The 56,129-nt window shown below is 69.8% G+C and carries 52 protein-coding genes (1 of these 52 running past the window's edge); 33 read left to right on the top strand and 19 right to left on the bottom strand.

All coding sequences use genetic code 11. The features are described 5' to 3' along the window. Positions 1-78 precede the first annotated feature (78 nt). The 5 genes from ACFXP5_RS12765 to ACFXP5_RS12745 all read left to right on the top strand — a co-directional run bounded on the left by ACFXP5_RS12765 (position 79) and on the right by ACFXP5_RS12745 (position 4,840). Positions 79-381 (top strand): hypothetical protein, encoded by a 303-nt coding sequence (locus ACFXP5_RS12765; RefSeq protein ID WP_394544891.1) that lies wholly within the window; start codon positions 79-81, stop codon positions 379-381. Positions 382-446: 65 nt separating this feature from the next. Beyond that, positions 447-980: an RNA polymerase sigma factor gene (locus ACFXP5_RS12760; protein WP_394528792.1), complete on the top strand. Its 534-nt coding sequence runs from the start codon at positions 447-449 to the stop codon at positions 978-980. Then, entirely contained in the window at positions 971-2,179 is a 1,209-nt protein-coding gene (locus tag ACFXP5_RS12755; protein WP_394544890.1) for a hypothetical protein, read from the top strand. Before ACFXP5_RS12760 ends, ACFXP5_RS12755 begins: the two co-directional genes overlap by 10 nt. Positions 2,180-2,211: 32 nt before the next feature. Beyond that, a complete protein-coding gene (locus tag ACFXP5_RS12750) occupies positions 2,212-3,966 on the top strand; it encodes a proline--tRNA ligase (RefSeq protein WP_394544889.1) in 1,755 nt (584 codons plus the stop codon). A 52-nt stretch (positions 3,967-4,018) separates the two neighbouring features. Continuing rightward, positions 4,019-4,840, top strand: coding sequence for an aldo/keto reductase (locus tag ACFXP5_RS12745; protein WP_394544888.1), 822 nt, complete (start codon positions 4,019-4,021; stop codon positions 4,838-4,840). Positions 4,841-4,846: 6 nt separating this feature from the next. On the opposite strand, the gene ACFXP5_RS12740 is transcribed toward ACFXP5_RS12745, so the two are convergent. After that, positions 4,847-5,656, bottom strand: a complete 810-nt coding sequence (locus tag ACFXP5_RS12740) for a DUF1206 domain-containing protein (RefSeq protein WP_394544887.1) — start codon at positions 5,654-5,656, stop codon at positions 4,847-4,849. 124 nt (positions 5,657-5,780) lie between these two features. Here ACFXP5_RS12740 and nusA point away from each other — a divergent pair, with 124 nt between their 5' ends. From nusA to rbfA, 4 genes are all read left to right on the top strand, one after another. Beyond that, the gene (gene nusA, locus ACFXP5_RS12735; RefSeq protein ID WP_394528786.1) at positions 5,781-6,770 is read left to right on the top strand and encodes a transcription termination factor NusA; all 990 of its coding nucleotides are present in this window, start codon (positions 5,781-5,783) and stop codon (positions 6,768-6,770) included. A 40-nt stretch (positions 6,771-6,810) separates the two neighbouring features. Beyond that, positions 6,811-7,062, top strand: coding sequence for a YlxR family protein (locus tag ACFXP5_RS12730; protein WP_394528785.1), 252 nt, complete (start codon positions 6,811-6,813; stop codon positions 7,060-7,062). Positions 7,063-7,156: 94 nt separating this feature from the next. Then, on the top strand, positions 7,157-9,988 hold the full coding sequence (infB, locus tag ACFXP5_RS12725; RefSeq protein ID WP_394544886.1) for a translation initiation factor IF-2: 2,832 nt from the start codon (positions 7,157-7,159) through the stop codon (positions 9,986-9,988). A 147-nt stretch (positions 9,989-10,135) separates the two neighbouring features. Further along, positions 10,136-10,576, top strand: coding sequence for a 30S ribosome-binding factor RbfA (gene rbfA, locus ACFXP5_RS12720; RefSeq protein ID WP_394528783.1), 441 nt, complete (start codon positions 10,136-10,138; stop codon positions 10,574-10,576). A gap of 100 nt (positions 10,577-10,676) precedes the next feature. Here the strand turns inward: rbfA and ACFXP5_RS12715 are convergent, their stop codons facing one another. Further along, entirely contained in the window at positions 10,677-11,546 is an 870-nt protein-coding gene (locus ACFXP5_RS12715) for an HhH-GPD family protein (RefSeq protein WP_394544885.1), read from the bottom strand. A 38-nt stretch (positions 11,547-11,584) separates the two neighbouring features. Here ACFXP5_RS12715 and ACFXP5_RS12710 point away from each other — a divergent pair, with 38 nt between their 5' ends. From ACFXP5_RS12710 to ACFXP5_RS12690, 5 genes are read left to right on the top strand one after another with little or no spacing between them, the layout of a single operon-like run. Then, entirely contained in the window at positions 11,585-12,256 is a 672-nt protein-coding gene (locus ACFXP5_RS12710) for a nucleoside/nucleotide kinase family protein (RefSeq protein ID WP_394544884.1), read from the top strand. Then, the gene (gene truB, locus ACFXP5_RS12705) at positions 12,256-13,152 is read left to right on the top strand and encodes a tRNA pseudouridine(55) synthase TruB (protein WP_394544883.1); all 897 of its coding nucleotides are present in this window, start codon (positions 12,256-12,258) and stop codon (positions 13,150-13,152) included. The genes ACFXP5_RS12710 and truB overlap by 1 nt, the downstream gene beginning before the upstream one ends. Next, complete coding sequence (locus ACFXP5_RS12700) at positions 13,149-13,517, top strand: hypothetical protein (protein WP_394528779.1); 369 nt, start codon at positions 13,149-13,151, stop codon at positions 13,515-13,517. Before truB ends, ACFXP5_RS12700 begins: the two co-directional genes overlap by 4 nt. Before the next feature lie 41 nt (positions 13,518-13,558). Next, positions 13,559-14,008, top strand: a complete 450-nt coding sequence (locus ACFXP5_RS12695) for a hypothetical protein (protein WP_394528778.1) — start codon at positions 13,559-13,561, stop codon at positions 14,006-14,008. Then, positions 14,005-14,970 carry a bifunctional riboflavin kinase/FAD synthetase gene (locus ACFXP5_RS12690; protein WP_394544882.1) on the top strand — a complete coding sequence of 322 codons (966 nt, stop codon included), beginning with the start codon at positions 14,005-14,007 and terminating at the stop codon, positions 14,968-14,970. The genes ACFXP5_RS12695 and ACFXP5_RS12690 overlap by 4 nt, the downstream gene beginning before the upstream one ends. Positions 14,971-14,988: 18 nt before the next feature. Here ACFXP5_RS12690 and deoC read toward each other — a convergent pair whose 3' ends face one another. Further along, on the bottom strand, positions 14,989-15,705 hold the full coding sequence (gene deoC / locus ACFXP5_RS12685; RefSeq protein WP_394544881.1) for a deoxyribose-phosphate aldolase: 717 nt from the start codon (positions 15,703-15,705) through the stop codon (positions 14,989-14,991). 10 nt (positions 15,706-15,715) lie between these two features. Continuing rightward, on the bottom strand, positions 15,716-17,086 hold the full coding sequence (locus tag ACFXP5_RS12680; protein ID WP_394544880.1) for an MFS transporter: 1,371 nt from the start codon (positions 17,084-17,086) through the stop codon (positions 15,716-15,718). Between the two features lie 105 nt (positions 17,087-17,191). On the opposite strand from ACFXP5_RS12680, the gene ACFXP5_RS12675 reads away from it, so the two are divergent. The 3 genes from ACFXP5_RS12675 (at position 17,192) to ACFXP5_RS12665 (ending at position 22,977) form a co-directional block, all read left to right on the top strand. Next, complete coding sequence (locus ACFXP5_RS12675; RefSeq protein ID WP_394544879.1) at positions 17,192-19,450, top strand: heavy metal translocating P-type ATPase; 2,259 nt, start codon at positions 17,192-17,194, stop codon at positions 19,448-19,450. Between the two features lie 243 nt (positions 19,451-19,693). After that, positions 19,694-21,853, top strand: coding sequence for a DEAD/DEAH box helicase (locus tag ACFXP5_RS12670; RefSeq protein WP_394528773.1), 2,160 nt, complete (start codon positions 19,694-19,696; stop codon positions 21,851-21,853). A gap of 95 nt (positions 21,854-21,948) precedes the next feature. Beyond that, positions 21,949-22,977: a 6-phosphofructokinase gene (locus ACFXP5_RS12665; RefSeq protein WP_394528772.1), complete on the top strand. Its 1,029-nt coding sequence runs from the start codon at positions 21,949-21,951 to the stop codon at positions 22,975-22,977. Positions 22,978-23,095: 118 nt separating this feature from the next. Here ACFXP5_RS12665 and ACFXP5_RS12660 read toward each other — a convergent pair whose 3' ends face one another. Further along, entirely contained in the window at positions 23,096-25,240 is a 2,145-nt protein-coding gene (locus ACFXP5_RS12660) for a S9 family peptidase (protein WP_394544878.1), read from the bottom strand. Positions 25,241-25,278: 38 nt separating this feature from the next. Next, a complete protein-coding gene (locus tag ACFXP5_RS12655) occupies positions 25,279-26,868 on the bottom strand; it encodes a molybdopterin-dependent oxidoreductase (protein ID WP_394544877.1) in 1,590 nt (529 codons plus the stop codon). Positions 26,869-26,940: 72 nt separating this feature from the next. Here ACFXP5_RS12655 and ACFXP5_RS12650 point away from each other — a divergent pair, with 72 nt between their 5' ends. From ACFXP5_RS12650 to ppk2, 3 genes are all read left to right on the top strand, one after another. Then, positions 26,941-27,846: a phosphodiesterase gene (locus ACFXP5_RS12650; protein WP_394528769.1), complete on the top strand. Its 906-nt coding sequence runs from the start codon at positions 26,941-26,943 to the stop codon at positions 27,844-27,846. An 82-nt stretch (positions 27,847-27,928) separates the two neighbouring features. Beyond that, entirely contained in the window at positions 27,929-29,401 is a 1,473-nt protein-coding gene (locus tag ACFXP5_RS12645) for an aspartate ammonia-lyase (RefSeq protein WP_394544876.1), read from the top strand. 104 nt (positions 29,402-29,505) lie between these two features. Then, positions 29,506-30,333, top strand: a complete 828-nt coding sequence (gene ppk2, locus ACFXP5_RS12640; RefSeq protein ID WP_394544875.1) for a polyphosphate kinase 2 — start codon at positions 29,506-29,508, stop codon at positions 30,331-30,333. A 65-nt stretch (positions 30,334-30,398) separates the two neighbouring features. Here ppk2 and ACFXP5_RS12635 read toward each other — a convergent pair whose 3' ends face one another. Beyond that, positions 30,399-31,262 (bottom strand): fumarylacetoacetate hydrolase family protein, encoded by an 864-nt coding sequence (locus tag ACFXP5_RS12635; RefSeq protein ID WP_394544874.1) that lies wholly within the window; start codon positions 31,260-31,262, stop codon positions 30,399-30,401. A 47-nt stretch (positions 31,263-31,309) separates the two neighbouring features. Here ACFXP5_RS12635 and ACFXP5_RS12630 point away from each other — a divergent pair, with 47 nt between their 5' ends. The 3 genes from ACFXP5_RS12630 (at position 31,310) to ACFXP5_RS12620 (ending at position 33,700) form a co-directional block, all read left to right on the top strand. After that, the gene (locus tag ACFXP5_RS12630) at positions 31,310-32,467 is read left to right on the top strand and encodes a PrsW family intramembrane metalloprotease (RefSeq protein ID WP_394528765.1); all 1,158 of its coding nucleotides are present in this window, start codon (positions 31,310-31,312) and stop codon (positions 32,465-32,467) included. A 155-nt stretch (positions 32,468-32,622) separates the two neighbouring features. Beyond that, the gene (locus ACFXP5_RS12625) at positions 32,623-32,988 is read left to right on the top strand and encodes an FKBP-type peptidyl-prolyl cis-trans isomerase (protein ID WP_394528764.1); all 366 of its coding nucleotides are present in this window, start codon (positions 32,623-32,625) and stop codon (positions 32,986-32,988) included. 148 nt (positions 32,989-33,136) lie between these two features. Then, positions 33,137-33,700: a YceI family protein gene (locus ACFXP5_RS12620; RefSeq protein ID WP_394544873.1), complete on the top strand. Its 564-nt coding sequence runs from the start codon at positions 33,137-33,139 to the stop codon at positions 33,698-33,700. Positions 33,701-33,727: 27 nt separating this feature from the next. Here the strand turns inward: ACFXP5_RS12620 and ACFXP5_RS12615 are convergent, their stop codons facing one another. Then, positions 33,728-34,711 (bottom strand): DMT family transporter, encoded by a 984-nt coding sequence (locus tag ACFXP5_RS12615; protein WP_394544872.1) that lies wholly within the window; start codon positions 34,709-34,711, stop codon positions 33,728-33,730. An 83-nt stretch (positions 34,712-34,794) separates the two neighbouring features. Beyond that, the gene (locus ACFXP5_RS12610; RefSeq protein WP_394545415.1) at positions 34,795-36,072 is read right to left on the bottom strand and encodes an MFS transporter; all 1,278 of its coding nucleotides are present in this window, start codon (positions 36,070-36,072) and stop codon (positions 34,795-34,797) included. A 234-nt stretch (positions 36,073-36,306) separates the two neighbouring features. On the opposite strand from ACFXP5_RS12610, the gene rpsO reads away from it, so the two are divergent. Beyond that, entirely contained in the window at positions 36,307-36,576 is a 270-nt protein-coding gene (gene rpsO / locus ACFXP5_RS12605) for a 30S ribosomal protein S15 (RefSeq protein WP_394528761.1), read from the top strand. Between the two features lie 166 nt (positions 36,577-36,742). Here rpsO and ACFXP5_RS12600 read toward each other — a convergent pair whose 3' ends face one another. Further along, on the bottom strand, positions 36,743-37,768 hold the full coding sequence (locus tag ACFXP5_RS12600) for an isopenicillin N synthase family dioxygenase (protein WP_394544871.1): 1,026 nt from the start codon (positions 37,766-37,768) through the stop codon (positions 36,743-36,745). A gap of 211 nt (positions 37,769-37,979) precedes the next feature. Here ACFXP5_RS12600 and ACFXP5_RS12595 point away from each other — a divergent pair, with 211 nt between their 5' ends. After that, a complete protein-coding gene (locus tag ACFXP5_RS12595; RefSeq protein WP_394545413.1) occupies positions 37,980-39,176 on the top strand; it encodes an LLM class flavin-dependent oxidoreductase in 1,197 nt (398 codons plus the stop codon). Between the two features lies 1 nt (position 39,177). Further along, the gene (locus tag ACFXP5_RS12590; RefSeq protein WP_394544870.1) at positions 39,178-39,843 is read left to right on the top strand and encodes a CE1759 family FMN reductase; all 666 of its coding nucleotides are present in this window, start codon (positions 39,178-39,180) and stop codon (positions 39,841-39,843) included. Positions 39,844-39,847: 4 nt separating this feature from the next. On the opposite strand, the gene ACFXP5_RS12585 is transcribed toward ACFXP5_RS12590, so the two are convergent. Further along, a complete protein-coding gene (locus ACFXP5_RS12585; protein ID WP_394544869.1) occupies positions 39,848-40,657 on the bottom strand; it encodes a DNA/RNA non-specific endonuclease in 810 nt (269 codons plus the stop codon). A 44-nt stretch (positions 40,658-40,701) separates the two neighbouring features. Here ACFXP5_RS12585 and ACFXP5_RS12580 point away from each other — a divergent pair, with 44 nt between their 5' ends. Further along, the gene (locus ACFXP5_RS12580; protein ID WP_394544868.1) at positions 40,702-41,463 is read left to right on the top strand and encodes a fructosamine kinase family protein; all 762 of its coding nucleotides are present in this window, start codon (positions 40,702-40,704) and stop codon (positions 41,461-41,463) included. Here ACFXP5_RS12580 and ACFXP5_RS12575 read toward each other — a convergent pair. Next, on the bottom strand, positions 41,460-42,065 hold the full coding sequence (locus tag ACFXP5_RS12575; protein WP_394528756.1) for a DedA family protein: 606 nt from the start codon (positions 42,063-42,065) through the stop codon (positions 41,460-41,462). The genes ACFXP5_RS12580 and ACFXP5_RS12575 overlap by 4 nt on opposite strands. Positions 42,066-42,243: 178 nt before the next feature. On the opposite strand from ACFXP5_RS12575, the gene ACFXP5_RS12570 reads away from it, so the two are divergent. After that, positions 42,244-44,172, top strand: coding sequence for a glycosyltransferase (locus ACFXP5_RS12570; RefSeq protein ID WP_394544867.1), 1,929 nt, complete (start codon positions 42,244-42,246; stop codon positions 44,170-44,172). 3 nt (positions 44,173-44,175) lie between these two features. On the opposite strand, the gene ACFXP5_RS12565 is transcribed toward ACFXP5_RS12570, so the two are convergent. Together ACFXP5_RS12565 and ACFXP5_RS12560 are read right to left on the bottom strand one after the other, a co-directional pair. Beyond that, positions 44,176-44,310, bottom strand: a complete 135-nt coding sequence (locus tag ACFXP5_RS12565) for a hypothetical protein (protein WP_394528754.1) — start codon at positions 44,308-44,310, stop codon at positions 44,176-44,178. An 11-nt stretch (positions 44,311-44,321) separates the two neighbouring features. Further along, positions 44,322-44,507, bottom strand: coding sequence for a DUF5302 domain-containing protein (locus ACFXP5_RS12560; protein ID WP_394528753.1), 186 nt, complete (start codon positions 44,505-44,507; stop codon positions 44,322-44,324). A gap of 308 nt (positions 44,508-44,815) precedes the next feature. On the opposite strand from ACFXP5_RS12560, the gene ACFXP5_RS12555 reads away from it, so the two are divergent. The 4 genes from ACFXP5_RS12555 (at position 44,816) to ACFXP5_RS12540 (ending at position 49,813) form a co-directional block, all read left to right on the top strand. Then, positions 44,816-47,098, top strand: coding sequence for a polyribonucleotide nucleotidyltransferase (locus ACFXP5_RS12555; RefSeq protein WP_394528752.1), 2,283 nt, complete (start codon positions 44,816-44,818; stop codon positions 47,096-47,098). 204 nt (positions 47,099-47,302) lie between these two features. Further along, complete coding sequence (locus ACFXP5_RS12550) at positions 47,303-48,328, top strand: aldo/keto reductase (RefSeq protein WP_394528751.1); 1,026 nt, start codon at positions 47,303-47,305, stop codon at positions 48,326-48,328. A gap of 89 nt (positions 48,329-48,417) precedes the next feature. Beyond that, positions 48,418-49,020: a histidine phosphatase family protein gene (locus ACFXP5_RS12545; protein WP_394528750.1), complete on the top strand. Its 603-nt coding sequence runs from the start codon at positions 48,418-48,420 to the stop codon at positions 49,018-49,020. Positions 49,021-49,033: 13 nt separating this feature from the next. Beyond that, positions 49,034-49,813 (top strand): alpha/beta fold hydrolase, encoded by a 780-nt coding sequence (locus tag ACFXP5_RS12540; protein WP_394544866.1) that lies wholly within the window; start codon positions 49,034-49,036, stop codon positions 49,811-49,813. 82 nt (positions 49,814-49,895) lie between these two features. Here the strand turns inward: ACFXP5_RS12540 and ACFXP5_RS12535 are convergent, their stop codons facing one another. The 5 genes from ACFXP5_RS12535 to ACFXP5_RS12515 all read right to left on the bottom strand — a co-directional run bounded on the left by ACFXP5_RS12535 (position 49,896) and on the right by ACFXP5_RS12515 (position 55,033). Beyond that, positions 49,896-50,906 carry an N-acetylglucosamine kinase gene (locus ACFXP5_RS12535; protein ID WP_394544865.1) on the bottom strand — a complete coding sequence of 337 codons (1,011 nt, stop codon included), beginning with the start codon at positions 50,904-50,906 and terminating at the stop codon, positions 49,896-49,898. Further along, a complete protein-coding gene (locus ACFXP5_RS12530; protein ID WP_394528747.1) occupies positions 50,903-51,736 on the bottom strand; it encodes a carbohydrate ABC transporter permease in 834 nt (277 codons plus the stop codon). The genes ACFXP5_RS12535 and ACFXP5_RS12530 overlap by 4 nt, the downstream gene beginning before the upstream one ends. Continuing rightward, on the bottom strand, positions 51,736-52,677 hold the full coding sequence (locus tag ACFXP5_RS12525) for a carbohydrate ABC transporter permease (protein WP_394528746.1): 942 nt from the start codon (positions 52,675-52,677) through the stop codon (positions 51,736-51,738). The genes ACFXP5_RS12530 and ACFXP5_RS12525 overlap by 1 nt, the downstream gene beginning before the upstream one ends. Positions 52,678-52,721: 44 nt before the next feature. Then, positions 52,722-54,011, bottom strand: coding sequence for an ABC transporter substrate-binding protein (locus tag ACFXP5_RS12520; protein WP_394544864.1), 1,290 nt, complete (start codon positions 54,009-54,011; stop codon positions 52,722-52,724). Positions 54,012-54,088: 77 nt separating this feature from the next. Next, complete coding sequence (locus tag ACFXP5_RS12515) at positions 54,089-55,033, bottom strand: N-acetylmuramic acid 6-phosphate etherase (protein ID WP_394528744.1); 945 nt, start codon at positions 55,031-55,033, stop codon at positions 54,089-54,091. Positions 55,034-55,165: 132 nt separating this feature from the next. Between ACFXP5_RS12515 and ACFXP5_RS12510 the strand changes: the two genes are divergently transcribed. Further along, positions 55,166-56,129 carry the 5' portion of a serine hydrolase domain-containing protein gene (locus ACFXP5_RS12510; protein WP_394544863.1) on the top strand. It continues 149 nt past the right edge of the window, so 964 of the gene's 1,113 nt are visible here — the first part of the coding sequence; it begins with the start codon at positions 55,166-55,168; the stop codon falls past the right edge of the window.

Below are 56,129 nucleotides of genomic sequence, written 5' to 3'. Positions count from 1 at the left end.
AGCGCCGGTGCGCGGGAGTTCTCCACGGGTCGGGGCCAGGCCCGTTGGGCCGGACGCGAGGGTCCCTACCTTCGTGCCATGGCAGCGAAACCTCAGGCAGGCAAACCCCAGGCAGAGAAACTCGGCGTGGTCTGCACCCACGTCCTGAACGACGAGCGGCCCGTCCTCCTGGTCGCCAACAGCAAGGGTGACATCGTGCTCACGTGCGGGGGCACGGACCACCGGTTCCCCGAGATCGAGGACTGGGCGATGGCTCACCCCTCGCATTTCGTCGGGCGCGACCCGGCGATGGGGATCGTCGGCGTGATCGCCGAAGGCGAGTGGGCGACGCGCTCGCGGGTCGGCGCGCCGTGGCAACGGGGCTTCGGTCCGGTGACCTGACCACTGCGTGAAATCGTCCGTGGCGGTGGGATGAACCTTTTGCCCGATCGCGGACACTACAGAGTGTGGATACAGACGACGCCGCGTTGTGGACGAGAGTCCGCGATGGAGACGATGCCGCCCTCGCCGCCCTGTTCGACCGGCACGAGGCGCGGCTGTTCCGCCATGCACGGCGCCTGCTCACATCGCGGGAGGATGCGAAGGATGCGGTGACCATCGCGTTCTTCGAACTGTGGCGCAAGCGCGCGACGGTACGGCTCGTCGACGGGTCGCCCCTCCCGTGGCTGCTCAACACCGTGGCGTTCAGCGCGCGCAACGTGGAGCGCTCCGGACGTCGGTACGCCGCCCTCCTCGACCGTGCCCCCGTGCGGGAGGAGCACCACCCCGGCGGCTACGACGAGAGCGGCATCCTCGCCGCCCTCAAGCGGCTGCCCGCGAAGGAGCAGAGCGTGATCGTCCTCACCGTGCTCGAGGGATACCCCGAGCGTGACGCCGCCGAAGCCCTCGGCATTCCCGTCGGGACCGTGAAGTCCCGCCTCGCGCGCGCCAAGGCGAAACTGCGCGACGAGATCACTTCCTTGGAGGCGTCATGGGCGTGAACGATGACCAGCTCTCCCCGGGGGAGCAGGACGAACTTCGGCAGCGATTGGTCCTGGGCGCGCGACGCATCAAGCCCGCCGGTGCCCACCGCCGCGCGATCGTCTCCACAACGGTCGCCGTTGCGGTGGTTGCGGCGCTGTCGGTCGGCGCGATCGGAGCAGCGAACTTCCTCCGACTGGGCAACGAGAGTGAGCCCGTCGCGACTCCCACACCGACTCCGAGCGCGACGCCGAGCGCGACGTCGTCCACGACGAGCTCCCCGAGGCCCACCCCGACGCCGACCCTCACGGAGCCGGCCCCCGTCCCCGCAGTACTGCCGTTCGGTGGCGACTGCGGCCAGGTGACCGGGCTGGATCAATCCGGGCTCGAGGCGGATGAGGGGCAAGCGATGCCTTACTTGTGGGATCTCACCAACCACGCCGCCTCAGCTGCCCTTCTCGGCGGGGTGACCTGCTCGTGGCCGTCCGACGACCCCGAGCTCGGGTACGCAGCGGTGAGCGTCTTCCCCGCTGCGGTCATCACCCCGGAGATCGCGGACAAGTGGACGGACACGACCTGTCGCGGAGCGTTCTACGTCTGCGAGACGGGTCGTTTCGTTGCCGACTTCTGGATCGGCGCTGGTCTCAGTCGGTCGGTGAGCGCTGAGACGGAGATGACCGAGGACGAGCGGACGGGGCTCGCAACCCGGCTGAACGCAATGATCGACGCCGTGGCAGCAAACACGTTGGGCGAGACCGCGCAGGCAGCGTCGCGCGAGGCCGGGTGGTGGACGGTTCCGCCATGCTCGTCGCTCGATGGGACTGTCTCGGCGAATGTCCCGGTCGCACTCGAGACGGGATTTCCCGGCGACGCTATTCCCGAGGGGATGGACTGGGAGACGCTCGTGGACGCGGGAGTCATGGACTGGTGTTCCTGGTACGGCTACGCCGGGCAGGACAGTGTCATCGTGGAGATCTACGAACAACCCGGCATTGGTGCCCCCACCACGGATGAGGTTGCGGCGACAGAGTTCCGACCAGCAGACGTTGTCGGGGCGGAGGAGGGCTGGATCTACCAGAATGCCGAGTCCCTCGACAGCTTCACCGTGGTGGCTGTCTCTGGACCCAATCGGTTGACCGTGCACTTCGCGGGCGCAGCGGACGAGCAGGCTGCTCGCGATCTCGCTGCCGCTCTCCTCGACGACCTGAACGCGCGGTGAGCGCCAGCATCCGTCGCCCGTAAACTCGGACCGTGGTCACACGTCTGTCGCACTTCTTCCTCCGTACGCTCCGCGAAGACCCGGCTGACGCCGAGGTCCCCAGCCATCGACTGCTCGTGCGCGCCGGGTACATCCGGCGCCAGGCGCCGGGCATCTTCGCCTGGCTGCCGCTGGGCCTGCGGGTGAAGGCCAAGATCGAGAACGTCATCCGCGAAGAGATGGCGAACGCGGGCGCCTACGAGGTGCACTTCCCGGCGCTGCTGCCGCGCGAGCCGTACGAGCTCACCGGCCGGTGGGAGGAGTACGGCGACGGCATGTTCCGCCTGCAGGACCGCAAGGGCGCCGACTACCTGCTCGCCCCCACCCACGAAGAGGTCTTCACCCTGCTGGTGAAGGACCTGTACTCCTCGTACAAGGACCTGCCGCTCACGATCTACCAGATCCAGGACAAGTACCGCGACGAGGCACGCCCGCGCGCGGGCCTCCTGCGCGGCCGCGAATTCACGATGAAGGACGCGTACTCGTTCGACGCGACCGACGCGGGGCTGGATGCTTCGTACCAGGCGCAGCGGGATGCCTACGAGCGCATCTTCCAGCGACTCGGACTCGAATACGTCATCGTCGCCGCCGACGCGGGGGCGATGGGCGGGTCGAAGTCGGAGGAGTTCCTGCACCCGACGGTGATCGGCGAAGACACCTTCGTGCGTTCGGAGGGCGGCTACGCCGCGAACGTCGAGGCCTTCACCACCGTCGTGCCCGACACCATCGCGTACGACGGCCTTCCGGCCCCGGTGATCTTCGATTCGCCGGACACGCCGACGATCCAGACGCTCGTCGATCACGCGAACGCGGTGCTCGACGGTGAGTACACCGCGGCCGACACCCTCAAGAACGTCGTGCTCGCCCTGACCCACCTCGACGGCTCACGCGAGGTCGTCGTGGTCGGTCTCCCCGGCGATCGTGACGTCGACGACAAGCGCGTCGAGGTCGCTTTCGCCCCCGCGGCCGTGGAGCCAGCCACCACGGAGGACTTCGAGAGCCACCCGCTGCTGGTCAAGGGCTACATCGGACCGTGGTCGGAGACCGGCGCGATCCTCGGAGAAGAGTCCGCCACCAGCATCCGCTACTTCCTGGATCCCCGCGTCGTCGACGGCACCTCCTGGATCACCGGCGCGAACGCCGACGACAAGCACGTGCATTCGCTGGTCGCCGGGCGTGATTTCGCGGCCGACGGCTTCGTGGAGGTCGCCACGGTGCGCGAAGGCGACCCGGCGCCCGACGGCTCGGGTCCGGTGACGCTCGCCCGTGGCATGGAGATCGGACACGTCTTCCAGCTCGGTCGCAAGTACGCCGAGGCGCTCGGACTCAAGGTGCTCGATGAGAACGGCAAGCTCGTCACGGTCACGATGGGCTCCTACGGGATCGGCGTCACGCGCATCCTCGCGAACATCGCCGAACTCAACAACGACGACAAGGGACTCATCTGGCCCGCGTCGGTGGCGCCGTTCGACGTCCACGTCGTAGCGACGGGGCGGGATGCTGCCGCCTTCGAGCTGGCGGAGACGCTGTCGGCCGATCTCGACGCGGCCGGTCTCGACGTGCTCTACGACGATCGACCCAAGGTCTCGCCCGGCGTCAAGTTCGGCGACGCCGAGCTGGTCGGGGTGCCGCAGATCGTCATCGTCGGACGGGGCGCCGCCACGGGCGAGGTCGAGCTCTGGGATCGCCGCACCGGTGACCGCGAGGTCGTACCCGCCGCCGAAGCGGTCGCGCGCCTGACCGCCTGACGCGGCGCCGGGTCTCCGCCCGCGCAGCGCCTCTCGGAGGTAGCGTGGGTGGATGTTCACGGCTCCTCGTCTTCCGCTCGCGGACGGTCGCAGCATCCCTCAGCTCGGTGTCGGTACCTACAAGGTGCCGGCCGACGTCACCGCCGATCTGGTCGCAGGGGCGCTCGCCGACGGGTACCGTCACGTCGACACCGCCGCCCTCTACGGCAACGAGCGGGAGGTGGGGGAGGGGATCCGCGCGAGCGGCCTCGACCGAGACGACGTCTTCGTGACCACCAAGGTGTGGAACGAGGATCAGGGCTACGACGAGACGCTGCGCGCGTTCGATGCGAGCCTGTCGCACCTCGGGATGGACGAGGTCGATCTCTACCTCATCCACTGGCCGATCCCGAGCCAGGACCGCTACCTCCAGACCTGGCGAGCCCTCATCCGTCTGAACGAGGACGGCCGCGCCCGCTCGATCGGGGTGAGCAATTTCCTCCCGCACCACATCGACCGCCTCGTCGCGGAAACCGGGGTCACCCCGGTGGTCAACCAGGTCGAGTTGCACCCCCGGTTTCCCCAGCGCCACCTGCAGCAGTGGGACACCGCTCATGGCATCGTCACCGAGGCGTGGGCTCCGCTCGCACGCGGTGGGTTGCTCGATGAACCCGTGCTGCGGCGCATCGGTGCCCGCTACGGCAAGACGCCCGCCCAGGTCGTGATCCGCTGGCACCTCGATCGGGGGATCGTGCTGTTTCCGAAGTCCACGTCTCCCGCACGCCTGCGCGAGAACGGCGACGTGTTCGATTTCTCGCTCGACGCGTCGGACGACGAAGCCATCGCGCGTCTGGAGACGGGCGAGCGCACCGGGCGCGACCCCGACCTCGACTGAGCGGACTCAGCCGTCGATCCGCGCGTAGCGAGCGCGGATGACCGTGAAGATCCCGTACGCGATGAACCCGATCCCCACGGCCGCGCCGATCCAGCGGCCCGCGGGGGCGGCGAGCAGGGCGCTGACAGCACCGTCCAGACCGCCCGCCGCCGAAGGGTCGACCGTGACGGCCGCCGTCATGATCAGTACCCCGACGGTGGCGAGGGCGATGCCCTTCGCGACGTAGCCGATCGCGCCGAGCGCCACGAACGCGGTACCGGCGCTGCCCCGGGGAGTGGTGACCTTCTTGCGGAACGACCGGCGCAGCCCCATCACGACGAACGCGATCCCGATCGCTCCGATCACAGCGGCGACGATACCGAGCAGCACCTGTCCGCCGGGGAGTGCCAGCACGCTTCCGCTCGCGTTCTGAGCGTTCTGCTCGCTCTGCGGACGCGCGCCGAGGGCGACGGATGCCGCGACCCCGCCGACCGCGAAGTACGCGATCGCTTGACCGCCGTTGCTCGCGGCGGACTTCAGCCGATCGCCGGTGTCGGAGCCACGGGAGGCGAGGGCCTGCAGTGCGCGCCAGAGGCCGAGGGCCCAGAGTCCGATCGCGCAGGCCCACAGCGCGACGGCGCCGAACGGTGCCGAGGCGAGCGCCTCGAACGCGCCGGCCTGATCGGGTTGACCGCCGCCCCCGAAGGCCACGGCGAGCACGATGGTCCCGAGCAGGATGTGCACGACGCCGTTGGCGACGAAGCCGACGCGAGCGAGGACGAGAAGGCGACGAGAGGACGTGGCGGAGCGGGCAGCGGATCGGGGGGACGACGGCATCCCGCCACGCTAACGGGTGCCCGGGGCGCCATGGCGCACCTCGCCGCCCCGTCGGGCGTCCGGTAACGTAGGGGGAATGCCGACGCGCGTACGCGCCGGCCAGAGCTGAATACGGAGGGTGACGATGGATATCGATCTCGGACTGTTGAAGACGGTCGAACGCGAGAAGGAAATCCCCTTCGACGAACTGATCCGCATCATCGAGCAGGCGATTCTGACCGCCTACGCCCGACACGTCTCCGACACCGGAGAAATGCCCCAGGGCGCGCGCGTCGAACTGGATCGCAAGACCGGTCATGTCTCGATCTACACCGCGCTCCTCGACGACGAGGACGTGGTCATCGGCGAAGAGGAGCAGCAGCCGGAGGACTTCGGGCGCATCGCCGCCTTCGCCGCGAAGCAGGTCATCAGCCAGCGACTCCGCGACATCGCGGACGACGCGGTGCTGGGGGAGTTCAAGGGCAAGGAAGGCGACATCGTCGCCGGCGTCGTGCAGCAGGGTCCGAACCCGCGCATGGTGCACGTCGACCTCGGCACGATCGAGGCGATCCTCCCGCCCGAAGAGCAGGTTCCCGGCGAGAGCTACACGCACGGATCCCGACTGCGCGTTTACGTGACGTCGGTGTCGAAGGGCACCAAGGGACCGTCGATCACGGTCTCGCGCACCCACCCGGGCCTCGTCCGCAAGCTCTTCGCCCTCGAGGTTCCCGAGATCGCGTCGGGTCTCGTGGAGATCGTCGCTCTGGCCCGTGAAGCCGGACACCGCTCGAAGGTGGCCGTGAAGGCGAACGACCCGTCGATCAACGCCAAGGGCGCCTGCATCGGCGAACTCGGGCGACGGGTGCGCGCGGTGACCGAGGAACTCGGCGGCGAGAAGATCGACATCATCGATTACGACCCGGAGTTGGCGGCCTTCGTCGGCAACGCCCTGTCGCCCGCCAAAGTCACCTCCAGCTTCGTGCTCGACGCCTCCACCAAAGCGGTGCGCGCCCTCGTCCCCGACTATCAGCTCTCCCTCGCCATCGGAAAGGAAGGTCAGAACGCCCGCCTCGCTGCAAAGCTCACGGGCGCCAAGATCGACATCCAGCCCGACAGCGTCATGGAAGAGAGCTGAGCGCAACCGTCCGCCAATCGCGACGCGCCCGAGGTGTAGAATGGAACCGGTACGAACGTGCGTCGGATGTCGCACGCGTGCACCCCGTTCCGCCCTCCTCAGGGTGGTGGCAGCAGATTCGGTCCTCGTCCGCGATGACCGGGCCGTCTTGCCAGGGCGTGGCGCGTGGGTGCATGAGACGAGCGAGTGCGTGACCGCCGCGCTGCGGCGCCGCGCTTTCGTACGAGCACTACGTGTGTCAGGCCCGCTTGATACGCAGACCTTCGAAGAATCCCTCCAGCGAAAAGGCTGAACGGCTATGGACTCAAAGTGAACGGCTCGAAATGAGCTCCGTCCGCATCTAATGGTCTGCCCTGTCCGGGGTAGGCCCCCCGAACAGGAGAATTGTGGCAAAACCACGCGTACACGAGATCGCTTCCGAACTCGGCGTAGACAGCAAGATCGCCCTCGCGAAGCTCAAGGAGCTCGGCGAGTTCGTCAAGAGCCCGTCCTCGACGATCGAGCCCCCGGTAGCTCGTAAGCTCCGCGCGGCCCTCGAGGCCGACGGCTCCATCGTCACCGGTGGCGCAGCCGCCGGCGGCTCCGCCCCGTCGCGCCCGGCCGGTCGCCCCGGTCCGGCACGCCCGGCGACGTCCGCAGCCCGCCCGGGCCCCGCGGCTCGCCCCGGCCCGGCGCCCAAGCCGGCCCCCGCGGCCCCGGTCGCCGAGACCCCGGCGGCGCCCGAGCCCGCCGCTCCCGCGACGCCCGAGGTCGCTGCTCCCGCAGCATCCACCCCGGCGCCGTCCGCTCCCGCAGCAGATGCCCCCGCCGCTCCCGCGTCCGATGCGGCCGCGCCGGGCTCAGCCGCTACTCCGGCGCCTCCGCGTCCGGGTGGCGCAGCACCCCGTCCGGGCAACAACCCGTTCGCCTCGAGCCAGGGCATGGGTCAGCGTCCTGCTGGTCCTCGTCCCGGCAACAACCCCTTCGCTTCGGCTCAGGGCATGGGCCAGCGCCCGAGCCCGACGCCCGGCAACATCCCGCGCCCGCAGGCTCCGCGTCCCGGTGCACCCCGTCCGGGTGCCCCGCGTCCCGGCGGTCCCGGTCGTCCCGGTGGCGCAGGTCGCCCGGGCGGCGCACCGTTCCAGCAGCGTCCCGGCGGTCCCGGTCGTCCCGGCGGCGCCGGTGGCGGCTTCCAGCGCCCCGGCGGCGGTGCTCCCGGCGCTCCGGGCGGCGGCGGTTTCGCCGGTCGCCCCGGTGGTGGTGGCGGTCGTGGCCGTGGTCCCGGCGGAGGTACCGCAGGTGCCTTCGGTAAGGGTGGCGGCAAGTCGAAGCAGCGGAAGTCCCGTAGGGCCAAGCGCCAGGAATTCGAAATGCGGTCAGCGCCCGTCGTCGGTGGCGTCAACGTCACCAAGGGCAACGGCGAGATCATCCGCATGCGTCGTGGCGCGTCGATCTCCGACTTCGCCGACAAGATCGAGGCCCTGACCGGTTACACCGTTCAGCCCGGCACGCTCGTCACCATCCTGTTCAACCTGGGTGAGATGGCGACCGCGACCGAATCGCTCGACGAGGCCACCTTCGAGGTCCTCGGCGGCGAGCTCGGCTACAACATCCAGATGGTCTCGCCCGAGGACGAGGACAAAGAGCTCCTCGAGGGCTTCGGCCTGGACCTGGATGCTGAACTCGAGGCCGAGAGCGAAGACGACCTCGAGATCCGTCCGCCGGTCGTGACGGTCATGGGTCACGTCGACCACGGTAAGACCCGACTGCTCGACGCGATCCGCAAGACCAACGTGGTCGCCGGCGAGGCCGGTGGCATCACGCAGCACATCGGTGCGTACCAGGTCTGGACCGAGCACGAGGGCATCGAGCGCGCGATCACCTTCATCGACACCCCGGGTCACGAGGCGTTCACCGCCATGCGAGCCCGTGGTGCCCAGGTGACCGACCTCGCGATCCTCGTGGTCGCCGCCGACGACGGCATCATGCCCCAGACGGTGGAAGCCCTCAACCACGCCCAGGCGGCCAATGTGCCGATCGTGGTCGCGGTCAACAAGATCGACAAGGCGGATGCCAACCCGGCGAAGGTGCGTCAGCAGCTCACCGAGTACGGCCTGGTCGCCGAGGAGTACGGCGGAGACGTCATGTTCGTCGACGTATCGGCGCGCAACGACATCGGCATCCAGGACCTCCTGGACGCGGTGCTGCTCACCGCCGACGCGGGCCTCGACCTCACGGCGAACCCGAACAAGGCCGCCCGCGGTGTCGCGATCGAAGCGAAGCTCGACAAGGGTCGCGGTTCGGTCGCCACGGTGCTCATCCAGTCCGGAACGCTCCGGGTCGGAGACGCGATCGTCGCCGGTACGGCGTACGGACGCGTTCGCGCCATGGCCGACGAGAACGGCGACGCCGTGCTCGAAGCGTGGCCGTCGCGCCCCGTTCAGGTGCAGGGTCTCAACTCGGTGCCTCGCGCCGGTGACACCTTCATCGTGACCGAGGAAGACCGCCTCGCGCGTCAGATCGCTGAGAAGCGTGAAGCCGCCGAGCGCAACGCCCAGCTGGCCAAGGCCCGCAAGCGCATCTCGCTCGAAGACTTCACCCGCGCTCTTCAGGAGGGCAAGGTCGAGTCGCTCAACCTCATCATCAAGGGCGACGTGTCGGGTGCCGTCGAGGCGCTCGAGGAGTCGTTGCTCAAGATCGAGGTGGACGACAGCGTGCAGCTGCGCATCATCCACCGCGGCGTCGGTGCCATCACCGAGTCGGATGTGAACCTGGCGACGATCGACAACGCGATCATCATCGGGTTCAACGTCCGCCCCGACACGAAGGCCCGTGAGCGCGCCGCCCGCGAGGGCGTCGACACGCGGTTCTACTCGGTCATCTACAACGCGATCGACGACGTCGAGCAGTCGCTCAAGGGCCTGCTCAAGCCGGAGTTCGAAGAGGTCCAGTCGGGTGTCGCCGAGATCCGCGAGGTGTTCCGCTCCTCCAAGGTCGGCAACATCGCCGGTGTCATCGTGCGATCGGGAACGATCACGCGCAACGCCAAGGCGCGGGTCATCCGCGACGGCGTCGTCATCGCGGACGGACTCGCGATCGAGTCGCTGCGCCGCTTCAAGGACGACGTCACCGAGGTGCGGACGGACTTCGAGGCCGGTATCGGTCTCGGCAAGTTCAACGACATCCAGATCGGTGACGAGATCGAGACGACCGAGATGGTGGAGAAGCCGCGAGGCTGAGCCACCCTCTTACCGGCTCCGGTTCAGGGTGTCCCGACTCCGCAAGAGCGGGGCCCCTACCCCGATTGCTCCGTCGGGACACCCTGAACCTCGCCTGGTCGTGGATTGTCTCCTCCATCACGGTGGAGGAAGGAAGAAGAAGAAGAGATGGCTAACGAACGGCAAGCACGACTCGGCGACCGCATCCGCGTCCTCATCGCGGAGCGCCTCGAGAAGGGCCTCCGCGACCCGCGCCTCGGTTTCGTCACGATCACCGACGTGCGCGTCACCGGTGATCTGCAGCACGCGTCCGTGTTCTACACGGTGCTCGGCACCCCCGAGGAACGCGCCGACACGGCTGCGGCCCTGAAAGCGGCGACCGGGATGCTGCGCTCAGAGGTCGGTAAGCAGCTCTCGGTGCGGTTGACCCCGTCGCTGGAGTTCATCCCCGACGCGATCCCCGAGAACGCCGACCACATCGCCCACCTGCTGCGCGAAGCGCGCGAGCGCGACGCCTCCGTGGCGGGCCTCGCCGCGGGAGCCGTCTACGCCGGGGACGCCGACCCGTACGTCAAGCCTCGCGAGTTCGAGGACGACGAAGAGGCCTGAGCGCCCAGCATCCGCACCACCCCTGTTCCCCTGTCACGAAACGCGAGTAGCACTCGCACTTCGTGACAGGGAACGTGCGTTTCAGCCTCGTGCGCGGCGGTCAGGTGCGGGGGAGGTGGATGACACCGTCGGATGCTTCCGCGAGGCCGTCGGCGATGAGGGAGTCGATGGCCCGATCGCGCTGATGCGGGTCGGGCCAGTCGGCCAGGAGAGCAGCGAGCGGAACGGGGGAGGGCGCCGTGTCCCGCAGCATCCGCAGCACCGCACCGCGGGCCTGCCGGTCGCTGCCCTCGTACCGGGCCTGCCGCTTGCGGGTGTCGCCGGTGTCGGGATACCCGAGCTCGCGCCAGCGGCACTGCTCGGCGAGCGGGCACACTTGGCAGCGCGGCGAACGAGCGGTGCAGACGGTCGCGCCGAGCTCCATGGTGGCGGCGTTCACCACGGCGGCCGCCGCGATGTCGTCGGGCAGGATCGCCGCCATGTCGGCGAGGTCGCGCCGGGACGGTGCGCCCGGTTGCGCCCGGCCCCCGATCGCCCGCGCCAGCACCCGCCGCGTATTGGTGTCCACGACGGGATGGTGGTCTCCGTACGCGAACACCGCGACGGCGCGCGCCGTGTAGTCGCCGATCCCGGAGAGGGCGAGGAGGTCGTCGACGGCGCGGGGGACCACGCCGCCGTGCACGTCGCGGATCTGCACCGCCGCTCGGTGCAACCAGAGCGCCCGGCGCGGATAGCCCAGGTTCGCCCATTGCCGGACGGCCTCAGCCGGCGGCTCCGCCGCCAGCGCTGCGGGGGTGGGCCACCGCTCCAGCCACGCCTCGAGGTGGGGGATCGCTCGCGCCACCGGCGTCTGCTGCAGCATGAATTCGCTCACCAGCGTGCCCCACGCGCCGAAACCCGGGCGACGCCAGGGCAGATCGCGCGCGTGTTCGCCGTACCACCGCTGCAGCGCAGGGGCGAGGTCGGGCATCGCTCCAGCGTACGGTGCACGCGTCGTACGCTGGAACGATGGCGCCTCCGACCGATACCGCAGACACCCTGTTGCACGAACTGCGCGACGAGGTACGCCAGCACTACCCCTCGGGCCGCGTCATCATCGGTGTCGACGGGGTCGACGGCGCCGGCAAGACGCGCTTCGCCGAGGCGCTCGCCCGGGTGTTCGCCGAGGACGGCAGCGCGGTGTTCACCGCATCCATCGACGACTTCCATCGTCCGCGCGCCGAACGCTACGCCCGCGGACGCGATTCGCCGCAGGGCTTCTACCTCGACTCCTACGACGACGGCGCGTTCCGCCGCCTGCTGATCGAACCGTTCCGCTCGCGTTCCGGCCCGTTCCGCACGGCCGCGTTCGACCTCGACCGCGATGAACCGGTGACCGCGGAGGCGCAGGATGCGCCCGCCGACGCCGTGCTGATCGTCGATGGCATCTTCCTGCACCGCCCCGAGCTGCGCGGCATCTGGAACTGGTCGCTCTGGCTGCACGTGCCCGCCTCGATCGCGGCCGCGCGCCTGGCGGAGCGCGACGGTGCCGACCCCGACCCCGAGGCCGAGTCGAACGCGCGCTACCGGGGCGGCCAGGCCCTGTACGCGCGCGAAGCCGACCCGCGCACGGCGGCCTCCGCGATCGTGGACAACTCCTTCCCCGATGCGCCGGTGCGCATCTTCGGAGACTTCTGCTGATGCCCGCCGGGGGGATGCTGCTCGTCGACAAGCCCGCGGGGATCACGAGCCACGACGTCGTCTCGCGTGCCCGCAAGGCGCGCAACACCCGCAAGATCGGCCACGCCGGCACCCTCGACCCGATGGCGACGGGTCTGCTCGTGCTCGGCGTCGACGCCGCTACGCGCCTGTTGACCTTCATCGTCGGCGCGGACAAGACCTACACCGCCACTCTGGCACTGGGAGCGACGACCGACACCGACGACGCGGACGGCGAGATCGTGGAGCGCGCCGCGCCCGAGCGGGTCGACGCCGTCGACGATGCGCTGATCGATGCGGGCATCGCCGCCTTGACGGGGGAGATCTCCCAGGTGCCGACCACCGTGTCGGCCATCAAGGTGAACGGCCGACGCGCCTACGACCTGGCGCGCGCTGGCGTCGAGGTGCAACTCGCGTCCCGCGACGTGGTGGTGTCGCGATTCGAGGTCGTCGAACGGCGACGCGTGAACGAGATGATCGAACTCGACGTCACCGTCGACGTCTCCAGCGGCACCTACGTGCGCGCCCTCGCCCGGGATCTCGGCGAGGCGCTGGGAATCGGCGGTCACCTGACCGCCCTTCGGCGAACGAGGATCGGGCCGTTCTCCGTGACGGATGCTGTCACCCTCGACGGCCTCGCGGCGGCGCCGTTGCTCAGCCCCGCCGAGGTGGGCACCATCGTGCTGGGCGCGCTGCACGTCACCGAGGTCGAGGCGGCTGACCTCCGCGAGGGCCGACGGCTGCTGGGCGCAGCGACCAGACTCGCAACGCCCCGCGCGGCCGCGATCGACCCGGACGGCGTGATGATCGGCGTGGTCGAGCGGCGCGGGAAAGACGTCAAGAGCGTGATGAACCTTCCGACGGGGGCCGCGGCATGATCTTCTGGTTCACGATCGTGCAGATCGTGGTGGCGTGCGCTGCCGCCCTCCTCGCCTTGATCGCCGGACTCGCCGGGCGCCGGCCCGGAGACGTGACGGTCGGCGGCCTCGCCCTCATCGAGGTGCTGCTGATCGGTCAGATCGTCGTGGCGATCGTCTCGCCCTTCGCCGGCAACCCCCCGACCGGGAGCGCCCTGGAGTTCTGGGTGTACCTCGTCTCCGCAGCCCTGATCCCCCCGGCGGGCGTGGCCTGGGCGCTCGTGGAACGCAGCCGCTGGAGCACCGTGGTGATGGGGATCGCCGCGGCATCCGTCGCGATCATGGTGTGGCGGATGAACGTGATCTGGACCGTGCAGCTGGCGTGACCCGGCGGCCCCGCGTCCAGCCGATCTAAGATTGACGGGACATGGCACCCCCCAAGCAATCGATCACCGGCGTCGGCCGGGTGCTCGTCGTCGTCTACGCGATCCTGGCCCTCGCGGCGACCGGGCGGTCGCTCGTTCAGATCGTGCTGCGCTTCGATTCCGCCCCGCTGGCCTTCACTCTGTCCGCGGTTTCGGCCGCGGTCTACATCGTCGCGACGCTCGCGCTCGTGTTCTCCGCGTCCCGCTTCTGGTACGCCGTGGCGTGGGGCGCCATCTCCTTCGAACTGATCGGGGTGCTGGTGGTGGGCGTGTTCAGCCTCGTCCGCCACGACCTGTTCCCCGAAGAGACCGTCTGGTCGTGGTTCGGCTCGGGCTACGTCTTCATCCCCCTCGTACTGCCGTTCGTGGGGATCTGGTGGCTCGTGACGCACCGACCCGGACACGAGGCAGCGGTCGCCGTCACCGAGCCCCGCGAGAGGTCGTCCTGGTGATCACATTCCGCGACCCCGCCGAGATCCCCGCCGGTTTCGGCCCCTCGGTCGTCGCGATCGGCAAGTTCGACGGTGTCCACGTCGGGCACCGGGCCGTCATCGACCGGGCCAAGGTGGATGCTGCCGCCACGGGCGCGCGGGTCGTCGCCGTCACCTTCGACCGCAACCCGCTGAGTGTGCTGCGCCCCGAGCTCTGCCCGCCCTCGCTGGTGGGAGTGGACCAGAAGATTGCGCTCCTGGAGCGCGCGGGCGTCGACGCGACGCTGGTGCTGACCTTCGACGAGCGCCTCGCCTCCCTCGACGCGCAGGAGTTCGTCAGCCACGTGCTGGTGGGCGCTCTGGGGGTTCGCACCGTCCTGGTCGGGCGCGACTTCCGCTTCGGTCGCGGCGGAGCCGGCGATGCCGCCCTGCTGAGCTCGATGGGGGCGGATTTCGGGTTCACGGTCGACGTCGTCGACGACGTGCGAGCCGTCGAGTCCGATCGGCGCGTCTCCTCCACCTGGATCAGGGAACTGCTCGAGGCGGGAGACGTCTCAGGCGCCGCCAAGCTGCTGGGCAGCACGCCGTCGGTCTGGGGCGAGGTCGTGCACGGCCTGAAGCGGGGCCGAGAACTGGGGTACCCGACAGCCAATCTGTCGCCCGAAGCGGAAGGTTTCATCCCCGCCGACGGTGTGTACGCGGGGTGGCTCATCGACGAGGGATCAGCGGACGGCCTCCGACCGGGCACCCGGTACGCCGCGGCGATCAGTGTCGGGCGCAACCCCACGTTCGACGACGTCGAAGCGCGTCAGGTCGAGGCGTACGTCCTCGACGAGGACGATCTCGACCTCTACGGGCACCGAGTGCAGGTGCGCTTCGTCGAACGCATCCGCGGCATGGTGGCCTTCGAAGGCGTCGACGCGCTGACGGCCCAGATGGCCGACGACGTCGAGCGTGTACGCGGCGTTCTCACCGCGACCTGAGAGCTCCGACCGGGGGCGTCAGTACGACGCGGTGTCGGTGGCGCCGGTGGGACCCTCGCCGGCCGCGATCGCTCGCGCCTCACCCAGGATCGTGGCGCTCGCGCTCGTTCCGAGGCGCGAGGCGCCCGCCTCGATCATCGCGAGAGCCGCAGCGAGGTTGCGCACCCCGCCCGAGGCCTTGACCTGCACCGCGGGGCTGACGTTCGCCCGCATGATGCGCACGTGCTCGACGGTGGCGCCGCCGCCGCCGAAACCGGTGGAGGTCTTGACGAAGGCGGCGCCTCCCGCCTCCGTCAGCCGGCTGCCGCGGGCGATGAGATCCTCATCGAGGTAGGAGGTCTCGAGGATGACCTTCGTCACGCGGCCGTCCGCAGCATCCACCACAGCCCGGATGTCGTCGACGACGGCATCGTCGAAACCCGACCGCAGGAAGCCGATGTTCACGACCATGTCGACTTCGCTCGCGCCGTCCTGGAGGGCCCGGGCGACCTCAGCGGTCTTCGCGGCCGTGGAGGTGGTGCCGTGCGGGAAGCCGATCACGGTGCCGACGGCGACGCCGCTGCCGTCGAGCCGGCGCACCGCGTAGGCGATGTCGGAGGGGCGGACGCACACACTGAAAACGCCCCACTCGGCGGCGATGTCGAGATCGACATCGACCTCGGCCCGGGTCAATTCGGGCTTCAGGATGGCGTGATCGATGGTGGCAGCGAGCTCGCGCTCGGACAGGGTCGACATGCCGTCCAGCCTACGCGTGCCGCGGGTTTCGGATCCCGAGGAGCGAGATCACCCCGCCCGCCGCCATGAGGATCGCGGTGACGACGGCCGCCCGGTAGAAGCCGTCGAGGTCCAGCGACCCGCCGGCGATGACGGCCACCATGGCGATCGCGATGAGGCCCGCGACACGGGAGACCGCGTTGTTCACCGCCGAGGCGATGCCGGACTGCTCGATGTCGATGGCGCCCAGGATCGCCGAGGTGAGGGGCGAGACGGTGATCGTGAGTCCGAAGCCGAAGACGAGCACTCCCGGAAGCACCTGGGTCCAGTAGTCGAAGTCCGGGCGCACCAAGAGCAGGAGCAGGGCGCCGACCGCCATCAGCAGAGGACCGACGGTCATGAAGAGCCGCGGACCCCAGCGGCCGGCGAGGGCGCCTACCCGCGAGCTCAGCAGGATCATCAGGATCGTGCTCGGGAGGGAGGCGAGCCCTGCCTCGGTCGCGCCCAGTCCCGCGCCCTGCTGGAGGTAGACGCTGACGACGAACCCGTTGAGCGACAACGCGCCGTAGATGAACGCGGTCGCCAGGTTGCCGGTCCAGAAGTTGCGCGCGCGGAACAGCCCGAGCGGCATCATGGGGTCTTTCGCGAACCGCTCGCGCACGAGGAACCCGGCGAAGGAGAGAAGTCCGATCGTCATCGATCCCCAGATGATCGGGGAGCCCCAGCCGAGGCGGGACTGCTCGATCAGGGCGAAGACCGAACCACCGAGTCCGACCGTGCAGAGGATCGCCCCCCAGAGGTCGACGCGCGCACCCTCTCGGCGGTGGTCGGGGTGGTGCAGTACGTGCAGCAGCCAGAGGGTCAACAGGATCGGCGGGATGTTGATGAAGAACACCAGGCGCCACGACAACAGGTCCACGAACAGCCCGCCGATGAGGGGACCGGCGATCATGGCGACCGTCGTCGCGCCCGTCCACACCCCGATCGCCTTGGCCTGGGACGGTCCGCGGAAGTTCGCCGTGATCAGGGCGAGTGAGCTCGGCACGAGCAGCGCCCCGGCCACGCCCTGGAGGGCGCGCATGACGATGAGGAATTCGGGGGTGGGTGCCAGGCCGATCGCGATCGAGGTGACGGCGAACCCGATCAGTCCGATGCGCAGCACGAGGAGTCGCCCGAGCACGTCGCTCAGCGAGCCGGCGACGAGGATGAGGGCGCCGAGGGTGATGAGGTAGGCGTCGACGACCCACTGCTGGGTGGTGAGGCCCCCGCCCAGATCGCGGGAGATGGCGGGGAGCGCCACGTTGACCACGGTGCCGTCGAGGAAGGAGACGAACGACGCCAGGATCGCGATGGTCAGCACGAGTCGCTGATCACGGGTCGTCGTCGTCGTTGTTGCGGCCATGGACCCCACTGTAGGACGCGGTGCACCCCCGGCGGGAGGAGCCTGGGGGGCCCGGACAGGAATACCCCTGGGGGGTATGCTGTTCTCACGGCCGAGGAGGCTCTCATGAGCAAAGGCATCATCACCGACGGCGTTCAGGACTCGACGCGCACGGGTGTCCTCGAGATCGAGGGGATGACGTGCGCGAGTTGCGTGGCGCGCGTCGAGAAGAAGCTGCGGGGCGTCGAGGGTGTCGAGGCCGCCGTGAACCTCGCCACGGAGTCCGCGCGCGTCGTGTACCCCGATTCGCTCGACCCGGAACGCCTCGTTGCGGCGGTGCGCACCGCGGGCTATGACGCCCGGCTGCGCGTGGAGCACCAGCACCACGAGGCTTCCGGCGGTCACGTCCACGAGAGTGAGGATGCCGCCGGGTCCACCCCGCTCCGCACCCGTCTCCTGGTGACCCTCGCCCTCGCGATCCCGGTCGTCGCCCTCGGCATGATCCCTGCCCTGCAGTTCCCCGGGTGGCAGTGGGTGTCCTTCGCTCTGGCGACGCCGATCCTGTTCTGGGGCGGATGGCCGTTCCACCGCGCCACGCTGCGCAACGCCCGCCACGGTGCAGCGACCATGGACACCCTCATCACGCTCGGTACGTTCGCCGCGTACCTCTGGAGCACGTGGGCGTTGTTCTTCGGATCGGCGGGGGAGATCGGACTGCGTCACGACGTCGTGCTGTTCGGCCCCGTTCACGACGCCACCGCGCTCGTGTACTTCGAGGTGGTTGCAGCCGTCACGGTCTTCCTCCTGCTCGGTCGGTTCGTGGAGCAGCGCTCCACCCGACGCGCGGGCGCAGCTCTGCGTTCGCTCATGGAGCTCGGCGCGAAAGAGGTCGAACTCACCGACGGCACCACGGTGCCGATCGGCGACCTCGCCGCCGGTGATCTCTTCGTCGTCCGACCCGGCGGCCGACTCGCCGCCGACGGGATCGTCGTGGAAGGCACCGCGTCGATCGATCAGAGCATGGTGACCGGCGAGTCCGTGCCGGTCGATGTGGAGGCGGGCGCGTCCGTCACCGGCGGCACCCTCGCCGCGGGCGGACGCCTGGTCGTTCGCGCGACCTCCGTCGGGGCCGACACCCGCCTCGCGCACATCGCCCGCCTGGTCGAAGAGGCACAACTGGGAAAGAGCCGCGTCCAGCGCCTCGCCGACCGCATCTCCGCCGTTTTCGTGCCCATCGTCATCGTCCTGGCCGTCGCCACGCTCGTCGGGTGGCTGCTCGCGGGTCAGCCGATTGCCGCCGGGTTCACCGCGGCCGTCGCGGTGCTGATCATCGCGTGCCCGTGCGCCCTCGGACTCGCGACACCGATCGCGATCCTCGTTGGCACCGGGCGTGCGGCGCAGCTCGGGGTGCTGGTCACCGGCCCCGAGGCGCTGGAAGCCGCCGAGCACGTCGACACCGTCGTGCTGGACAAGACCGGAACGCTCACCCGCGGCGCCATGTCGCTCGTTCGCGTCGTCACGGATGAGGGGACGGATGCTGTCGATGCGACGCGTATCGCCGCCGCCCTCGAACGCGGCTCCGAGCACCCGATCGCCCGCGCGATCGCCGCCGCGGCAGGCCCCGGCACGCCGGCGACCGCCACCGAGGCGCTGCCCGGTCGCGGCGTCACCGGCCGGGTCGACGGACGGCGGGCCTTCGCCGGCCGTCCCGAGCTGGCCGTGGACCTCGGTGCCGAGGTCTCGCCCGCGCTGACCGCCGCCATCGCCGAGGGCGGATCCCGCGGGACCGTCGTCGTGGCCGGTGGGGAGGACGAAGACGGCGAGCTCCGCGCCCGCGCCGTCTTCGAGATCTCCGACACTCTCCGCCCCGAGAGCGCCAACGCGGTGCGCGAGCTGCGTGAGGCGGGAATCGACGTCGTGCTGCTCACGGGCGACGGTCGCGCGATCGCCGAGGCCGTCGCATCCGATCTGGGCATCGAGACGGTCCGTGCCGAAGTGCTGCCGGAAGGAAAGCTCGCCGAGATCGAACGCCTGCGTTCGCAGGGGCGGGTCGTCGCGATGGTCGGGGACGGCGTGAACGATGCCGCAGCGCTCGCGGCGGCCGACCTCGGGATCGCGATGGGCGGCGGCGCGGACGCCGCGATGCACGCCGGGGACATCACCCTCGTCGCCGACGACCCGCGCGGAATCCTGACGGCGCTGCGCCTCAGCCGACGCACGATGCGGGTCATCCGCGGCAACCTCTTCTGGGCCTTCGCCTACAACGTCGCTGCCCTCCCGCTGGCCGCTCTCGGACTGCTCAACCCCATGCTCGCCGGGGCGGCGATGGCGTTCTCCAGTGTGTTCGTGGTGCTCAACAGCCTGCGCCTGCGGCGCGCTCGCTGAGCGGCCTCCCGCGACACGGCCGAGACGGTCTCGCGCCGTCCGGGGGCGGAGCACCTCCCGAGTGCCGGTAGACTGAGCGCCGGGGATCGCACCCCGGATGCCGCCGCAGCCCGCTCAGCCGTGGGTTTCGATCGTCCGGTTTCCCCTCCCGCGCGCGTCACGGCTACGGCCTCCCGCGGGACTCGCACAAACACCGGCCAGACCGGTCTTCGCCGGACGATCCGGCTGACGCTCAGGAGGAGCATGCCGAGCACGGCAACCGCAGCGCAGAATTCTTCTGGGCGCCGCAAGAAGACCTCGTCCGCGCGACGCGACGACGAGGCCCCCGTCATCCCGATCCTCGCCCGCAAGGTGCGGGAGGTCGAAGCCAAGGCCCAGCGCGGCAAACTCGGACCCACCAACCGGGTGAAGTTCCAGGTCATCGCGTTCCTGGTGCGCGAAGAGCGCGCCCGCGTCAAGGCCGACACCGAGATCGCCGACGCTGCCCGCTCCGAGCTGCTCAAGCGCCTCGACGGCGTCGCCACGATCCTCGCCAAGACCGCCGCGCGCGACACCTCGCTCATCCAGCTGCTCGAGGTCGATCAGGCCGCCTCCCCGGTCGCCCGGCGGATGCGCCGTGACTGGCTGCTCGAGTCGGGTGCCGAACTCGCCCCCGATGAGCTCATCATCACCGACGTCGCCCCCGCCACGCAGCAGGTCGTGCCCGCCGCCCTGGCCGAGCGCCAGGTCGTGCCCGTCGCGATCGAGGCGCGCCAGATGGCGAACCCGTTCCTCCCGCCCGACCTCACCGGCCACACCCCGCCCAGCTCGGCGCGTCGCCGTCTCGACGGCTGGGAGCTGATGGGTCCGCTCTACAAGGCGTTCGAAATGGGCGCCGGTGGGTCGGCAGCATCCATGGAACTGCCCCCCGTTCCCGAGTTCGATCACATCTCGCCCAAGGGCCTCGACGTGATGGCGCACCAGTCGCGCTTCCTCGAGTCCGTCCGGGAAGGTCACCGCAGCTTCCTGCTCGCCGATGAGCCCGGACTCGGCAAGACCGCCGAGTCGGTGTTGGCCGCCTCCGTCGCCGACGCGTACCCCCTGCTGGCGGTCGTTCCCAACGTCGTGAAGATGAACTGGGTGCGCGAGGTCAACCGCTGGACGCCCCAGCGCCGCGCGACGGTCGTCACCGGCGACGGGCGCAACATGGACGCCTTCGCCGACATCTTCATCGTCAACTACGAGATCCTCGACCGCCATCTCGCGTGGCTCGGCTCGATCGGCCTCAAGGGCATGGTCGTCGACGAGGCCCACTTCATCAAGAACCTCAGCTCGCAGCGCTCGCAGAACGTGCTCGCGCTCGCCGGCCGCATCCGCGAACAGGTGCGCGATCCCCTCATGCTCGCGCTGACCGGAACCCCCCTGATCAACGACGTCGAGGACTTCGACGCGATCTGGCGCTTCCTCGGCTGGACCACGGGGGAGAAGCCCGGGCCCGAGCTGATGGAGAAGCTCGACGCGACCGGTCTCACGCCCGCCGACAAGGCGTTCTACCCCGAAGCCCGCGAAGCCGTCATCTCGATGGGCATCGTCCGGCGCAAGAAGAAGGACGTCGCCGCCGACCTGCCCGACAAGCTCATCGCCGACCTGCCGGTCGAGCTCGACGACGAGTTCGGTCGCTCGATCCGCCAGGCCGAGCGCGAGCTCGCCGAACGCCTCGCCGGTCGGTACCGCCGCATCATCGAGGCGCGGGGAGATCGTGGCCTCGCGCCGGGCGAGATCGACGAGGATATCGTGCGTCTCGTCGCCGCCAACGAGCTCGAGGAGTCGAAGGCCGCCGGCAGCGGCGGCGACAACGTCTTCACGATGGTGCGCAAGATCGGCCAGGCCAAGGCGCACCTCGCGGCCGACTACGCCGTGCAGCTGCAGCGCTCGGTGGGCAAGGTGGTGTTCTTCGCGAAGCACATCGACGTGATGGATGCTGCGGAGGCGCACTTCGCGTCGGCGGGCCTGCGCACCGTCTCGATCCGCGGCGATCAGTCGACGCCCGTCCGGCAGGACGCGATCGACGCGTTCAACACCGACCCTGGCGTCGGCATCGCGGTGTGTTCGCTCACCGCCGCCGGTGTCGGCCTCAACCTGCAGGCCGCCTCCAACGTGGTACTCGCCGAATTGAGCTGGACCGCGGCCGAGCAGACCCAGGCGATCGACCGCGTGCACCGCATCGGTCAGGAGGAGCCGGTCACGGCGTGGCGGATCATCGCCGCGCACACGATCGACACGAAGATCGCCGAGCTGATCGATTCGAAGCAGGGTCTCGCGCAGCGCGCCCTCGACGGCGAAGCCGTCGACCCGGGCTCGAGCGACTCGATGCAGCTGAGCGCGCTCATGCACCTGCTGCGCCGAGCCCTCGGCGGGGAGTGAATCGGCGCCGCACCCGGAGGGCGACGGCAAATGTGGCAGGGTGAGGGTGGCAACGTCGCCGGCTCTCTCACCCGATACAGCGAGGACCACAGCTTATGAAGATCGGCATCCTGACCAGCGGCGGCGACTGCCCGGGACTCAACGCCGTCATCCGCGGAATCGTGCTGAAAGGCACGACGAACTACGACATCGAGTTCGTCGGCATCCGTGACGGCTGGCGCGGCGTGGTCGACGCCGATTTCTTCCCGCTGACGCGTCACGAGGTGAAGGGGCTGTCGAAGATCGGCGGCACCATTCTCGGCACGAGCCGCACCAACCCCTACGACGGGGTGCGCGGCGGGGCGGAGAACATCGCGAAGACCCTCTACGGGCACCGCATCGACGGCATCGTCGCGATCGGGGGCGAGGGCACCCTCGCTGCCGCCGACCGCCTCGCGAAGGACGGCATCAACGTCATCGGCGTGCCGAAGACGATCGACAACGACCTGCGCGCGACGGACTACTCCTTCGGGTTCGACACCGCCGTGAACATCGCCACCGACGCGATGGACCGCCTACGCACCACCGGCGACTCCCACCAGCGGTGCATGGTCGCCGAGGTCATGGGGCGCCACGTCGGATGGATCGCCCTGCACGCGGGCGTCGCCGCCGGCGCGCACGTGATCTGCATCCCCGAGGTGCCGATGTCGATCGACGACATCTGCGAGCAGGTCTCGCGCGCCCACGACCGCGGCCGTGCCCCGCTCGTCGTCGTGTCGGAGGGCTTCACCCTCACCGGCATGGGGGAGGCGTTCAGCGACAAGGGACTGGATGCCTTCAACCGCCCGCGCCTCGGCGGCATCAGCGAGGTGCTCGCCCCCGAGATCGAGCGGATCACCGGCGTCGAGACGCGTTCCACCGTGCTCGGGCACATCCAGCGGGGCGGCTCGCCCTCGGCCTTCGACCGGGTGCTCGCCACCCGCCTCGGTCTGCACGCCGCCGACGCGCTCGCGGAAGAGGCGTGGGGCCAGATGGTCGCGATGCGCGGCACCGACATCGTGCGCGTGCCTTTCGCCGACGCTCTCGGCGAGCTCAACACCGTGCCGCTCTACCGCTACGAAGAGGCCGCCGCCCTCTTCGGCTGACCCCCGCCCCCACCGGTCGTGCGACGTTCGCACGACCGGTGGGGCTGGTGTGCACCGGAGAGGCGGGTGGGGCGACGACGGCGCGGTCCGCCGTGCAAACGGCGCACCACCGCCGCCGCTAAGCGGCCGAGCTCGCGTCGTCGGGTGCCGCGGCGGCGAGGCCGAGCACGTCGAGCAACCACGCGAGTTCGAAGGCGCGCTCGCGCCAGGAGTTGTAGCGCCCGCTCACGCCGCCGTGGCCGGCGACCATCTCGCACTTGAGCAGCGCGTCCGCGCCCACTTCGCGCAGGCGCGCCACCCACTTGGCGGGTTCGACGTACAGCACCCGGGTGTCGTTGAGTGAGGTGACCGCGAGGATCTTCGGGTACGTGACGCCCTCCCGGACGTTCTCGTACGGCGAGTACGACTTCATGTACGCGTACACCTCGGCGTCGTGCAGCGGGTCGCCCCACTCATCCCACTCGATGACCGTCAACGGCAGCGAGGGGTCGAGGATCGAGGTCAGCGCGTCCACGAACGGCACGTCGGCGAGCACGCCCGCGAACAGCTCCGGCGCCAGGTTCGCCACGGCGCCCATCAGCAGGCCGCCGGCGCTGCCGCCCTCGGCCACCATCCGGTCGGCCGTCGTGTACCCGCCGTCGATGAGGTGCAGGGCACAGTCCACGAAGTCGGTGAAGGTGTTGCGCTTGGTCAGCGTCTTGCCGTCTTCGTACCACTGCCGGCCCATCTCGCCGCCGCCACGCACGTGCGCGACGGCGAACACGACGCCGCGATCGAGCTCCGACAACCGTGCGACCGAGAAGCCGGGCTCGATGGAGTGCTCGTACGAGCCGTACCCGTACAGGTGCAGCGGCCGGGGAGCGACTCCCGCGTCGCCGAACGAGCGCTTCCACACCAGGGAGATCGGCACCTCGGCGCCGTCCTGGGCGGTCGCCCACACCCGCGCCTGACCGTAGTCCGCGGGGTCGTACCCGCCGAGCACGGGTTGGCGCTTGCGCAGCAGCAGCTCGCCGGTGGCGATGTCGAGGTCGTAGACCGTGCCCGGAGTGACGAACGAGCCGTAGCCGATGCGCAGCAGCGGCGGTGCCCACTCGGCGTTGCTGCCGGTGCCGGCGCTGTACAGCGGCTCGTCGAACTGCAGTTCGCGCACCTCGTCGCTCGCGTAGTCCAGCATGCCGAGGCGGGCGAGGCCTCCGCTCCGGTACCCGACGACCGCCCAGTCGCGGAACGTGTCCACGTCGAGCAGTCGCTGACCCGCACGGTGGGCGATCACGACGTGGCGCTCGCCGTCGGGATCGGATGCTGCGGCCCGGACGAGCTCGAAATCCAGAGCGTCGTCGTTGTGGAGGATGTACAGGACGTCCTCGCCGTCGACGACCGCATGATCGGCGGAGTACTCGACGCCGTCCTTGCGCGGCCAGATCACGCGGGGCTCCGCGGTGAGGTCGTCGGCGTCGACCAGCCACTCCTCGGAGGTGATGGACGAGCCCACGCCGATCACGAGGTAGCGGTCGCTGCGGGTGAAGCCCGCGCCGACCCAGTAGCGCTCGTCCGGCTCGGTGAAGAGCTTGCGGTCGTCGGTGACGGGGGTGCCGACCTCGTGCAGCCACACCGTATCGGGGCGCCACGCGTCGTCGACCGTCGTGTAGATGATGAAGCGCCCGTCGGGGGAGAACGTCGCACCGGAGAACGTGCCGGGGATCTCGTCGGCGAGGTTCTCGCCCGTCTTCAGATCGCGCACGCGCACCGTGTAGCGCTCGTCTCCCGCGAGGTCGACGCCGTACAGCATCCGCTCACCGTCGTTGCTGACTTCGAAGCTGCCGAGCGAGAAGAATTCGTTGCCCGCGGCTTCGACGTTCGCGTCGAGCAGGATCTGCTCACCCGGCACGGCTTCGTCGGGGGAGAGGACGGGGGGTGTCCAGTCGTCGGGAGAAGCGAGCGGCGCCCGGCACTGGATGCCGTACTGGCTGCCCTCGACCGTGCGCCCGTAGTACCACCACGCGCCGCGGCGCACCGGCACTGACAGGTCGGTCTCGAGCGTGCGGCCCTTGATCTCCTGGAACACCTCTTCGCGCAGGCCCGCGAGATGCGCGGTCCGCAGGTCGGTGTAGGCGTTCTCGGCCTCGAGGTAGGAGATCACCTCGGCGTCGTCCTTGGCGCGCAGCCACTCGTACGGATCCTCGAACGTGTCACCGTGGTGCGTCCGGGTGATCGGGCGGCGGTCGGCTGCGGGAGGAACGGGCTGAGCGTCGGTGTCGGTCACCTCTCCACGCTAGCCGAGCGCCGCCGGCTCGGCGCGGCTCAGCGCACGGTGACGAGGGTGCGCTGCCATCCGGAGGAACCGTTCGGCGCGATGGGCGCGCGCTCCTCGATCTGCTGCTCGCCATTCGCGTTCACCGCGCGCACCGTGACGTAGTGCGTGCCGGCTTCGGCCTGCCATTCGAGGTACCACTGCACCCAGGTGTCGGCGTTGATGGGAGTCGACAGGGTCGCCGGCTGCCACTCGCCGTCGTCGATCGACACCTCCACCCGTTCGATCCCCACGGTCTGCGCCCACGCCATTCCCGCGATCGCGACGGTGCCCGCGTCGACCGGTGTTCCCGAACGGGGGGTGTCGATGCGCGAGGAGAGCTTGATCGGGGCCTCGGCGCTGTACCCGCGAGGGGTCCAGTAGGCCTCGTCCTCGGCGAACGTCGTCACCTTCAGCTCCGTGACCCACTTGGTCGCCGAGACGTAGCCGTAGAGTCCGGGCACCACCATGCGCACGGGGAAGCCGTGTTCGAGGGGGAGGGGCTCGCCGTTCATGGCGACCGCGAAGATCGCGTCGCGCCCGTCGTCGGTGAGCGCGTCCAGGGGGGTGCTGGCGGTGTAGCCGTCGACGCTGGTGGACAACACCATGTCGGCGCCCGACTGCACGCCCGCCATCCGCAGGATGTCGCGGATCGGTACACCCTGCCAGATGGCGTTGCCGACGAGGCCGCCGCCGACCTCGTTCGACACGCAGGTGAGGGTGACGCCGTATTCGTCGAGGCCCAGGGCGACCAGGTCGTCGAAGCTCAGCTCGACACGCTGGTCGACCATCCCGTCGACGACGAGCCGCCACGTGGCGGGGTCGATCGAGGGCACGGTGAGGGCGGTGTCGACGCGGTAGAAGTCCGCGTTGGGCGTGATGAGCGGCGTGATGCCGGCAACGTCCAGTTCGGCGCCCTCGGGGATCGTGACGGTGGACCGCGAGGCGGGCAGGGTGAGGGCATCGCGCACCGCGGTGACCGACGCGGTGGTGGCCGACACGATGCGTGCTCCGACACCGACGATGACGGATGCTGCGGCCGTCACGATCGTGAGCTGCAGGAAGCCACGGCGGCTCGAACGCGGTGTCGGGATCTTCGCCTCGTCGGCGGCGTCGGTGTCATCGAGCTGACGCTGCGGCTCGGCCACCGCATCGCGCCACCGTCGCAGTCGCCGGCCGATCAGGAACATCAGCACCACGCCGGCGACCGTTCCGGCGAGCGGCGGCAGCACCGCGAGCGGGGTGGCACCGGCGCGGGTGAGGATCGCTGCTCCGGACAGGATGCCGGCGACCACGAACAGCGCGGATCCGAGCGGCGGACGGATCAGTTCGACGACGCCGGCGATCGCGGCGGCCACGACGACGGCGAGGGCGAGACCGGCGAGCAGCGCGATCTTGTCGTACTCGCCGAAGGTCGAGATCGCGAATTCCTTCAGGGGCTGCGGCACGATGTCGATCACGAACGATCCGACCGCCAGGAGCGGGCTCGCGGAGGGGGCTGCCACGAGGGCGACGAGCTCCGCCGCGGCCAGGAAGCCGGCGGCGGCGACGATGCCGGCCAGAGCGGCCCAGGCGAAGAATCTCTTGCGGCGTGCGGGCATGGCGCCCTCCCGTTCTTGTCGAGGGCTATTCGACGCCGGGGCGGTATCGGATGGTGCGCCTAGGCTGGGCGCATGGTGGACGCGCCCGTGCAGTTCGGTTCCCACGCCCCCGCGGAACGCGTGATCGTGCACCTCAGCGATACGCATCTGCTCGCCGGAGACCGTCGCCTGGGCGGGGTCTACGACACCGCGGCGCAGCTCGCCGCGACACTGCGCGCGGTGGAGGACCTCGGCATCCGCCCCGATGCTCTCGTGTTCACGGGGGATCTGACCGACCTCGGCGAGCCGGAGGCCTACGCCGCCCTGCGTGCCGCGGTCGACCCTGTCGCCGAGCGTCTGGGCGCGCCGGTCGTCTGGGTCGCCGGCAACCACGATGAACGCCCCGCCCTGCACCGCGACCTGCTCGGTCGCGAGCCCACCCAAGAGCCGGTGACGGGGGTGTGGGATCTGGGCGGATTGCGCGTGATCGCGCTGGATTCCAGCGTTCCCGGTTGGCATCACGGCCTGATCGACGCGGCCCAGCGGGACTGGCTGCGCGAGGTTCTGAGCACCCCCGCCCCTCTCGGCACCCTCCTGGCGATGCACCACCCGCCGCTGCCGACGCACATCCCGTTCTTCGACATCCTCGAGCTGCGCGAGCAGCCCGCGCTCGCCGAGATCATCGCGGGCACCGACGTGCGCGGTATCCTCGCCGGACACCTGCACTACTCCACGAGCGGCACGTTCGCCGGGGTGCCGGTGTCGGTGTCGGCCGCCACCTGCTACACGATGAACCTCGCGCGTCCCGGCGTCGAGGTGAACGGGATGGATGCGGGTCAGTCGTTCCACCTCGTGCATGTCTACGACGACACGATCACCCACGCCGTCGTGCCGGTCGCGACCGCGCAGACCGCCGACTTCTTCACGGCCGCCTGGGTGCAGGAGATGGCGGAACTGAGCCCCGAGCAGCGCCTCGAACGGTTCTCGCGCAAACGCTGAGCCTGCCGAGAATCCGAGTGGCCGGCGGGGGGTGTCGATAGGCTCGAGACACCCTCACCCGCTGCGACCCACAAGGATGCACATGGCCCTGGACGCGAAGACGCGCACCCGTATCGAGACCGATTCGCTGGGATCCCTGCCGATCCCCGCCGACGCGTACTGGGGGATCCACACCGCCCGGGCGTTGGAGAACTTCCCGATCTCGCAGCGTCCCATCTCCGTCTACCCCGACCTCGTGCGCGGGTTGGCGATGGTCAAGCAGGCAGCGGCCCGGGCGAATCTCGAGATCGGCGTGCTCGACGCGGAGCGCGCGGGCCTCATCGACCGGGCGTCCCAGCGGGTCATCGACGGCGAGTTCCACGACCAGTTCGTCGTCGGCGTCATCCAGGGCGGCGCGGGCACCTCGACGAACATGAACGCCAACGAGGTCATCACCAACATCGCGCTGGAGGAGGCGGGCCGCCCCAAGGGCGACTACGCGTTCCTCTCGCCGATCGATCACACCAACCGCAGCCAGTCGACCAATGACGTCTACCCGACCGCGATCAAGGTCGGGCTGTCGTTGAACCTGAAGACCCTGCTCACCGAGCTGTCGCTGCTGCGTCAGGCGTTCCTGGCGAAGTCCGAGGAGTTCCACGACGTTCTGAAAGTGGGCCGGACGCAACTGCAGGATGCTGTGCCGATGACCCTCGGCCAGGAGTTCCACGGCTTCGCCACCACCCTCGGCGAGGACTACCACCGCCTGACCGAGAACGCCTACCTCCTGTCCGAGGTCAACATGGGCGCGACGGCGATCGGCACCGGGATCACCGCCCACCACGCCTACGGCAAGGCGGTGCTGCGCCACCTCCGCGAGATCTCGTCCCTCGACCTGGCGACGGCGACCGACCTCGTCGAGTCGACGAGCGACACCGGGTCGTTCATGTCGTTCTCCTCGTCGCTCAAGCGCAACGCCATCAAACTCTCGAAGATCTGCAACGACCTGCGGCTGCTGTCCAGCGGTCCCCAGGCGGGCCTCGGGGAGATCAACCTCCCCGCCCGTCAGGCCGGCTCCAGCATCATGCCGGGCAAGGTCAATCCGGTGATCCCCGAGGTGGTCAACCAGGTGGCCTTCGCCGTCACCGGGGCCGACCTCACGGTCACCATGGCGGTCGAGGGCGGTCAGCTGCAGCTCAACGCGTTCGAGCCCGTGATCGCCCACTCGATCTTCCAGTCGATGACCTGGATGGAGCGGGCCATGTGGACCCTGCGGGTCAACTGCGTCGACGGCATCACCGCCAACCGTGAGCGGCTCGGCGCGATGGTCGGATCCTCGGTCGGCGTCGTCACCGCCTTGACCCCCTTCATCGGCTACGCCGCGGCGGCAGCACTCGCCAAGACGGCTCTGCTCACGGGACGCAACGTCGCCGATCTGGTGGTCGAGGCCGGCCTCCTGTCGCGTGCCGAGGTGATCAAGCAGATCTCGCCCAAGCGGCTGTCGGGCCTGGAGGCCATCACCGAGGCGATCCCGATCATCCGCTCCGCAGAAGACGTCGTCGCTCCCGCCGAGGAGTGAGCCTCGTAGCACGCTCCTGAGCGGATCGACGGGAAATCCGGGGCGGGTTGACTTCGGTGCATGCCCGGAGGACGGTCGATCACGACCGACCCCCGAGGAGTCCCGTGGCCGACAAGACGAAGTCCAAGAAGAAGCACGACAAGGTGTCGCGCGTCGACAAGAAGAAGTACGAGAAGGAGCTCGAGCGGCTCCAGATCGAACTCGTCGGCATGCAGCAGTGGGTCACCGCCGTCGGTGCCCGCGTGCTCGTGATCTTCGAGGGCCGTGACGCCGCCGGCAAGGGCGGGGCGATCAAGCGGGTCACGCAGTACCTCAACCCGCGCACCGCGCGCGTCGTGGCACTGCCGCAGCCCAGCGAGCGCGAGAAGGGGCAGTGGTACTTCCAGCGCTACCTCGAGCGGCTCCCGACCAAGGGCGAGATCGTGCTGATGGACCGCTCCTGGTACAACCGGGCGGGCGTGGAGAAGGTCATGGGCTACTGCACCGACGAGGAGTACGACCGCTTCCTCGAGCAGGTGCCCACGGTGGAGCGCATGCTGGTCGAGGACGGGATCATCCTGCTCAAGTACTGGTACTCCGTCTCCGACGTGGAGCAGGAGAAGCGGTTCCGGTCGCGACTGAACGACCCGATGCGCCGCTGGAAGCTCTCGGACACCGACCTGCTGTCGATCACCAAGTGGGAGGACTACTCCCGGGCGAAGGACGCGATGTTCGAGGCCACCGACCATGCCGACGCACCGTGGTGGTCGATCAACAGCGACGACAAGCGTGCCGCCCGGTTGAACACCATCAACCACCTGCTCAGCCAGATCCCCTACGACCACCTCGAGCCCGAAGCCGTGCACTTCCCCGACCGGCCGCAGGCGGCGGAGGCCGTCCGGCCGCCGATCGAGAACCACCAGTTCGTGCCCGACCACGCCGCGACACTGTGATCTCCGCGCTGTGATCTCCGCGCTGTGATCCCGCGGCTGTGACCACGGTGCGCTGACCCCGGCGCTCAGTCCAGGATGCGACAGTGGGTCGTCAGCTCGCCGATCCCGTCGACCGCGACGGTGACGCTCGAGCGGTCCCGGAGGAAGATCTGCGGGTCGCGGGAGTAGCCGGCGCCTCCCGGGCTGCCTGTCGAGATGAGCGTGCCGGGAAGCAGCGTCGCCGACTGCGACAGGTGCGCGATCAGCGTGGCGACCGAACGCACCATCTGTCCGGTGGAGGCATCCTGCACCATCCGGCCGTCCACGACCGTCCAGATGTGCAGGTCCTGCGGGTCGGGGATCTCGTCGGCGGTCACCACGAAGGGTCCGGTCGGGGTGAAGCCGTCGAAGGACTTGCACCGTGACCATTGCGCCTCGGAGAACTGGATGTCCCGGGCGGTGATGTCGTTGACGACCGTGTACCCCCAGACGTGGTCGAGTGCGTCATCGGCCGTGACGTTCTTCGCCGGGCGTCCGATGATGACCCCCAACTCCGCTTCGTAGTCCACGGACTCGCTCAGGGAGCGCGGCCATGCGGTGATCTGGTCGTGCCCGCTGAGGGAGTTCGGCCACAGGACGAAGACGGTCGGGGTCGAGTCGGTCTTCAGTCCGAGTTCGCCCGAGTGGGCCGAGTAGTTGAGCCCGATCGCCAGCACGACCGGGGGAGCGAGGATCGCCGCGGCATAGGACACGCCGTCCAGGGGGTACCAGGATGCTTCCTCCGCAGCGCCGCGCACCCGCTCGAGCAGAGCGTCCCCGCCCGCGATGAGGGCATCCAGCGTGCCCGGCGCTCCGGGGAAGAACTCGTCGACGAAAGCGCCCACCTCGCCCTGCACGACGACGAGGCGGGGAGGAAGGTCGGACGATGACCGGACGTGGGCGAACCGCATACGTCCACGCTATCGGGCGTCGCGGTCGGCCCACCTAGGCTGGGCGCATGTCGTTCCCCTCGTCGCTCTCCCAGCCGGAGCGCGCGTCCGGCGCGCTCATCCCCCCGACGCCGAGCGCGTCCGCCGTCGGCGGCGCCCGCCCACGCCGGACGGGTGCTGCTCTCATCTGGGTCGGCGCCGTGCTCGGCCTGGTGCTGTTGGCGCTCATCGCCTACTTCGTGCGCTTCCTCGGCCCCGCAGCATCCCTCATCGGCGTCATCCTCGCCGTCGTGCCCTTCGTGGTGGTCTGGTTCGCGGTGCGCCTCATCGACCGCTGGGAGCCCGAGCCGCGCGGACTGCTCGTCTTCGCCGTCGCCTGGGGGGCGATCGCCTCGGTGGCGATCGCCCTCGGCGTCGACCTCGCGCTCACCCTGGTCTTCGGTCAGGGTTCGGACTTCTCCTCCGCGGTCGTCCAGGCGCCGATCGTCGAGGAGACCGCGAAGGGTCTCGGACTCTTCCTGATCTACGCCGCGGCCCGTCGGTCCTTCGACGGCCCCGTCGACGGCATCGTCTACGGGGCGCTGATCGGAGCGGGCTTCGCCTTCACGGAGAACATCCAGTACTTCGCGATCAGCTTCCTCGAAGGCGGGGTCGCCCAGACCTCGGCCACCTTCTTCCTGCGGGCGGTGCTGTCTCCGTTCGCGCACGTCATGTTCACCGCGCTCACCGGCTTCGCCTTCGGCCTCGCCGCCCGGCGGGCACTGCCGGCGGGGGCGGCACTGCGTTACGGAGTCGTCGGGCTGCTGGGAGCGATCGTCCTGCACGCGCTGTGGAACGGTTCCGCCGTGCTCTTCGACTTCTTCGCGCTGTACGTCACCGTGCAGGTGCCGCTGTTCGCCCTGTTCATCCTCGCGATCGTGCTCTTGCGCCGCGAGGAGTCGCGCCTCACCCGCGCCCGCCTGGGGGAGTACGCCGCCGCCGGCTGGTTCACCCCGCAGGAGGTCGACATGCTCGCCACCGGCCCCGGCCGTCGCTCGGCCGTGGCTTGGGCGCGCACCTTGCGTGGAGACCGGGCTCCGGTCATGAAGGCCTTCATCTCCGATGCCACGGCGCTCGCCGCCGCACGGCAGCGGGCCATCTCGGGGCGTGATCCGCAGGCCGTCTCCGACGAGCGCGACCTCCTCGCCCGTGCGACGGCCGCCCGCTCCGCCCTGCTCGCACCCTGACCTCTCGGCGGGCCCTTGACAGGCGGGGTGGCGCGGAGCATCCTGAAACCCAGTCAACTCAGCGCCCGGGAGACACGCAGGCATGGCCGCGGCACCGGGCGCTGAGGACTGTCAAGGGGTGCTCCGAGGCCGCCCCGCATGCTTGGATGGTTGCCATGACTGATGCGACTAAGCCTGAGATCGAAGCCCCGACGGGGCCCGCGCCGACCGACCTGGTCATCCGCGACATCACCGTGGGAGACGGTGCCGAGGCCAAGCCCGGCGACACCGTCACGGTGCACTACCTCGGTGTCGAGTACGACACCGGTGAAGAATTCGACTCCTCCTGGGGGCGCGGCGAGAGCATCCAGTTCCCGCTCCGCGGTCTCATCCAGGGCTGGCAGGACGGCATCCCCGGTATGAAGGTCGGCGGTCGCCGCGAACTCGTCATCCCGCCGGAGCTCGCGTACGGGCCCGCCGGTGGCCACTTCCTCGGCGGCAAGACGCTGATCTTCGTGATCGATCTGATCGCCGTCGGCTGATCCGAGCGTTCCTTCGAACCACCCGCGAACCCGGGGGCCAGTGGCCCCCGGGTTCGTCGTTTGCGGGCGGGATGGAATACATTCAACCGAATGCGGGTTGGTGCCGACGATGCCGTCCGACTGGCATCCCCACCACTCGAGGAGAATCATGACCGACACCACCACGTTCGACGTTCCGGGTTACAAGGCGGGCACCTGGGTGCTGGACCCCGCACACAGCGAGGTCACCTTCAGCGTGCGCCACATGATGATCTCGAAGGTGCGCGGCACCTTCGGCCTGAAGAGCGCCACCCTGATCGCCCCCGAGAACCCGCTCGACACCAAGGTCGAGGCCTCGGTCGACGTTTCCTCCATCGACACCAAGGACGAGGGTCGTGACACGCACCTGCGCTCGGCCGAGTTCTTCGATGTGGAGAAGTACCCGACCATGGACTTCCACTCCACCGGTGTGCGCATCGAGAACGGCGACATGCTCGTCGACGGGAACCTCACGATCCGCGGTATCACCAAGCCCGTCACCTTCGCCTTCGACTTCGGTGGCTTCGGTGTCGACCCGTGGGGCAACTACAAGGCCGGCGCGACCGCCAAGACGGTCATCAACCGCGAGGACTTCGGTCTGACCTGGAACGCCGCGCTCGAGACCGGCGGCGTGCTCGTTGGCAAGGACGTCACGATCGAGCTCGACCTGCAGGGCTCGCTCTCGCAGGACTGATCCGATCCGAAGGGCGGATGCCGGCACTCATCGCGAGCGCCTCGGCGTCCGCCCTTCGTCGTATCCGGGCGCGGCCGTGCCCGAGGGGGCGAAGGCGGGCGAGGGGCGCCGGCGACGCAGGCGGTCCTGTGCGAGCAGGATGCCGAGGAAGACGACGACGGCGCCCAGCGGCTCGTTCCACGCGAGGGGCTCGCCGAGCACGACCATCCCGAGCACGACGCCGACGACCGGGGTGATGTAGGTCACCGTCGACGCGCGGGTCGGTCCCCAGGCGCGCAGCGCATTCTGGTTCCAGATGTAGGCGACGCCGGTGCCCAAGCATCCGAGGAGCACCATGCTGCCGACCACCCACGGATCCCACCGGATCGGCCCGACCGCGATGAACGGGGTGAGCAGCACCATCACCGCCGCGGCGAGCGCGATGTAGGAGAAGGCGAAGCTCAGCGGCGAGAGCCCGCTGTTGGACAGGAAGCGGCGCATGTACGCCAGGCCGAAGCCGTAGCAGGCGGTCGCCGCGAGGATCGCGCCCTGGGCGAGCAGGCTCTGGTCGAGGTCGAGACCCTGCCAGGGCCCGACGATCACGACGACGCCGAGTGCGCCGAGCGCGATGCCGGCGATCTGCACGGCCTTCAGCCGCTCCACGCGGAAGACCGCCCACGCCATCACCGCGGTCATGATCGGGGTGACGGCGTTGTAGATGCTCGCGAGCCCGGAAGTGACGTACTGCTGCGCCCAGGAGAAGAGCAGGAACGGGAGCACGCAGAAGACGACCCCGACGACGGCCAGGTGCAGCCACAGGGTCAGCGTGCGCGGCAGTCGCTCCCGCCGCAGCACGACGAACACGCCGAGGGTGAGGGCACCGAGCACGAGGCGCCCCCACGCGACCTGTGCGGGGGCGATTCCGGTCAGGGCGACCTTCATGAACAGGAAGCTCGAACCCCAGATGATGCCGGTCAGCGCGAACTGGACGGCGACCGAGGCCTGGGAGGGGGATGCTGCGGAGCTGCTCACGCGCCGACTCTAAGCGCCCCCTCCGACACCGTCGCCGCATCTCTGCAACGACGGCCGATATCCGCTGGCCGGCGTCCGTTCCGCTACGGTTCGGGGTGCTCCGCGTCGTAGGCGCGGAAGCGGGGGTTGATCCTGACCAGTACTCCCACCAGCGCGATGATGATCACGCCTCCCAGCAGCGGCGGGAACCACAGGGCGGTGAGGGTCGCGAGGCTCCCGGCGTAGAGCGCGCCCACGCGCGGGCCGCCCGCGACGACCACGATGAAGATGCCCTGCAGGCGCCCGCGGATGGCGTCGGGAACAGCGGACTGCATCATGGTCGAGCGGTAGATGGCGCTGACGTTGTCGGCGCCGCCGGAGATCGCGAGAGCGAACGCCGCCGCGGCGATGAGGGGGAGGTTCGCCGAGTCCTCCCCGACGGCGGGCGGGGCGAGGACGCCGAGCCACGCGGCGAGCAGGATGAGCCCGAGCAGCGTGATCGCGGCGCCGTAGACGGAGATCGCGCGGGCGATACCGAGGCCCTGCCGGCGCACCCGCCCGATCGGCCCGGAGAAGAGGCTCGAGGCGAGGACGCCGGCCGCGACGGAGGCGGTGAGGACGCCCGTCGTGATCGCGCCGCCGCCCAGCAGCACGGCGCCGATGGCCGGGAACAGCGCGAGGGGCTGACCGAAGGTCATCGCGATGATGTCGAGGATGTACTGCAGGCGGATGTTCGAGGCGCGCCGCAGGAATCGCCAGCCGTCACGCAGCGACTCCAGGCCCGCCCGCACGACCTCGCCCTCGGGTCGGATGGGTGGCAGGGTCCACAGGCCCAGGAAGAGTCCGAGCATGAGGACGACGTCGGCGGTGTAGGTCCACGCGTACCCCGACACCGCGACCAGCACCCCCGCGAGCGCGGGGCCCGCCATGACCATGACGCCGGTGCTGATCCCCTGCAGCGCAGCGGCCGCCGGCAGCAGCTCGCGGGGGAGGAGGCGCGGCACGATCGCGGCCCGTGTCGCCAGCACGATCGAGTTCGCGGCCGAATTGATGATGCTCAGCACGTACAGCCACCACACCGTCTCCCCGCCGGTCCACGCGAGCGCGGCGAGCAGGGCGGTCGACGCGAAGGTGACGGTGGCGGCGCTCAGAGCGACCGTCCGACGATCGAACGCGTCCGCCAGCATCCCGCCGTACAGCCCGGCGATGACCATCGGCAACAGCCCCGCGACCGCGATCATGGCGACCGCGAAGGTGTCGCCGGTGAGGGCGAAGACGTGCAGCATGACGGCGACCACGGTCAGCTGGCCACCAAGACCGGCGAGGGTCGAGCCCACCCAGAGCCGCGCGAACGCGGGGATGCGCAGCGGCCGGAGGTCCATGAAGGACGAGCGGCCGAGTCGCGGCGCGCTCACGTGGGTGTGCCGGGAAGCCGGCGGCGGGGGCGCATCATCCGAGGCTACCGGCGCGCCGCGGGCGGCGGCTCGCGCGCACGTTCCCGTGCTATCGGTCGGGCTGGTAGACTTGGGCGGTTGCCGTTAGAACGGCCGCGGAGAAAGAGAGCCCACGCATTCGGCGTCGGGCGCCGCGCAACAAGCAGGAAGGGGATCCCATCTATGCCACTCGAATCTGACGCCAAGAAGGCGATCATCGAAGAGTACGCGACGCACCCCGGTGACACCGGATCCCCCGAGGTGCAGGTCGCGATGCTGACGCAGCGCATCAAGGACCTCACAGAGCACCTGAAGGAGCACAAGCACGACCACCACTCGCGTCGTGGTCTGTTCCTGATGGTCGGTCAGCGCCGTCGTCTGCTCGGCTACCTCCAGGACATCGACATCGCGCGTTACCGCACGCTGATCGAGCGTCTCGGGCTTCGCCGCTAGTCGCGACCCGCGTATATCGCTTTCTTCGAAGGCCCCCTCAGGTGTGAGGGGGCCTTCGTCATGCCCGCCCGCAGCGTGAGACCCGTTCTCCGTGGCGAGACCAGCGCAGAATGCCAGAGTCTCGCCACCGAGAACGGGTCTCGTCGAGTCAGCGGATGCTGCGGGGTCAGGCCGAGGTCGACGTCGCGCGGGCCGCGACGAGGTCGGCGTGGTGGATCGCCGCCACGTCGGGGTGCGCGCGCAGGCGGGATTTCAGCGCGTTCTCGCCGTAGGTGGCGTGGATCGGGTTCGTCGGATCCTCCGTCACGCCCCGGGCCTCGGCCGCCAGCTCGGCGGGCAGCTCGATGATGGGCAGCCGGGCGTCCAGGGCCGGGTTGAAGAAGAAGGGCACCGAGATGCGGTCATCCGGGTAGCGCGGTGAGATGACGCGATGATTGGTCGCGGTGAGGTACCCCTGGGTGGCGTACTCGAGCAGCTCGCCGATGTTGACCACGAAGGCGCCCGGCACGGGCGGGGCATCGACCCACTGGCCGTCGCGCTCGACCTGCAGCCCGCCCTTTCCCGGTTCGACCCAGAGCAGGGTGAGCACGCCGGAGTCCTTGTGGGCCCCGACGCCCTGCTGCGGGGTGGGGTCTTCCTTACCGGGGTAGCGCACGATCTTGATCAGCGTCGACGGATCGCCGAAGTGCCGGTCGAAGTAGGCTTCGTCGGCGCCGAGGGCGCTCGCCCACGCGCGCAGCAGCTTGCGGGCGACCCCCGTCAGGTGGTCGTGCCACTCGGTGACGACGTCGCGCAGCTCGGGCTGCGCCTCCGGCCACAGGTTGGGTCCGGTGAGGCGGGCGTAATCCGGGGCTCCCTCGAGTTCGAGCGGCGACCGCTCGGGACCGATGTCGATCTGCTCGCGCCAATCGACCTTGCCCTGCGTGCGCTCGCCGCCGACGCGCGTGTACCCGCGGAAGTGCGGGCTCTGGATGTTCTCGATCGCGAGCTTGTCCGCCTCGGGGAGGTCGAAGAACTCGCGCGCGACGCGGTGGAGGCGCCCCTCCAGCTCGGGCGTGACTCCCGTACTGACGAGGTAGAAGAAGCCCACCTCGTGGGTGGCCGTACGCAGCTCGTCGCGGAACCGCGCGGCGGCGTCGGCCCCCTGGTCGAGGAGCGAGAGATCGAGGACGGGAAGATTGAGGTCGGCCATGCAGCGACATTAGGTCGGACCCCCGCGCCCAGGCGGCAATGTTGCGCAGGATTACCGGGCGGGGAGGGCGGCGCGCGGACGCCGTACCGCGCCACAGCATCCGGGAATAATCTCGACATCGAGGCGTTCTACCGAATACATTCACGCGAATACACTTGGTAGCGTGAGAGACGGAAGAGGAATCGTGAACGAGACGACCACGTGGCCGGGGATGCAGTTCGGCATCATGACGGTCAGCGACATCACGGAAGACCCGACCACCCGGCAGACGCCGAGCGAGGCCGAGCGCATCCGCAACACCATCACCATCGCTAAGCACGCAGAGGAGGTCGGACTCGACGTCTTCGCGCTGGGTGAGCACCACAACCCGCCGTTCTGGTCGTCGTCGCCGACCACGACGCTCGCCTACATCGCCGCTCAGACCGAGCGGCTCATCCTCACCACCTCCACGACCCTCATCACCACGAACGACCCGGTCAAGATCGCCGAGGACTTCGCGATGCTGCAGCACGTCTCGGAGGGGCGCGCCGACATCATGCTCGGTCGCGGCAACACCGGACCCGTCTACCCCTGGTTCGGCAAGGACATCCGTCAGGGCCTCCCGCTGACCATCGAGAACTACAACCTGCTGCACCGCCTGTGGCGCGAGGACGTCGTCGACTGGGAGGGCGAGTTCCGCACGCCCCTGCAGGGCTTCACCTCCACGCCGCGGCCCCTCGACGGGGTTCCCCCCTTCGTCTGGCACGGCTCGATCCGCACCCCCGAGATCGCCGAGCAGGCCGCCTATTACGGCAACGGCTTCTTCGCCAACAACATCTTCTGGCCCAAGGAGCACTACCAGCGTTTGATCACGCTCTACCGCGAGCGCTACGCCCACTACGGCCACGGCACCCCCGAGCAGGCGATCGTCGGACTCGGCGGTCAGGTGTTCATGAGCGCAAAGTCGCAGGACGCGGTCAACCAGTTCCGTCCGTACTTCGACAACGCCCCCGTGTACGGTCACGGACCGAGCATGGAGGACTTCACCGAGATGACCCCGCTGACCGTGGGTTCGCCTCAGCAGGTGATCGACCGGTACGCCGCGATGCGCGAGACCTTCGGTGACTACCAGCGTCAGCTGTTCCTCATCGACCACGCGGGTCTCCCCGTCAAGACGGTGCTCGAGCAGCTCGACATCCTGGGCGGCCAGGTCGTTCCCGTGCTCCGCAAGGAGCTCGCCAAGAACCGTCCCGCCGAGGTTCCCGACGCCCCCACCCACGCGAACCTGGTGGCGAAGGCCGGCGCTCCCCGCCAAGCGATCCCCAAGGCCAACCGCGGTGACAACCTCACCGACGGCTCGCCGTACCTCGACACTCCGGCCAAGGCGGGCAGTGCATTCGGCGCCGCTGCGACCCGGACGGTGGCCTGACATGGCCGCCGTCCGGGTCGCGGTCGTCACCGCTGGACTGTCCAACCCGTCGACCACCCGCATGCTGGCCGACCGACTCGCCGGCGCGACGGTGGCGGCGCTTCGCGCCCACACGAGCGCCTCGGCGCCGGACGGCATCGAAGCGGAGGTCGACGTGTTCGAACTGCGCGATTACGCGCACGACATCACGAACAATCTGCTGACGGGGTTCGCCCCGCCCGCTCTGGAGGCGATGGTGAACGCGGTGGTCTCGGCCGACGCGATCATCGCGGTCACCCCGATCTTCTCCACGAGCTATTCCGGGTTGTTCAAGTCGTTCATCGACATCCTCGACCCTGACGCGCTCACCGGGACCCCGGTGCTGCTCGGAGCCAACGCCGGTACCGCACGGCACTCGCTCGCGGTCGATTACGCGCTGCGGCCGCTCTTCACCTACCTGCATGCCAACCCCGTGCCGACCGGTGTGTTCGCGGCCTCGAGCGACTGGGGAGCCAACGCCGACGGCGTCGCCCCCCTCGGTTCCCGCGTCGATCGGGGTGCGCGCGAGCTCGCCGATGCGATCGCGGCGCGCGAGCCGATCCACGACATCGACCCGTACGACCCGTCGTCCTACCTCGGTGAAGGTCGCTCCTTCGGTCATCTCCTGGGTGGTCTGGCGGGGGAGTAGTCCCTCACAACAGCACGTCCGTGGCGGTCCGCAAGGGCCGCCACGGCGTCGTTCGCGCCCCGGGTCGGGCGAAGACGTCGGCGGCCACGAGCACCTCGAGGTCGACCCCGGCGAGCGCGGCGATCTCGCCGATCGGCACCTGGAAGGTGCGGAACGCTCCGAGCGCCGCCACCGCGAGCACGCCCTCGCGGGTGTCGACGAGCTCGCTCTGGTCGAGGACGAACCCGGCTGCCGCCAGCCGTGGCGAATCGCCCCCGCTCGACCAGGCCGCGATCTTCCAGAACCGCAGTGGCACGCGGATGCCGCGGTAGGGCGGATCGTCCGCGTCGAGCACGGGCGCCGTGAAGACCGACACCCGCACATCCTCCGCCTCCGCGTAGGCGAGCACGTGGTCCTCGAGCCCCAGCCAGAGTTCCTTCGACTGGTTGAATCCGGCGGCCTGCGGCGCGGCGTTCGGGTAGAAGAACGTCGCCTCGGTCGCGGCCTTCGCCTCGGCCTCCGAGCCCCATCCCGGGTCGCGCCGACGCACCAGATGGCCGCGGTCGAGGTCGTTGCGCGCGTACACGTCGGCCCCGGTCTGCTCGGGCGCGGGCACGCGCGGATCCAACCGCCAGTCGCCGGTCCGGGCCGGATCCCGCAGACGCGCGCCGTCGATGTTCACCCCGGTCACCCGCGCCAGGCGCCGTTCGACGTCGAGCAGCACCGTGAACCGCGGGTAGGTCAACTCCCGCACGGGGGTCGTCGAGGCGGGCAGCGGCACGGCGTGGGCGAGGAAGCCCGGGTCGTAGCCGGCGGTGGGGAGTGCAGCATCCATGCCCCCATCCTGACGTCCGGGTCCGACAACGCCAGACTGGGGGAATGGAACAGTTCGTGAAGGAACGACGCGACGCTCCGGCGGGTTTCTTCGAGGCGGAGGCCGCCGGCCTCGCCTGGCTGGCCGAGGCCGGGGGAGCGCGCGTCGTCCGCGTCCTCGCCGTCGAGCCCGGACGCATCGCGCTGGAACGCATCGACACCGGACGGGCGGATGCTGCCGCCGCTGCCGCGTTCGGAACGGCGCTCGCCGTCACCCACGACGCCGGCGCCGCCGCCTTCGGAGCGCCGCCCGACGGCTGGGACGGACCGGTGTTCATCGGCCGTCGCCGCCAACCCTGCGAGCCGACCGCCACGTGGGGAGCGTTCTACGCGCAGCAGCGGGTGCGCCCGTTCCTCGCGCCCGCTCTCGCCGCGCGCCACCTCGCACCCGGCGGTGCGGAGGTGGTGAACGCCGCGTGCGACCTGATCGCGGCGGGCGCCTTCGACGACGACGACGAGCCCGCGCGCCTCCACGGCGACCTCTGGGCGGGCAACGTGCTGTTCTCGCCCGGCGGGGTCGTGCTCATCGATCCGGCCGCCCACGGCGGGCACCGCGAGACCGATCTGGCCATGCTGGAGCTGTTCGGCTGCCCGTACCTCGACAGCATCCGCGCCGCCTACGAGGCGCGTCACCCTCTGCGCTCGGGCTGGCGCGAGCGCCTGCCGCTGCATCAGCTGCACCCCCTCGCCGTGCACGCGGCGGGCCATGGCGAAGCGTACGGCTCGGCGCTGGTCGAGGCCGCGCGTCGCGTGCTCGCGCTGGCTTAGGACTTCCCGCGCGCGGCGCGCTTGCCGCGCCGGGTGGAGACCACGTCGATCAGCAGGCCCACCCCGACCGCCACGACGACCGAGACGATGACGGCCACGACCGGCCCGCCCGGGACGAGCGCCGCCACGGCCGCGCCGATCAGGGCCTGATAGGCCGCCCATCCGAACGCCGCCAGTCCGGCGACGAGGAAGTACCGGGGTGCAGAGATCCGCGCAGCCCCCGCGGTGAGGTTCACGGCCAGTCGTGCGAAGGGGATGAAACGCGCCGTGAACAGCACGACCGCGGTGCGCCGGTCGAGGCGGTCGCGCGCCCAGCCGAACGCCGACTGCACCCGCTGCGCGCGCATCCACCGCCACCTGTCCAGACCCACCCACCTGCCGATGAGGTAGCAGCCGACGTCGCCCATCAGGGCCGCAGCGCCCGCGACGCCGATCACCGCCGCCAGTGGCGGCGAGCCGGTCGATACCGCGAGAGCGCCGAAGATGGTGACGGCCGCCTCGCCCGGGATCAGCACGAGGAAGGCGTCACCGACGACGAGCAGGAACATCAGCGGCAGCGCCCAGGGACTCACCGCCACCTGCGCCAGCACATCCTCGATCACGGTGGTCTGCCTACCACGGCGGGGTGAACGGGCGGTTCCCGAGGCGCCCCGGTGACCGGGCGGCATGCATCAGGTGAACTCTCGGCGATCGGGGTGTGCAGTGTCACCGGCGGGGCCCGGGTGCCCTCACTCTGGAGGCGTGAGAGTCGCGCTGCTCGCCGAATCCTTCCTTCCCCACATGAACGGGGTCACTGGCTCCGTTCTCCAGGTCTTGCGTCACCTCGCTGCGGAGGGCCACGAGACACTCGTGATCGCCCCCCGTGCCGGGGAGGTGACCACCGATCTGCACGGTGCCCGCACCGAGCTCCTCCGTTCCGTTCCGCTGCCGTCGTATCCCGAGGTGCGCGTCGTGTTCGCACGCGCCGCTCGACTGAGCGCTCTCCTGCGCGAGTTCCATCCCGATGTCGTGCACCTCGCCTCGCCGTTCGTGCTCGGCTGGCAGGGGATCGCCGCCGCCGACGCGCTGCGCATCCCCACGGTCGCGATCTACCAGACCGACGTCATCGCCTACGCGCAGAAGTACGGCGTGCCGCAGGCGACCTCCTTCGTCAAGGGGCACGTGGCACGCCTGCACCGCCGGGCCACCCTCACCCTCGCTCCCTCCTCGGCCTCGACCGCCCAGCTCGAGGAGCTCGGCGTCGATCGCATCCGTCGATGGGGGCGCGGGGTCGACGAAGTGCGGTTCGCTCCTGAGCACCGCGACGAGACCTGGCGGCGGCGGGTGGCTCCGAACGGGGAGACGATCATCGGCTACGTCGGGCGCCTCGCGCCCGAGAAGCAGGTCGACGACCTGCGCGCCGTCGCCGACCTCCCGGGCACGCGCCTCGTGATCGTGGGCGACGGTCCGTCACGACCGGCTCTGGAGCGCCTGCTGCCCGACGCGGTGTTCACCGGACATCTGTCCGGCGCGGAACTCGCGCAGACGATGGCCGGCTTCGACGTCTTCGTGCACCCCGGTGAGAGCGAGACCTTCGGCCAGACCCTGCAGGAGGCCCTCGCCAGCGGCGTGCCGGTCGTCGCCACCGGCGTGGGCGGCCCCCTCGACCTCATCCGCAGCAGTATCGACGGGTGGCTGTACCGCCCGGGTGACCTCGCCGACCTGCGCGCGCGGGTGGCCGACCTGGTGGGCGATGAGTCCAAGCGCCGCGCCTTCGCGGAGGCGGCCCGCGAGTCGGTCGCCGGGCGCACCTGGGAGGCCCTCGGCACGCAACTCGTCGGTCACTACCGCGATGCCATCGCCCTTCGCCCCATCGACGACGCGATGCCCGCGCGCGGTCGCACCCGTCCTGCGCTCGCGGGGCCTGCGGCACCGAACGCGCGCCGCTGGAGCCGCTACGTCGCCCTGGGTGATTCGATCACTGAAGGGCTGTGCGACGGTTCGCGGATGCCGGAGGGGGAGTACCGCGGCTGGGCCGACCGTCTCGCGCGGCTCCTCGCGCACTCCGCCGAGCCCGGTCCGTTCCGCTACGCCAACCTGGCCGTCCGCAGCCGCCGGGTGCGCGACCTCGTCGCCGACCAGGTGCCGCACGCACTGGCGATGAACCCCGACCTCGTCTCGATCCTCATCGGTTCGAACGACCTCGTGGGGCCGCATCCCGACGTCGCCGGCCTCGTTGCCCAGGTCGAGGGCGCCGTTCGCGAGGTGCGCTCCAGCGGCGCCGACGTGCTCCTCGCCACCGTGTTCCTGCCGCGGCGTCGCGCCGCGCTCCTCTTCGCCCGTCGCTTCGCGGCGTTCAACTCGGAGATCCGGCGGATCGCCGCCGAAACGGGCGCGATCCTGCTCGATCTGGAGGCCGTGCCGGCGCTCTCCGACCTTCCGCTGTGGTCCGATGACCGCGTGCACCTGCGCCCCGGCGGACACCGTCTGGTCGCGTACCGTGCGGCGGAAGCGCTGGGGGTTCCGGATGCTGAGACGCTCGGCGAGCTCGACGAGGCGTTCCACGCCGACGAGGCACCGCTGCCGGGAACATGGCTGCGCCGCGACGCGCTGCCGTGGTTGTGGCGGCGGATGCACGGGCGCACCGCGGGCGACGGCCGCGACCCGAAGCACCTGACCTACGTCGAGATTCCGGGTCGCGGCCGTCGGGGTCGCGTTCGGAGCGTGTGAGCGCTATTCGCCGATCGGGGGCAGGTCGTCCTCCTGGACGTCGCCACCCACGAGCGGCTCCGCGCTGACCTCATCGGCCAGATCGGGCTGCTTGTCGTCTTTACGCTCGAACTCTTCGAATGTGGGCTCGAAAACCACGATGGTTCCTCTCAACCGCTCTTGCGGCGGAATTCACGCTTGCCCCCGGCAGGACCGTGCGCGTTGTGCACGGTGGAGTCCCCGTCGAGGTGGGCTTCGCCCGAGCGGTGCTGGGCGTTCTTCTTGTCGAGCGCCTCGCGGAACTTGCGTTTCATGTCATCGGGCGCGGCGCCCGCGGGCTGATCCTCGGTGCTCATACCTCCAGACTAGGCCCGGCGGGCGCGGAAGTGGACGCCGGTGAGGCCCTCGCTGGTAGGCTGAGGAAGGTTGCCGTCATGGCGACCGGCTCAATTTCATATGAGCTCACGGAGCAGGCCGGCAGGACGCTGGTCCCCTGTGGTGGACTCCCCGTCGCTTCACGCCGGGTGGTCGTCTACTGGTGGCCAGTCGCCGGGCCCGGAGCGCACCTCGTGCGCGTGCCCTTTTCTGCCTGTTCCTGCTCCTTCGCACGATCTCGCGAGCGAAACGCGCCTGCGAGTCTAAACAAAGATGAAGGAGAGACCTCTTGGAAGGTCCTGAAATCACTGCCGCTGAAGCCGTTCTCGATAACGGCCGTTTCGGCACCCGCACCGTCCGGTTCGAAACCGGCCGTCTCGCTCAGCAGGCGCAGGGCGCCGTCGCGGCGTACCTCGACGAGGAGACGATGCTCCTCTCGGCCACCAGCGCCGGCAAGCACCCGCGTGAAGGCTTCGACTTCTTCCCGCTGACCGTCGACGTCGAAGAGCGTTCGTACGCCGCGGGCAAGATCCCCGGCTCGTTCTTCCGTCGTGAGGGTCGCCCCTCGACCGAGGCCATCCTGGTCTGCCGCCTGATCGACCGGCCGCTGCGCCCCTCGTTCGTCGAGGGCCTCCGCAACGAGGTCCAGATCGTCATCACGGTGCTCTCGATCGCTCCGGGCGAGTTCTACGACGCGCTCGCGATCAACGCAGCATCCCTCTCGACCCAGATCTCGGGTCTGCCGTTCTCGGGTCCGATCGCCGGTGTGCGCCTCGCGCTCATCCCCGGTGTCGGTGAGAACGCCGATCAGTGGATCGCCTTCCCGACCGTGACCCAGCTCGAGGAGGCCGTCTTCGACCTCATCGTCGCCGGTCGTGTCATCACCGACGCCAACGGCGTGGAAGATGTCGCGATCATGATGGTGGAAGCCGAAGCGACCGAGGGTAGCTGGAACCTCATCAAGGGCGGCGCCACCAAGCCGAACGAGCAGGTCGTGGCCGAGGGTCTCGAGGCCGCGAAGCCGTTCCTGAAGCAGCTCGTCGCCGCGCAGAACGTCGTGGCGAACACCGCGGCCAAGGAGATCAAATCGTTCCCCGTCTTCCCGGCTTACAGCCAGGAGACCTACGACTTCGTCGCCGGCCGCGCCTACGACAAGCTCGTTCCGATCTACCAGATCGCCGACAAGCAGGAGCGTCAGAACGCCGACGACGAGCTCAAGGCGACCGTCAAGGCCGAGCTGATCGCCGCCGTCGAGGCCGGGGAACTCCCCGCCGTCGCGACGCTGGAGTTCTCCGCCGCGTACAAGTCGGTCACGAAGATCATCGTGCGCGGACGCATCCTCTCCGAAGGCATCCGCATGGACGGTCGCGGCCTCGCCGACATCCGTCCGCTCGACGCCGAGGTGCAGGTGATCCCGCGCGTTCACGGTTCGGCGATCTTCCAGCGCGGCGAGACCCAGATCCTGGGTGTCACCACGCTGAACATGCTCAAGATGGAGCAGCAGATCGACTCGCTGTCGCCGATCACGCGCAAGCGCTACATGCACCACTACAACTTCCCGCCGTACTCCACCGGTGAGACCGGTCGAGTGGGAAGCCCCAAGCGTCGCGAGATCGGGCACGGCTTCCTCGCCGAGCGCGCCCTCGTGCCGGTGCTGCCTGCCCGCGATGAGTTCCCCTACGCGATCCGCCAGGTGTCCGAGGCTCTCGGCTCCAACGGTTCGACGTCGATGGGCTCGGTCTGCGCCTCGACCCTGTCGCTCCTGAACGCCGGTGTGCCGCTGCGCGCCCCGGTCGCCGGTATCGCGATGGGCCTCGTCACCGACCAGGTCGACGGCCAGACGCGCTACGCCGCGCTGACCGACATCCTGGGCGCCGAAGACGCGCTCGGTGACATGGACTTCAAGGTCGCCGGTACGAGCGAGTTCATCACGGCCATCCAGCTCGACACGAAGCTCGACGGCATCCCGTCGTCGGTGCTCGCCGCCGCGCTGACCCAGGCCAAGGAAGCCCGCCTCACGATCCTCGGTGTCCTGAACGCCGCGATCGACGCGCCCGACGAGATGGCGCCCACCGCGCCCCGCGTCATCAGCGTCCAGATCCCGGTCGACAAGATCGGCGAGCTGATCGGCCCCAAGGGCAAGACCATCAACGCGATCCAGGACGAGACGGGCGCCGACATCTCCATCGAGGAGGACGGCACCGTGTACATCGGCGCTGTCGACGGTCCGTCGGCCGAGGCCGCTCGCGCGCAGGTCAACGCGATCGCCAACCCGACCAACCCCGAGATGGGCGAGCAGTTCCTCGGAACCGTCGTGAAGATCGCGACCTTCGGTGCGTTCGTCTCGCTGCTGCCCGGCAAGGACGGCCTCCTGCACATCAGCGAGGTTCGCAAGCTCGCCGGTGGCAAGCGCGTCGAGAACGTCGAAGACGTGCTCTCGGTCGGCCAGAAGCTGCTCGTGCGCATCACGAAGATCGATGACCGCGGCAAGCTGTCGCTGGAGCCGGTGACCGACGAGGGCGCGCAGGACGCCCCGGTCGCGAGCGAGGATCTCGACGCTCCCGCAATGTGATCCCCCGCCGGGCTTGCCCGGCAGCATCCGTTCGAATGCCCGTCCCGCTTGCGGGGCGGGCATTCGTCGTTCAAAGCGTTACCCAATGTTTATCGCCGCGGCGGGCTGGGCGGCGGTCGCGTCCGAACCCTGCTTTACCCTCGAAGGACCGGAAGCACCGTTCTCAGCGGACGCCGTTTCCGCGCTGGTGGAGGGGAGCGCGTCATGACGGGCCCGAGCGTCGACAAGGCGACAGCGTCGAGCCCGCTCGCGCCTCATCCCGGCCACCCCTCCGCGCCGATCCCCGTGCAAGGACCGGGTATCGGCCAGGGCCTGCGCGTCTCGCTCGGAGAGTCGGGGCTGGAGGTCTTCCCCCTCATGCTCGGCGGGGCGGAGTTCGGTTGGACCACCGACCTCGCGATGAGCCACGCGATCCTCGACACCTACGCCGAGCTCGGCGGAAACGCCGTCCACACCGCCGACAGCTTCTCCGCCGGCCGCAGCGAGCACATCATCGGGGAGTGGCTTCGCTCGCGCGGGCTCCGCGACGACGTGGTGCTGGCCGTGCGCGTCGGGCGTCACCCCGACAACCCCGGTCTCGGGTCGGTCAACCTTGTGCGCGCGGTCGAGGCCTCGCTGAACCGGCTGCGCACCGACCGGATCGATGTGTTGTATCTGGATGCTGCCGGCGACCCGACCGCGGTCCTGGAAGACACCTTGGCCACGGCGGAATGGCTCGTCGAGTCGGGCAAGGTGCGTGCCGTGGGCGCTTACGGGTACTCCGCGGCGCAGCTCGTCGAAGCGAGGATCCTCGCAGCGGCGGGATACCCGCGTGTGTCGGTGCTCGACATCGCCTACAACGTGCTGCGTCGCAGCGACTTCGAGGGCGATGTCCGGCTGGTGGCCGGGGCGCAGGCAATGGCGGTCACGCCCTCGCATCCGCTCGAGCACGGCTTCCTCGCGGGGCGCCACCGCACCCGTCCGCAGGTGGTGCGCTCGGTGCGCGGTGCTCAGCTCACCGCGAGTCTCACGAAACGGGGGAGTCGCACCCTGCGCGCGCTCGACGCGGTGGGCGGCGAACTCGGGGTGCCCGACGCGGCCGTCGCGATCGCGTGGCTGCTCGCCCAGAAGGTCGTGACCGCCCCGATCGTCAACGCCTTCGCCCCCGAACACATCGAAGAGGCGAGCCAGGGCGTCGGCGTGCGTCTCAGTCGCGCCCACCTCGCGGAGATCGGTCGCGCCGCCGAGTGAACCGCCGCGATCCGCGGCGATGTCGAGGTCGTGTCGTAGGCTGAGTCGCGTGCATCCAGGCACGCCACCCCACCACGGAGCGAGATGACGTGACGCACTACATCTATCTCGTGCGCCACGGCGAGCACCAGGACGCGGAGCACGGTCTCGCCGACGGGCCCCTGTCGCCCCGCGGTCACCGCCAGGCCGCCGCCGTCGCCGACCGCCTCTCCGGCGTTCCGCTCGATGCCGTCTGGCACTCGCCGCTCGAGCGTGCCGCGCAGACGGCCGCCGCCGTCGCCGAGCGGCTGCCGTCCGTCGCTCCCGAGTCCACCGCCCTGCTCTTCGACTGCGTTCCCACCGGCATGACCCCCGACACACCGTCGGTCTTCGAGCCGTTCTTCGGCTCCATCACCGAGGCCGAGATCGAGGCCGGCCGCGCGCAGATGGCCGATGCGACCAGCGAGTTCCTCGCCCGCAAGACCGGTGAGGTGCACGAGCTGCTCATCACGCATAACTTCGTCATCGGCTGGTTCGTCCGAGAAGTGATGCAAGCGCCCGAGTGGCGGTGGATGAGCTTGAACCAGGCCCACTGCGGCCTCACGGTCATCGCCCAGAAGAAGGGGCGGCCGTGGACGATGCTGACCCACAACGATCTCGGTCACCTGCCCTTCGAGTTGCGCACCGGACTTCCCGAGACCATCCCCGTCTGAGATCCTCTCGGGTATGGACCACGTGATCTCCGCCGACGGCACGCCCATCGCCTTCGAAGCGCGGGGAGACGGCCCCACGGTCGTCATCGTGAACGGGGCGCTCTCGACGGCAGCCGATGCCCAGGGGCTCGCGTTGGCGCTCGTCGACACCGGACTCCGCGCGGTCGTTTGGGACCGGCGGGCGAGGGGGGCCAGCGGCGACTCCCCGGGGTCGATCCCGCAGCGCGAAGTCGAGGATCTCGCGGCCGTGATCGATGCTGCGGGCCCCGATGTCGTCGTCCTCGGTCACTCCTCGGGGGCGATCCTCGCGCTGCTGGCGACGTCGACGGGTGTGCCGGTCAGAGCGCTCTTCCTCTCCGAGCCCCCGCTGCACTTCGGGGTCGGCGACGCGCCGACCGACCTCGCCGACCGCTTGCAGGCCTTGATCGATCGGGGCGATCCCGGGGAGGCGGTGGCCACGTTCCAGCGGGAGGGGGTCGGCCTGCCCAGCGAGATGGTCGAGCAGATCCGTGCGAGCGAGCAGTTCCCCCGGCTCGTTCCGCTGGCTCAGTCCACGGTCTACGACACCCAGCTGGTGCGCGAGGTCTCCACGCCGACGCCGGAGATGCTCGCTGTCCGTCAACCGGTGGTCGTGCTCCGCGGTGAGCAGACCTTCCCCTTCCTCATCGCCGCGGCCGACCGCCTCGCCGAGGCGATCGACCACGCCGAGCTCGTGGTCGTTCCGGAGTCGGTCATGCACCGGCCCGATCCCGTCGCCACCGCTCGCGTGGTGAGCGAGCGCGTGCTCGCCTAGCGGCCGGTTCCGGCGCGAATCAACACCCCCCCCGCTCGAATCAAGACTCGGATGCTGCGCCGGAGGCTTGATTCGCGCAGGATCATGTTGATTCGCCCAGACCACGGGGGACGCTCGCCCAGAGGTGATCCGGGTGCGGCCGCGGCCGTGTGTCGGCTCGCAGACCGAGCCGCGCCAGCCGCACGGCCCCGTCGAGCGGCGACCCCAGCGGCTCGCGCCGCTCGGCGTGCGGTGCCCGACGGCCGAGCTCTTCGCGGAAGGCCGCCGCGAAGGCAGCGCTGTCGAACAGCCCGCCTGTCCCCGCCACCGTCGGCGCCACGCCGGGCTGCAGCGCGGCCGCCACGCTGCGTGCCACCTGTCGCCCTGCCTGGTGCATGATGGCCACTGCCGCTTCGTCTCCCGCGTTCGCGAGGGCATCGACGTCGGTGGCGAAGGAGCCGAGCACCCCGGCGCGGTCATCGCGCGTGTACAGCTGCGCGGGCCACGTCAGCGGGGCGCCGAAGCGGGCGATCGCCGCTGCGAGCAGCCTTTCGCCCCGCGCGTCGACGCCGTCCCACCGGGCGATCGCGGTTTCGAGCCCGGTGCGCCCGATCCAGGATGCGGCGCCGCGGTCGCCCAGGAGGTGACCCCACCCGTCCACCCGCACCCAGACGTCGGCGAAGTCGGTGCCGAACGCGATCGAACCCGTGCCGACGGCCACGACCGCTCCAGGGGCGCCGCCGAGCGCGCCGAGATGGGCGGTGACCGCATCCGTCGACAACTGCACGACGGTGCCGGGCAGCTGAGCGGCGAGGGTGTCGACCAGCCGTTGGGGATCGGCGACCAGCGTTCGCACCCCGGTGGCGCCGATGGCGACGGAGCGCACCTCGGCCATGCCCCCGGGTATCGCGGCGGCGGCCTGCACCAGCAGCGCGTCGACGAGTTCGGGCACCCGGCTGCCCCCCGGGGAGATGCCGACGCGTTCGCCGCTCAAGGGAAGTGCAGGGGCTTCGGCCGGGTCGTCGACGGCCGGCGCGACGGCGGCACGACTGGCGCTCCCGCCGATGTCGAGCCCGACGACCCAGCCCCCCCTCGTCCTCTGCCCCAGTGTCACTTGCTCATACCCGCGGTGAGCCCCGAGACGATCTGCTTCGTGGCGAGCAGGAACAGCACGACCAGCGGAATCGTGGCGAGGGTGAGGCCGGCGAAGAGCGTCGCCCAGTCGGTCTGGTACTCGCCGAAGAAGCGGGTGATGCCGACGGGCAGCGTGTACGCGTTCTGGTCGCGGATCAGGATGAGCGGATAGAAGAAGTCGTTCCACACGGGTACGAACCGGAACACGATGACGGTCGCGATCGCCGGACGCACCAGGGGGAGGTGCACGAGGAGGAACGTCTTGAACGGGCCCGCTCCGTCGAGACGTGCGGCTTCGTCGAGCTCGATCGGCAGCTGCCGGAAGAACCCGGCCAGCACGAAGGTCGAGAAGGGGATGCCGAGAGCGGCGTAGACCAGGATCAGGCTCCACAGGTTGCTCACGAGGCCGAGGCTCTCCAGCAGGAAGAACAGCGGCAGCACCGCGAGGTACACCGGCAGCATGAGGCCTGAGAGGAACGTGGCCTCGATCGCCCCGAAGAGCTTCGACTTCGTGCGCGCGAAGGCGTAGGCCGCCAGCAGCGACACCGCGGTGGAGAGGATCGTGGAGGCGACGGTGACGAAGATCGAGTTGACGAAGTAGGTCTGGAAGTCGGCCGTGATCCAGGCCTTCTGGTAGCTCGAGAAGTTGAGCGACTGCGGCAGACCCAGGGGGCTCTGCGCCATCTCGGGCATGGTGCGGAACGAGTTCAGCACCATGAGCAGGAGCGGCGCGATCGCGATGAGCGCGTAGAGCCAGAGGAATCCCGAGGACAGGAACCCGCCGACCGAGAAGGTGCGTCGCGTGCGCATCAGTACAGGTTCCTTTCGGCGCGGCGCATGAGGCCGGTCATGAGGAGGGCTACTCCGAGGATGAAGACGAACAGCAGGGTGGCGATCGCCGAGGACGTGCCGATCGCGTTCGAGGAGCCCGACTCGAACGCCGTCCGATAGAACAGGAGGCTGAGGACGTCGGTGGCGCCGGCGGGGTTTCCCGCCGATCCGCCGAGGGCGTAGGGGATCGCGAAGGCCTCCATCGCGCCGATGAAGGTCAGCACGCTCACGGTTCCGATCGCGGGGATGAGGAGCGGAGCGGTGATGCTGCGGAACCGCTGCCAGTTGCTCGCTCCATCGAGGGACGCGGCCTCTTCGATCTCCTCCGGGATGCCGCCGAGAGCGGCGCCGTACAGGAGCACCGGGAAACCGACCCACTGCCAGGCGGTCACGAACACGACGACCCAGATCGCGGTCGTGGGGTTGCCGAGCCAGGGTTGGGCGAGCTCGCCCAACCCGACGCCCTTGAGGATGGCGTTCACCGGACCGAACAGCGGCGAGAGCATGAGCGACCACAGGTAGCCGACGACGAGCGGCGACACCAGGTACGGCAGTGTGTAGACGGTCTGGAAGAACCGCTTGAACCGCCGTACCCGGTGCAGCAGCACCGCGAGGCCGAGACCGACCGTGTTCTGGAACACCATCGCGCCGACGAACAGCAGCACGTTGTGCAGGAACGCGTTCGGGATGGCGTCCTGGTAGGGGGCGGTGGTGAAGATGGTGACGTAGTTCGCGAGAGCCGAGAAGTCGCCCCGCGCGATGCCCGTCCAGTCGAACAGCGAGTAGCTGAGCGCCGTGACGAGCGGGTAGAGGATGAAGATGGCGAAGAGGATCAACGCCGGGAGAACGAAGACCAGGCCCGCCCGTTTCGACAGGGTGATGCCGATGTGCCGGCTACGGCGCGTCGTGGTGACGGACATGGTCTTCGTTCCTTCGGGGGTGGGGGGATGCGTCGCGGAGCGTCTTACTGACCGGGGGTGAACCACTGCGAGATGCCGGTTTGCAGCGCCGTCGCGGCACCCTCGGCATCCTGCTCACCCATGAAGATCTTCTGCACCTGCTGGCCGAGCACCGCGGTTCCGAGGGGCTCGCCGTAACGGAAGTCGACGAGCAGGAGGTACGGCGCCTTGCCGTCCTGGTAGTTGTCCCACGCCTCCTGCATGACCGGGTTGGAGTACTCGACCCCCGGGATGGCGGAGAACTGGTTCAGCTCATCGGCGACGAGCTGACCGAACTCGGGAGTCGCGAGCCAGTTCAGCAACGTGAGGGCAGCCTCCTGGTGGTCGGACTTGGCGTTGAGCGCGAAGTTGCCGTCGGCGTAGGCCGGGCTGACGGGTGTCTCGCTCACGGCCTGCGGGGGCAGTGGCACCTGGTAGGACCCGAGGTTCAGATCGGGCGCCTGGTTGGCGAACGTGGAGATCTCGAACGACCCGCCCGGGAACTGGGCTGCCTGGCCCGAGGTGAACTGGATCTGGCTGTCGCTGTAGCCGACGCCGACGACGTCGGGGGTGAGGTACTTCTTCATGTCCTCGACGAGCTGCAGCGAGGCCACGTAGTCCGGGTCCTCGAAGGTCTTCGAGCCGTCCAGCACCGCGGTTTCGAACTCGCTGCCGCCGTAGCGCGCCGAGCCCATGATGTCGGCGAAGATCGGCATCATCCAATCGTCTTTCACACCCAGAGCCATCGGCGTCACACCGTTGGCGAGGAGCGTCTCCTGCACGTCGATGAACTCGTCCCACGTGGTCGGGACCTCGAGGTCGTTCTGCTCGAAGATGTCCTTGTTGTAGAACATCTGCAGCGTCTGGGTCGCGAGCGGCACGGCGTAGGTTTTGCCGTCCTCCCGGCCCTTGGCGCCGGCGAGCACCGAGGGGTCGATCGCGTCGAGACCCTCGACGTCGTCGTCGATGGCGACCAACTGACCGGCCTCGATGTTCGGCTGCAGCTGTCCGTAGGCGCGCACCATCGGAACGTCCGGACCGTCGCTGCCGGCGAGCCCGGTCGTGAGGATCTGGTTGTACTCGGTGTTCTGGAAGGCCTCGAAGTCGACGGTGATGCCGGGGTTCTCCTGCTCGAACACGTCGAAGATGCGGTTGTAGGCGTCGACGTCCTCCGTGCGCCAGGACCAGACCTTCAGGGTGACGTCTTCGTCGGAGCCGCCCGAAGAGCTGCTCTGCGGCGCCGAGGGCGCACAGCCGGCGAGGAGCAGCGCGGCGCTGGCCGTCGCCGCGACGAGGGTGAGGGCGGAACGCCTCATGGTTTTCTCCTTTTGTCGGGATGCTGCGGGGTGGAGCGGGGGGTCCGTGCGCGATGCGGCGCCCGGGGTCTGTGGGCTCAGGCGGACGCGGCGCTGAGCAGGCGTAGGGCGTCGCGCACCGAACCATCGGCGGCGGCGAGTGCCCGGCGCGCCGGATCGGGGTCGGCGGGGGCGACCGCAGCGACTATAGCCACCTTCAGATCGCCCTCGGTGCGCGCCAGCAGTTCGACGCTCGCAGCCTCGGTGAGGCCGGAGGCCTGCATCAGGATGCGGATCGTGCGACGACGGAGCTTCGCGTTCGTTGCCACGACCGACACCATGAGGTTGGACCACGTGCGGCCCAGGGCGACCATGAGGGTCGTGGAGAAGCCGTTCAAGGCGAGCTTCTCGGCGGTCCCGGCCTTCAGTCGGGTCGAGCCGGTGATCACCTCGGGACCGGTCGCGAGCACGACATCGAGGTCGACGCCCGTGGCGAGGGTCGCTCGGGGATTGCACGAGATGAGCGCCGTGTACGCCCCCCGCTCGCTCGCCGCAGCGAGGGCTCCTCCCACGTACGGGGTGTTCCCGGAGGCGGTGATGCCGATCGCGACGTCGTCGGGCCCGAGAGCGGCGGCGTCGTGGGCGCCTTCCTCTCGCGAGTCCTCCACGTTCTCGATCGCGGTGGCGAGAGCCTCGGGGCCACCGGCCATGTGGGCGACCACCACCCCGCGGTCCAGGTTGAAGGTCGGCAGCAGCTCGGCCGCATCGAGCACGGCGAGGCGACCCGAAGTGCCCGCACCGAAGTAGTGCACCGAGCCGCCCCGACGGAGGCGTTCCGCCGCGGTGTCGACGAGCAGCGCGAGCTGCGGCGCGGCGGCGGCGACCGCCTCGACGGCGACACGGTCCTGGCTGGTCAGCAGCTGCAGGACCTGCAGGGTCGACATGGCGTCGAGGTCGACCGATGCGGCGAGTCTCTTCTCGGTGTCGGGCAGGTGGTCATCCCCTGCGAGCAGGGGATCGGCCACCGGGTGGATCTGTGCCATTGCGGAAAAACCTTCGTCGTTGGTGCTGCGTCCGGGAGGAGGCTCGCAGCTCGTGATGAGAAGTATGGGCATAAGTTTCATAGCTTCTCAACCAGGCGGAACTTTTCTTCACACGCGTGTAACAATGGCGAGGTGACCGAGATCGGGGCGATCCTGGCGAACGCGCAGGCGTCGCAGCATCCGTCGTTCTCCGGAGCGTCGGTGCTCGTGGCCGTGGGCGGCGAGGTGGTCACCCACGACAGCGTCGGCGTGACCGCGCGCTATGCCGATGACGTCGGCGCCCCCTTCACGGGGGCCGTCGGCCCGGTCAACAGCGACACCGTCTTCGACCTGGCGTCGATCACGAAGGTCTTCACCGCGATCGCCACCCTCACCGCGCTGCACGAACGGGGCCTGGGGGTGCACACCACCGTGGCCGAGGTGCTGCCCGAGTTCCGCGGCGATGACACCCTCTCCGCCATCACCGTGGCCCAGTTGCTCTCGCACACCGCCGGCTTCCCGCCGGATTGGCGCTACCCCGACGCTTCGACCGGCCGGGCTCCTGATCCGGCCGATGCGTGGCGGTCGTTCCGTCGGGTGCGCCCGATCGAGCGACCCGGGGCGCACTACACCTACTCGTGCGTCGGATACCTCTGGGCGGGTCTGTTCACCGAGGCGCTGACCGGCGACGGTCTCGACGTGGTGGTGCGCCGCACCCTGACCGGACCGCTCGGCCTCGACGACGTGGTCTTCGCACCCCGCCGGCAACCGGGTTTCGACCCCGCCCGAATCGCCGCGACGGAGTTCCAGCGAGAGCCCGCGCGGGGCCTGGTGCACGGCGAGGTGCACGACGAAGCCGCGTGGGCGCTCGGCGGGGTCACCGGCAACGCGGGGCTGTTCGGCTCGGCCCGGTCGCTGCTCGCCGTCGCCGAGCTGCTGCGCACGGGCGGGTGGTCGGGTTCCCGGCGCATCCTCGCCCCCGAGGTCGTCGGCGCTCTGACGACCGACGCGCTGACCGCCGACGTCGGTCGTCGGCCGGCATTCGGGCAGGCACTCGGGCCCCGGATCGCCGACGCGGACTGGATGGGGATGCTGGCCGACGCGGGCGCGATCGGGC

It is taken from the genome of Microbacterium hanjuni, from assembly GCF_043556395.1.
GTDB lineage: Bacteria > Actinomycetota > Actinomycetes > Actinomycetales > Microbacteriaceae > Microbacterium.
The sequence above is the reverse complement of the archived record's forward strand: the minus strand, read 5'-3'. Positions and strand labels throughout refer to the sequence as shown.

Excerpts from the sequence above, each read along its gene's own strand:
- ACFXP5_RS12765 (WP_394544891.1), top strand. The coding sequence starts at position 79 with ATGGCAGCGAAACCTCAGGCAGGCAAACCCCAGGCAGAGAAACTCGGC.
- ACFXP5_RS12755 (WP_394544890.1), top strand. The coding sequence starts at position 971 with ATGGGCGTGAACGATGACCAGCTCTCCCCGGGGGAGCAGGACGAACTT.
- ACFXP5_RS12745 (WP_394544888.1), top strand. The coding sequence starts at position 4,019 with ATGTTCACGGCTCCTCGTCTTCCGCTCGCGGACGGTCGCAGCATCCCT.
- ACFXP5_RS12740 (WP_394544887.1), bottom strand. The coding sequence starts at position 5,656 with ATGCCGTCGTCCCCCCGATCCGCTGCCCGCTCCGCCACGTCCTCTCGT.
- nusA (WP_394528786.1), top strand. The coding sequence starts at position 5,781 with ATGGATATCGATCTCGGACTGTTGAAGACGGTCGAACGCGAGAAGGAA.
- ACFXP5_RS12730 (WP_394528785.1), top strand. The coding sequence starts at position 6,811 with ATGGAACCGGTACGAACGTGCGTCGGATGTCGCACGCGTGCACCCCGT.
- rbfA (WP_394528783.1), top strand. The coding sequence starts at position 10,136 with ATGGCTAACGAACGGCAAGCACGACTCGGCGACCGCATCCGCGTCCTC.
- ACFXP5_RS12715 (WP_394544885.1), bottom strand. The coding sequence starts at position 11,546 with ATGCCCGACCTCGCCCCTGCGCTGCAGCGGTGGTACGGCGAACACGCG.
- ACFXP5_RS12710 (WP_394544884.1), top strand. The coding sequence starts at position 11,585 with ATGGCGCCTCCGACCGATACCGCAGACACCCTGTTGCACGAACTGCGC.
- truB (WP_394544883.1), top strand. The coding sequence starts at position 12,256 with ATGCCCGCCGGGGGGATGCTGCTCGTCGACAAGCCCGCGGGGATCACG.
- ACFXP5_RS12700 (WP_394528779.1), top strand. The coding sequence starts at position 13,149 with ATGATCTTCTGGTTCACGATCGTGCAGATCGTGGTGGCGTGCGCTGCC.
- ACFXP5_RS12695 (WP_394528778.1), top strand. The coding sequence starts at position 13,559 with ATGGCACCCCCCAAGCAATCGATCACCGGCGTCGGCCGGGTGCTCGTC.
- deoC (WP_394544881.1), bottom strand. The coding sequence starts at position 15,705 with ATGTCGACCCTGTCCGAGCGCGAGCTCGCTGCCACCATCGATCACGCC.
- ACFXP5_RS12680 (WP_394544880.1), bottom strand. The coding sequence starts at position 17,086 with ATGGCCGCAACAACGACGACGACGACCCGTGATCAGCGACTCGTGCTG.
- ACFXP5_RS12675 (WP_394544879.1), top strand. The coding sequence starts at position 17,192 with ATGAGCAAAGGCATCATCACCGACGGCGTTCAGGACTCGACGCGCACG.
- ACFXP5_RS12670 (WP_394528773.1), top strand. The coding sequence starts at position 19,694 with ATGCCGAGCACGGCAACCGCAGCGCAGAATTCTTCTGGGCGCCGCAAG.
- ACFXP5_RS12665 (WP_394528772.1), top strand. The coding sequence starts at position 21,949 with ATGAAGATCGGCATCCTGACCAGCGGCGGCGACTGCCCGGGACTCAAC.
- ACFXP5_RS12655 (WP_394544877.1), bottom strand. The coding sequence starts at position 26,868 with ATGCCCGCACGCCGCAAGAGATTCTTCGCCTGGGCCGCTCTGGCCGGC.
- ACFXP5_RS12650 (WP_394528769.1), top strand. The coding sequence starts at position 26,941 with ATGGTGGACGCGCCCGTGCAGTTCGGTTCCCACGCCCCCGCGGAACGC.
- ACFXP5_RS12645 (WP_394544876.1), top strand. The coding sequence starts at position 27,929 with ATGGCCCTGGACGCGAAGACGCGCACCCGTATCGAGACCGATTCGCTG.
- ACFXP5_RS12635 (WP_394544874.1), bottom strand. The coding sequence starts at position 31,262 with ATGCGGTTCGCCCACGTCCGGTCATCGTCCGACCTTCCTCCCCGCCTC.
- ACFXP5_RS12630 (WP_394528765.1), top strand. The coding sequence starts at position 31,310 with ATGTCGTTCCCCTCGTCGCTCTCCCAGCCGGAGCGCGCGTCCGGCGCG.
- ACFXP5_RS12625 (WP_394528764.1), top strand. The coding sequence starts at position 32,623 with ATGACTGATGCGACTAAGCCTGAGATCGAAGCCCCGACGGGGCCCGCG.
- ACFXP5_RS12620 (WP_394544873.1), top strand. The coding sequence starts at position 33,137 with ATGACCGACACCACCACGTTCGACGTTCCGGGTTACAAGGCGGGCACC.
- ACFXP5_RS12610 (WP_394545415.1), bottom strand. The coding sequence starts at position 36,072 with ATGGACCTCCGGCCGCTGCGCATCCCCGCGTTCGCGCGGCTCTGGGTG.
- rpsO (WP_394528761.1), top strand. The coding sequence starts at position 36,307 with ATGCCACTCGAATCTGACGCCAAGAAGGCGATCATCGAAGAGTACGCG.
- ACFXP5_RS12600 (WP_394544871.1), bottom strand. The coding sequence starts at position 37,768 with ATGGCCGACCTCAATCTTCCCGTCCTCGATCTCTCGCTCCTCGACCAG.
- ACFXP5_RS12595 (WP_394545413.1), top strand. The coding sequence starts at position 37,980 with ATGCAGTTCGGCATCATGACGGTCAGCGACATCACGGAAGACCCGACC.
- ACFXP5_RS12590 (WP_394544870.1), top strand. The coding sequence starts at position 39,178 with ATGGCCGCCGTCCGGGTCGCGGTCGTCACCGCTGGACTGTCCAACCCG.
- ACFXP5_RS12585 (WP_394544869.1), bottom strand. The coding sequence starts at position 40,657 with ATGGATGCTGCACTCCCCACCGCCGGCTACGACCCGGGCTTCCTCGCC.
- ACFXP5_RS12580 (WP_394544868.1), top strand. The coding sequence starts at position 40,702 with ATGGAACAGTTCGTGAAGGAACGACGCGACGCTCCGGCGGGTTTCTTC.
- ACFXP5_RS12570 (WP_394544867.1), top strand. The coding sequence starts at position 42,244 with ATGAACGGGGTCACTGGCTCCGTTCTCCAGGTCTTGCGTCACCTCGCT.
- ACFXP5_RS12560 (WP_394528753.1), bottom strand. The coding sequence starts at position 44,507 with ATGAGCACCGAGGATCAGCCCGCGGGCGCCGCGCCCGATGACATGAAA.
- ACFXP5_RS12550 (WP_394528751.1), top strand. The coding sequence starts at position 47,303 with ATGACGGGCCCGAGCGTCGACAAGGCGACAGCGTCGAGCCCGCTCGCG.
- ACFXP5_RS12540 (WP_394544866.1), top strand. The coding sequence starts at position 49,034 with ATGGACCACGTGATCTCCGCCGACGGCACGCCCATCGCCTTCGAAGCG.
- ACFXP5_RS12530 (WP_394528747.1), bottom strand. The coding sequence starts at position 51,736 with ATGCGCACGCGACGCACCTTCTCGGTCGGCGGGTTCCTGTCCTCGGGA.
- ACFXP5_RS12525 (WP_394528746.1), bottom strand. The coding sequence starts at position 52,677 with ATGTCCGTCACCACGACGCGCCGTAGCCGGCACATCGGCATCACCCTG.
- ACFXP5_RS12520 (WP_394544864.1), bottom strand. The coding sequence starts at position 54,011 with ATGAGGCGTTCCGCCCTCACCCTCGTCGCGGCGACGGCCAGCGCCGCG.
- ACFXP5_RS12515 (WP_394528744.1), bottom strand. The coding sequence starts at position 55,033 with ATGGCACAGATCCACCCGGTGGCCGATCCCCTGCTCGCAGGGGATGAC.